This window comes from Streptomyces sp. NPDC002088, from assembly GCF_040296605.1.
GTDB lineage: Bacteria > Actinomycetota > Actinomycetes > Streptomycetales > Streptomycetaceae > Streptomyces.
In genome coordinates this window covers 1-56,507 of record NZ_JBEOXO010000042.1, presented here as the reverse complement: position 1 = coordinate 56,507, position 56,507 = coordinate 1, and the positions used below count along the sequence as shown (strand labels likewise).

Genomic DNA, 56,507 nt, shown 5'->3' with positions numbered 1-56,507 from the left:
TCACGCCACCCCGCTGGCCAGCCACTTCAAGATGGCGGAGCTTCCATGTGCGCCAGTGCTATGCCTGGCGTGACGCTTGTCTCGACGTGCGTTCACGCTGAATGCGATAGCGGTTCGGTGCAACGCCGAAGAGCGCCGTGAAGCGTGTAGTGAACGTGCCGACGCTGCTGTAACCCACGCGACGCGTTATTTCGCCGATGCTGAGAGCTGTGGACTCCAACAAATGTCCGGCCTCTTGCATACGTACGGAAATGAGGAACTGCACGGGTGTGGAACCGACTTCGCCCTGGAAGCGACGGCAGAAGTAGAATTTACTCAACCCTGCAACGCTCGCAAGGTAGGACAGGGAAAGCGGCTCGTTGTAGCGCTCGCGGATCACCGCAACCGCTCGCGCGATCGGCTCGTCAGCGTGCTCCTGGAGTTCTGGGTGGCCTTCCGCCGCGCCGTGCTCCATCTTCCCCTCCCCCACAGATACACGGCCCACGGTCGTGCACCCGGCAGCGTTTCTACGGAGACATGGTGAGCCGTCGCGGCAAGTATGGACGGCTCAAGCCAGGTCTCCACCCGTCCCTCAGTACGGTGTGCCCGATGGCGTTTCCGTCCTGAGCGAGAGCGTAGTCGCGCCACCGACGCGTTCCTTCTCCGACATTGCTCTCTGCTGCTTCGCTTCGCTGTTTGTGCGTCGGTGCATGCCAGAGGCCGTTAAGTCCGTTTCTATTGGTGGGCGTGGTCCGAGTTGGGTGAGGAAGCCTTGGCGTCCGAGGCGGCTGCATGTGACGTTCATGTCTGGGCCGTTGGTGGGCAGGCCGAGTAGTCGTGCCGTTCGCGGACCCTGAATGCCTGGTCGGGGTGCGGGTTGAAGGCATGCACGATCTGCAGGTAGGTGGTGCCTTGGTCGTGGGGGCCGGACCGGGATCGGATATTCGGTGTTCTGCCCGCCCCATGAGGACACAAGATGGTGCGCATGACTTTGGCCACCCCCATATTGCACACCGCTCGCCTGCGACTGCGCCCTTTCACCGAAGCCGACGCGGACCCCCTGTTCGCGCTGCACAGCAGCGCCTACGTGCTGCGCTATTGGGATTCCCCGCCATGGACCGAACGGGCCCGCGCCGAGCGCTTCATCGCGATGTGCCGGAAGATGGAGGATGAAGGGACCGGGGCGCGGGTGGCCATCGACCGTGCTTCTGATGGGGCCTTCGTCGGCTGGTGCGGTCTGACCGGATGGAACCCGGACTACCGCAGTGCGTCATTGGGCTACGTCCTCGACGAAGCGATGTGGGGACACGGCTACGCGACGGAGGCCGCGCACGCCTTGCTGCAGTGGGCATTCGACACACTGGACCTGAATCGAGTTCAGGCCGAGACCGATACGCGCAACGTGGCATCTGCCCGGGTCCTGGAGAAGATCGGATTCATGCGTGAAGGGACGTTGCGGGAAGACTGCGTCGTGAACGGCGAAGTATCCGACTCGTGGGTGTTCGGGTTGATCAGGCGAGAGTGGCGGCCGGCGGCCGTGCCGATTCCAGCCCGCGAAGAGCGGCGTTAGTTCCGTTTCTGGTAGACCGCGTCCGGGTTGAGTGAGGAAGCCTTGACGGGTGAGGCGTCCTAGGCGGCTGCGGGTGACGTTCATGGCCGGGTCGTCGGTGGGCATGCCGAGGAGTCCGTGTAGATCACGGACCCGGAACGCCTGATCGGGGTGGGTGCTGAAGGCGTTCAGGGTGACCTGGTAGGCAGTGGTCAACTCAGGCGGTTCGGATTCGATCCCGGTCGGGGCGAGTTCCGCAATGACCTTCCGGGTCGTGACGTGTTCCGCCAGACGCGCCTCGGTCTCGGCCAGAGCGGCGTTCAAGTGCTGGATCTGGTCGCGCAGTTCGCCGGCCCGGGTGGCGGCCGCGTCCTGCCGGATCTGGAGATCTGCCAGGAGTTCGATGACGTTCACGCGGCCGCCACGAAGTCATCGCGCCAGGCTGGTGCAGGCGTGGTGAGGCGGCGGGCCATGTTCGCGGTGGATGCCCAGTAGACGCGTGAGGCGGCATTGTCGGGCCGGTGGTCGTACTCGCGGGCCAGACGCCGGTGCAACATCAACGTGCCGTTGACCTGCTCCACCACCCATCTCTTCGGTTGCGGAACGAAGCCCTTTCCCTGGTCGGCGGGGTTGCGGCGGACGACGTCGACGGTGATGTCGAGCATCGCGCCGTGGATGACGACCTCGTCCTTGAACCCCTGGTCCACCAGGGCCTTCTCCAGGCGGTTCCCGCACCGCTCGGCGGCCTGGTCGAGCAGGGCTCTGCCGGCGGCGTTGCCGTGGGCCGAGGCGGCCAGCACGACGACGCCGATGATCAGCCCCAGGACGTCGACGGCCAGTCCCCGCTTGCGGCCCGGAGTCCTCTTGTTCGCGTCCAGCCCGGTCGTGGCCTTCGGGACCCCTGCGGCCGCGCGCACGGACTGCGTGTCGATGACCACGAGGGACGGGTCCTCTAATCGGCGGGCCTTCTCCCGCACCTGGCAGCGCAGCAGTTCCTGGATCTGCTGGTCGAGCCCGTCCTCGCGCCACAGCGTGAAGTAGTAGAACACCGCCGACCAGGCCGGCAGATCATGAGGCAGGTAGCGCCGCTGACAGCCCGTCCGGCTCTGGTAGAAGATCGCGTTCACGACGTCCCTGAGATCGCAGTCTCCGGGATCGCCGGTCGCCGACCGTGCGACCCGTTCCCGCTTCCACGCCGCGATCATCGGCTCGATCAACGCCCATTGCTCATCCGCCAAGTCGCTCGGATACGGCTCTCGCTCCATACAACGAACCTCAACATGAACATGCCCACCAGCAAGCCTGGACGGCAACCAGTGCCACGAACGAGTGATCGCGAACCAAGAAAGATCGGACTTAACGACCTCTCAGTCCATGGGATTGCGAGCGCAGGCCTCCCCAGACGGGTCAGCGTAGGCACCAGTCACAGCCCTTGCGATCAACGTCACGAAGTCTGTAGCTGCGGCCCGCGCCGTTGCGCTGCTATAGGTGTCACGTGCACGTGGCCTGGCCGCAACGTCCCTGGAGCTGCTGGGGGTTGAGGCCACCGTAGGTGTGTGACTCATGATCTGCCTCCGCAGCGAGTCGCACCGCCGGCCAAAGCCCACAGCAGTGGCACAGCCGACAGCAGATGCCATCGACACTGTCACGCCCACGGCGACATGACTTCTTCGCGCATGCCTTGCCGACGGCTCTGACAGCGATCGGCCCCTGTTGACGCTCAGGGGCGGCTTCCACCGTTGTTGGAGGCCGAGGGCGTGAGCGAGTTGTGGGGCCCCACCGTCGTCCTTGCGGTGGGAGCATCGATGTGCTCCCTGGCGGGAGGAGGCGTCGATGCGGCCGGAGTCAAGGTCGATCTCTACGCGGCCATCCTGCGGGATTCGTGTCTTGAGAGGGTCGCCGACAGTTGCCCGTTTGGCTTCGGGATCCTGAGCGAAGCTACTGCCGGAACAGGCCGTAACCTTCCGCGTGGATCGTCGTTTTACCCGACGAACCCGCCGCGTGCTCGAAATGCGCGCGGTCCCCGTCGCCGACATCACGGCTTTGCCCGAGATGTCGGCTCAGCGTCCGACGGGGCAGCAATCCCCGGGTGCGTGAGTCCGCGAGGATTCGCGTAGACCAGATGCTGGCAACGCCGTCCAGCGGCGAAACATACGGGCTCTGAAGTACGGGATCGGCCCGGACTCGTCCGCGCTCGTTATCGCTTCCACCCTACGGGGCTACGCGATAACTCAGGATCCCTAAGAGTCTCAGAGACGCTGTCAATCCGTGCTCTGCCCGCCGGGACGAGGCGCAAAGTCAGAAGGTCTGGCCGCGACGGCCTGCGGCGGGCCTGCACCGGGGCGGGGGCGAGTTGCGAGGGGTGATCTCCACCAAGCCCGGTCTTCATCGCTGCCATTTACCACCTGCGCGTCACGCCCGGCGGGCTGCTGCCTCGACGCCACGAAGATCAAGGCCAGGAGGGCCTGGACGGCAAGTACCTGCTGCGCACATCCCACCCAAGATGACCACCGAGGACATCGCGCTCGGCTACAAGGAGCTCCTCGAAGTCGAGGTCGGCTGGTGCAACATGAAGCAGGTCATCGTCGACGAGCTGGGCATGGAGGGGGTCTCGTGGATGCGCGACTATGTGGCCCAGCGCCGCCCGCAGATCCGTGTGGAGGAGGAACGGGGGCCGTCGCAGGTGTTTATCCCGCGATCGCACCGTCCCGGGGTTGAGGCGGAGGTCGACTTCGGGGGCGTTATGTGAAGCTGGCCGGGGTGGCCACGAAGTGCTCGTGCCACCCCACTACGCCGCCGCGGTCGAACAGGTGCGGCGACGGGGTCAATCCGAAGTGACCGGGGAGGGCGCGGCAACCGGCTTGGCCCGACTTGGGGGTGCGGCCTGAAGGACGACGCGCGCCAGGGCCACCCCGGGAATCACGCCGAGCGCAGCCACCACCAGAATCCAGGTCGCGGTCGTCGCCATGGCGGCTCCGAGGCCGTGAGCGGGCGTGCCGACGCCCACGTGGCTGACCAGGGTGAGGTACAGCGCGCCGTAGACCGTGACTCCCGCGACCTGACCGAGCTGGACAATGGTGGTCAGGAGCCCACTGGCGTCCGCCGCCTTGTCCATCGGCACGTTCACCAGTGACTGCATCAGAACCGGACTCACTGACAGGCCCATGCCAACACCGTTGAGGATCGTCCCCATCCACATCATCGCCCCGCCGCCGGTCCCGCCCTGCATGGCGGCCGCGATCAGCCCGTAGGACAGAGCGGAGAGCGCGAGACCCGAGGGCGCGAGTACAGGGTGGAGTCGCTCGGGGATTTTGCGCCAGTAGAAGCCGGTCAGGCCGAAGGTGACGGACATGGGGATGTAGGTCAGTCCGGCGCGCAGGGCGCTCTCTCCCAGCCCGGCCTGCAGGTGCAGGGTGAAGACGAACAGGAAGCCGCCGTAGGTAAGTTGGACGCATACCAGGGTAGCCAGCCCGACCGACATTCCGGCTGCGCGCAGTACGGCAAAGTTCAGCAGCGGGTCTCCGCCGCGAGCCGCGATCGTCCGCTCGACCCGCACGAAGACGACGGCCAGGGCGACTCCGGCGGCGATGCAGACGAACGTCCAGACAGGCCAGCCCAGTTCGCGTCCGAGGACCGCGGGAAGGACCAGCAGGCACACTGCGGGGATCGCCAGGGCTAGGCCGAGTAGGTCCAGCCGCCGCCGCCCGCTCGGCACGTCCTTGGGAAGCAGGCGCGGCACGAGCGCGATCAGTACGAGGCCGATGGGAACGTTGATCAGGAACACCGGGCGCCAACTGGTTCCGAACAGGTTCGCGTTGACGATGACCCCGCCGAGAACCAGGCCGGCCGCCGCACCGGTCGAGAGCACCGCGCCGTAGGCGGACAGCGCTTGGGCGCGCGCCTTGCCCGTGAACTGCATCTGGATGACGCTCATGATCTGCGGGACCATGACGGCCGCGCTGGCTCCCTGGGCGAATCGGAACACCACCAGTGCGATGGCGTTCGGCGCGAACGCGCACCCCACGGACATGAGGGTGAACACGACGACACCCAGTAGGTACATCCGGCGCCGCCCGTACAGGTCGCCCAGCCGGGCACCGGTGATCAGCAGCATCGCGTAGGCGACCGTGTAGCCGCCCACAACCAACTGCAGGGAGGCACCGGAGGCGTGGAGCTGCGTGCCGATCGAGGGCATGGCCACATTGACGATGAACACGTCGACCAGGCCCATGAATTGTCCGAGCAACAGCAGTACCAGCATCATCCAGCGCCGACTGGAGTGTGCATCGGGTGCTGCGGCCGGATGCGCGGCCGACCCTGCCGTGGTCATGGTTCTCTCCGTTCGATAGCTACACCCCCGGGCACGGCGCAGGTACGCCGTCGGCCGAGGCTCGGTCTATATACCGGCCGGGGGCGCGAAACTCATCGGCCTTGCGCGGCCGACAGTCGGACAGGACGCAATCTTGCGCCCGGAGCGGGTGCCACACCCCGTGTCCTGGGCGGCACTCAGGAAGAAGCCTCGCCCGCCGCACCGTGGCTAGGCTCCCGAGTCGAGTTCCGAACCGCCTTCACCTCCAGGTCGGACGTGGTGTGACGTCCTGCCCCCGCAGCGGCACACCCTCCGCCGCACGCTGCCTGGACGCTGCTCGCCTCCACCGGCGAGCCGGGCCAGGACACAAACCCAGAATGGGAGTGCCCCCAGCATGATCTACGAGCTGCGCGAGTACACAGCGGTCCCCGGTCGGCTCCCGGCCCTGATCCGCAGGTTCAACGAGCACGCGCTGAAGCTGCTCGCCAAGCACGGGATGGAGCTCGTCTTCATCTCGCTGACCGAGTTCGGCAGGAACACCGTGAATCAGGTCGTCTACGTCCTGCGGTTCGACTCCTACGACGACCTCGAGCGCAAGTGGGCGGCCCTCCTCGCCGACCCGGAATGGATCGAGGCCAAGAGGCTCAGCGAAGTGGACGGCCCGATCGTGGCCTCGCTGGAGCGGCGGATCCTCACCCCCACGCCGTTCGCGTGACGTGATGCCGGCCGACCGGCCGTTTCGACCAGATTCCTTCCCGCCGAACATATGAAGGGTCCGCACATGACGAGCGAGCGACGTCCCCTCACCTTCTTCGAGTCCATGTTCTATCTCTTCCGCGTCGGTCCGGTCGTGGCGAGCGTCACCCTGAAGGGGAAGGTGGATGCAGCAGCGATGGAGCGGGCCGTGCGTCTGCTGGAGCGTGACCATCCGCTGCTGCGCTGCTCCTTCCGTCAGACCGGCGAAGACATCACCCTGGAACTGGCCGAAGAGGGGCCGGGGTTGGCCATGGTTGATCCAGGGTCAAACGGCCTCGCGGACGAGCTGAACATCTTCCTCGCGCAGAACCGCCCGGTCTACCGCATCTCGCTGTCCCAGGACGCGGAGTCGGCGGTGCTCAGCTTCGCCGGCGACCACGCCGGCAGTGATGGCCGCTTGAACACGCTCCTGCTGCGCCGGCTGCTGGGCTACTACACCGATTTGCTGCGCGGAGTGGAGCCCGAACCGACCGGGAGGTCCGCATTCGAAGGGTCGCTGGAGGAGGCGCTCCTCGCAGCGTACGGACCAAGGCCGGTGCAGCCCCCGGCCGACGCCGATCCGCCGTTGACGCTGGCCGGCGACGCCGCTGCGCCCGGCGCGCTGGCGGTGCGCAGCTTCAGCTTCGAGCCGGGCGCGACCGCTGCGCTGATCGCCGCCGCCCGCCGGGGCGGGATCTCCATCACCAACTTGTTGGCCGGGGCGCTGGCATGCGCGGTACGCGCCCAGTTCCCTGACGCCGGGCCGCTACCGGTCGCGCCGGCCTTCGCTGTGGACCTGCGCCCGCGGGTCGATCCGCCGATCGCGTCGGACGCGCCGTTCTGCTGTGTGGCACGCCTGGTGTGCTCCACCGGCGTCGACGCCGGTGATCAGCCCGTCGAGGTGGGCCGACGCATCGGCGCGCAGCTGAAGGCGGGCCTGGACCAGGACGAGATCCAGCACAGGCTGGTGTCCCAGCGAGCCGCCGGCAAGCCCGCGCCGCTGCCGCCGATCTCCTTCATGGTGTCGAACATCGGCATCATCGAGGACTACCCCGTGCCCGACGGCCTGCGGGTCACCGACAGCCGGTGGGCCGGGACGTCACGCGGACCGGTTCCGTCACTCTTCGGTTCGACCATGAACGGGCGGCTCACCCTTGACCTGGTCTACGACACCGCGTTCCACCGCCCCGAGGTGATCGACGACGTTGTGAAGCATTTCGAGGCGGCACTGATGACGGGGCAGAGCTGACGGGCCGACGACGGGAGATCAGCGGGGCGCGATCGGATGACGGCGGTCCCGCGGATTTCCGCGCTGACGGCGGCCGCGCACTAATCTGATCCGCTTTGCGGGCGTTGTCGCCGATCACCCCCGCACGGCGATCGCCGTGCGGAACTCGCCAATACGGAAGCAGACCGACGGCGCGGGCCGGACCTAGGCTCGGACCACGTCGGAACCATGCGCTGCCCGTTCGAGATGGTCAGCTCTGCCTCATTGTGCTTTGCGGGATTCCTCCGCGTTCTGGCGTGACAACTTGTCCTCGAGAGCCAGTCGCCGCAGCGCGAGCAACACCGGTTCCAGCAGCACCGTCACGAGAGCGGCCTGCTGGGCTTGCAGCGAAGCGCCGGCCACACCGTGTATCTGATGGCTGTCCAGCTTGGAGATCTCGTCCGCGAGTTGTGCGTAGGGCAGCAGGGTCTGCCACCCGATATCAACGCCCAGCTCAGTCAGGGCGTCCAGGCTGTCGCCCAGATCCTTGGTGGCCGGTGCAGCGCGCCTCACGCACCACCCCATCTCGGCAATGAGGCTTCGAGCGTCCGTGACACCGCTTGTGTTCGGCTTCGCGGACGTCGCGGCGCCCTCCGCGCCGTTGTGCTCCTGGGCAGCGGAACCTGCGCTCAGCACCTTCACCATGGCCTCATCGGGATCATCAGGCGATGCGGTGATGGCGTCAAGGATCTCCTTGGTGACACTGACGGGTAGGCGACCAACGCCAATGAGCGCACGGATCAACCGCAGCCGGTGCACGTAGTGTTCGCCGTAGTCGGCCTGGGTGGCCGTGATCCGTTCGCCAGGAAGGAGCAGCCCGCTGCGCAGGTAGTACTTGATGGTCGCGATGGATACCGCGCTTCGCAGACTGAGCTCGGCTAGCTGCATGATCTCCGCTCCACTCCATTCGTCATCGGCTCGCCCACCGGCGGTGTAAGGCCAGGCCACCCCGCATGCTCGGTTCGATCTACAACGCCCAGGACCTGCTGCCGGAGACGTTCTGCGGGCGTGGCGGGCCTTAGACCGGGCCGGCGCGTAGCGGGCCAGCGTGCAGCGGGCCGATTTCTACGCCTTCAGCCGACCCGTAAGCCGCGCCGACGGGTAGACGCCCTCCCAGACCCGGTCTTCGGGGGGAAATCCCATGGCCACCAGGCAGTTGATAAGCATCCCGTGCGCAAGGAACGTCGTCGTCTCGTCGAGGTCGGCGCCGAGGCTCAGATGCACTGCGTCCCACAGTCGCATCCATGCGCTGCGCACCACCTCGCCGAACTCGCGGTCGCCCTCCTGCTCGGCGGCGGCGACCGCGACGTACGTCTGCATCTGCATCATCAGGCGCTCAGGCTGATCGGCGATGACCTTGGTGTACGCGTTCGCCATGGCGTGCAGGGCCTCTTCACCGTCCAGGCCCTTGGCGGCCTTTTCGAAGGTGCGCACGGTGTCCTCCATGCACCGCTGGGCCGTCGCGAGGAAGATCGCCTTCTTGCCTGGGAAGAGTCGGAAGAGATACGGCTGCGAGACACCGACCCGCTTGGCGATCGCCTCGGTCGACGTGCCGTGGTAGCCACCGCGGGCGAACTCGACGGTCGCCGCACAGATGACGCTCTCGCGCCTCTCTTCTGCGCTCATCCTGACCATGGGGCCCCACTTTGATTGCCGCGGCCCGCGCCCTGATGGACCGGGCAGGTACAGGAGTTGGCATCAGGCGCGGCTGGTGGTGTGCCAGAGCACGTCAGGTCACACACTTACGCAGCCCACGGAGCGATCGGATACCAAGGGATGATCTCTCGGCGCGCAAGCAAACGGACGTCCCAATACAAGAATGTGAAGGCACCAGCCACGATGAGTGTGACCGCCATGAGCATCGCCGCGCGCCCAGGCTTTGCCATCCACGTCTGCAGGCGGGTGCCTGAGGCCACGGACAGTGCGATGAAGATCACGGCCATGATCGCAACGTTCCCGACCGACTGCAGCATGAAGGCCGCTGCACCGTACAAAGGATTCCCGCTCTCGGCCGCGTCCCGAAACAATTGCCGAAAGAGTGGATAAGGGCGCCCGATGAGAAAGCCGCCGATCAATGCGCCCATGAACACTGTCTGCGCATAGGGAAACCGACTGTGCAGGCGCAGGAACGGATCGCGGACGAAACCGAGCGAGCTCAGCCCCATGTAGAGCATCGCCAATCCAACGGTGCCGAACGCCACCATGCTCTGCACGGAACGGCCGGACAGGACTCCGGGTAGGCTCTCGGCCTGGGAAAACTGCGGCATCGAGGTACCCACGATCCCGACCACGGCACCGTAGACAGCCGACACCGCGAGCATGCCAAGCGACATCCAGCCCAAAGGCTTCAGCGACTGCACCAGACGACCCCATCGGCTGCCGGCAGCGCCAAGAAGAGGGGCGACCGCACCGAAAGCTGCGATATTGCAAGCGGTGAACGTGCCAGCGAGTCCCGAAGTGAACGCGAAGGCGATACCCGCCACCGCACCGGAGATCGGGGCTTCCGGGTCGTGCCCGAGCACGGTTCTTGCGACATTGTCGCCGATCGTCGTGTCCACAAACTCTGCGGACCACACCACCGTCAGTAGAAATCCTGCACCGATGCTGAGTAGCAGGACAAGCCAGCGTCGTTCAACCGCTGTTCCACCGACAGCATTTACCTGTCCCTCAGGACCTTGGTGGGTGACCGATAGCTCTTCGCTGCGCGCCACAGTTGGACTCCCTCGTATTCCTCCGTCAGATGGAAGATCCGTACACAAGGGGGTCTCGAGAGCACCCTCGCACTCGGAGCGTAGACAGCATCCAGGCAGGGCGTTTCTTCCAAGTTGCTGAACGAACGGCAGCAACCAGGTCATTGCGTGATCGCGAGCTGCCTGTTCTGCCGGTCTGTGTGCGGGCGGCCAACGGTTAGCGTGGACACCACACTTGGGCGTCTGACGGCGAGTACTAGCCGATCACCGCTCAGCGGCTGATCCACCTGTGCGCAACTGAGCCGAACCGGTTTGAACGACAGCAGCGGCGTCCCGCCTGACGGGGACGCTGGGCGGGGTGATCGGCATGACGCTGTCGCTGTCTCCGGTTCTTCAAACACTCGGGGGAGCTGGTGGGCGACCGCCAGCCGCTTGTTTACTCCCCTGCCTGCCACGCAAGTCGTCCCGGTGCCAGGCAAGTTGATGATCTTCCCTCGTGGCTGGCGACGGTCGCCGCACTTGACTGCGCATGCACGAAGAAGCCCCAGCCTGCGTGGTGCTGCTGTGATGGCTTCGTCCCAGACCCGGTATTGGAGGACCACGGATGGCGGCCAGCGTACATGCCCCCCAGGCACGCACTTTCGGTGCGACCCTCAATAGCAGACTTCACCACACCGCATTGCGCGTGTTCCTGATCATCGTTCTCGCCCACTGGGCCGAGCACGTCGCCCAGGCGGTCCAGATCTACATCTGGGGCTGGCCCGTAAAGCAGGCTCGCGGTGTGCTGGGTATCCCTTTCCCGTGGCTGGTCAGTTCGGAGTGGATGCACTACGGCTACGCACTGATCATGTTGGTTGGCTTCGTGCTGCTCCGGCCTGGATTCACCGGCACCTCCCGCACTTGGTGGAACATCGCGCTCGGAGTGCAGATCTGGCATCACTTGGAGCATCTGCTGCTGCTGGTCCAGGCACTCACAGGCGCGTATCTGGCGGGACGGGCGGTCCCGACGAGCATCGTCCAACTGGTGGCACCGCGGGTGGAGCTTCACCTGTTCTACAACGCGGTGGTGACGATCCCCATGCTGGTTGCCATGATCTTGCATAGCAGGCCGGCGAAGGACGCAGCCTCTGCTCCGCGCTGCACCTGCGCGGCGGAACCGGCATAGCGAGCGGTGACCGCCACCGCAACCCGCCGCAGGCCTTCACGGTTCTCCTCCTTGGCAATCCTGGCAACGGCCTGCCTGCTGCTGTACGTCTCGCTACCGAATCTTGGCAAGGCCCTCTTCGCAGCTACGGCCGACGGCAAACCCGGAACCTTCACCGCGGTCCGACTCGATTGCGTCAGCCACCCCGGGCATGAGAGCTGCAGCTGGTCGGGAACGTTCTGGTCGCGCGACGGCGCCATCTGGCACACGACGGTAACCCTCTCCGGCAGTGGACGCGGATCGCTTCATAAGGGCCAGCAGGTCAAGGCCGTAGACATGGGAACCAGCGGCCGGGTCTACCGCCCAGGAGGGTCCCAGGAATGGATTCTCACTGTTGTGCTGCTACTTGCCGGCTACGGCCTCCTGGCCCTGTTCGCCCGGCGGCACCTCATGCCTCCGTCCCAGCCTCGCCGTCGCGCCGATGTCACTGGCCCTGGCCCCTCCGTCCGAGAGGATCACGCGGAGATCCCGCTGTGCGTGTGCGGCCTGCCTCACCCGCCATGACCTCGTGCCGAAGATGCTGATGTCCAGAATGATCAACAATCGGCTCCTGCTCTATCTACGCTGCGAGTCGAGGATCCCAGGACTTGGTGCGTGTGGCCAGGAGTTCAACGGGCGCCGATGGTGAGCGCGGCCGTGACGAGGGCGGCCAGAACCCCCGCGCCAGCCAGGGCGACGATCAGCGACTTCGCGAGGCGTGGGAAGCGGTAGACGGCGTAGGCGAGCGCGCCGGGGAACAGCAGGCCAACCAGGATCGGCAGTAGGCCGACGTCAAGCGTCTCCTGATGACGAACTGTCAAAGTCACGTCCCCTGTGATGGTGTAGGCGATCAATCGTCCGTAGTGTTCGGAGTGTTGGGGAGTGCATGGGTGGTGTGGTCGGCGTGTTCGGCGGCGTAGATGGCCGTCATGCTGCCTTCGGACAGGTAGCGGCGGGGGAAGGCGATCCATTCGTCGTGCATCTCGCTGAGCACGGCGGTGACGAGCCGTTCGAGGGCGGCCGGGTTGGGGAAGACCTGCACGACGTCGGTGCGGCGCTTGATCTCGCGGTTGATCCGCTCCAGGGGATTTGAGGACTGGATCTTCTTCCAGTGGGAGATGGGGAAGGCGGTCAGGTCCTCCTTGGCGTCCAGGAGCATCTGCCTGACCTTGGGGAACTGCTGCCCGAGCATGTCGGCCACCGCATCGAGCTGGTGGTGGACGGCTTCGGCGGTGGGCTGGATGAAGATGGTGCGGATGGTCGCCGCGACCATTTCCCCGGATCCCTTGGGTATCACGGAAAACACATTCCTCAGGAAATGAACACGACAACGCTGCCAGGCGGCGCCGAGCATGACCTTGCGGATCGCGGCCACCAGGCCACTGTGACTGTCGGAGATCACCAGACGGATCCCACCCAGGCCGCGTTCACGCAAGGAGCGCAGGAACTCGCTCCAGAACGCCTCGGTCTCGCTGTCACCGACCATCACGCCCAGCACCTCACGGCCGCCGTCCTCGCTGATGCCGGTGGCGATGACCACGGCCTGGGAGACGATCCGGTGGTTCACGCGCACCTTGCAGTAGGTCGCGTCCAGGTAGAGGTAGGGGAAGCGGCTGTGGTCCAGGGGCCGGCCGCGGAAGACCGTGAGCTGTTCGTCCAGGCCGGCACAGATCCGTGAGACCTCGCTCTTGGAGATGCCGCTGTCCGCTCCGAGGGCTTTGACCAGGTCGTCGACCGAGCGGGTGGACACCCCGTGCACGTACGCCTCCATGATGACCGCGTACAGGGCCTGGTCGATGCGGCGCCGGCGTTCCAGCAGGCTGGGGAAGAAGCTGCCGCTGCGCAGCTTCGGTATTGCCAGGTCCAGGTCGCCGGCCTGGGTGGCCAGGGTCTTGTCGCGATGGCCGTTGCGGTAGCCGGTGCGGGCTTCGGTGTGCTCGTTCCACTGGGCGCTGATCCGGCCGCTGAGCTCGGCCTCGATCAGCTCTTGCAGCATGCGCTCGGCAACGTCGCGGACGAGTTCGATCCCGTCCGCCGTACCTAGTGACTCCAGCAGGCGTTATAGGTCAGACTCACCTCCAGGGTTGAACTGGCCGTTCACCAGGGAGATTTGCACGGTGGCCTGCCCTATGCGCAGGGAGCGGAAGCCGTCACCGGATGCACGCCCCCGGCACCCACCCTCGCACACCCGCACGGTGATCACCTACACCATCACGAGGGACGCCATCCTGCGTGTTTGCATCACCTGTCAAGGTCATCTCTCACTAGATGTCCCGCAGTTACGGCATCTGCCCAGATCAACTCGCTTCAATAGTGACACTCACATGAGAGACCTCTGCGACAGCTCGACGCGAGATGACACGTATGTCTCCGATCCCACGAGAGTCCCTCCAGTGCACCTGCGGCAGGGGTAGCAGTACTCGCCGTGCGCATAAGGGCACCACAGCACCTGAAGCAGGTCACTCTCCTCGGGGAACGGGATGCCTGGAGCGTCGGCCTGGTGTACCTGAGCCACGGGGACCATGGGCACGGCGGCTTGGAGTTCGCTCACCGTGTCGGGGTCGTAGTGCTCCTCCGCGCAGACAGGCCAAGGCTCTGCCGCAGGCCACAACAGCGGTCCTCCAACAGAACTGTCGCGGCAGGAAGGGGATCCGGCACGTGGGTGCAGGCGGACGGACTCACGACGGAAAGGGATCAGCTCAGGAAAGAGCTCCTCCACGTTCACCGGGCGGGCAGGAGTACGACGGGTCATGCATCGGACTTTAGGACCCGGGTATGACAACCAACCCTATCGGCCCCCAAAACCGCGTTTCCCGATCACCGCTCTGCGTCGTCACCTACGCAGCCACTTCGCGATATCGCGTTCGGATGTCCGCCCTACCTCGCGCCATGGGCGCCCGAGGTCGCGACCCAGTCGTCGGCCAGGTCGGGATGCTCGAGGGTCTTGGCGTAGCAGAGTGCGGCAGTGATCGAGAGCCCGAAGAGATCGCAGATGCGTCGGACGTCCCCTGGCGCATGCGTCAGGGATACAGCCAGAGCTTCGGAATTCCCGACAAAACGGCGGATTCTTCATCCAGTCGTGTGAACCCCCGCCGACCTGCACCTGCAGGTCACAACAACGTGCCCGCAGCAATCGAACCCACGGGCGTAGAGACACCGGAGAGGGTGAACTACGTGCGAAACATGGGCCGATGGGCTCAACGGCTCCGCAGCGACGAGGGCAGTGCCGCGATCGAGACGGCCATCATCCTGCCGTCTCTGATCATGTTCCTGTGTGGCGATCGCCGGCGGACGCATCGTCACCTCCGGAGCGAAGATTGACTCTGCGGCCGAGGACGCGGCCAGGCAAGCCTCCATTCACCGCACGGCGGCAGCCGCCCAGAGCGCCGCGCACGCGGCGGCCGCCGAATCGCTGAACGACCAGGGCATCACGTGCGCGTCGACTTCCGTCCGCGTCAACACCGGCGGCCTGAGCGTTCCGGTGGGCCAGGTCGGCACCGTCAGCGTGACCGTGACCTGCACAGTCAACTTGTCGGACCTGCTGCTGCCGGGCGTGCCCGGGGCGCGGACGATCACGTCGACGGCCGTCTCGGTGGTGGACCAGTACCGGCAGTGAGGAAACTGATGATCTTCCAGCAGATGTGGCTGCGCCGGGCGCGGTGGGATGACCGGGGAGGCGTCACCGTGTTCGTCGCCGTCTGCGTCATCGCGCTGATCGGGATCACCGGCGTCGCCGTGGACGGCGGCAGCACGATGCGCGCCACAGAACGCGCCGACTACATCGCCGGCGAGGCCGCACGGGCAGGCGGACAGGCCCTCGACCCCGCCGAAGCCATCAGCGGGAGGGCGATCGTCGTCGATCCGCAGAACGCGGCCGCCGCAGCCCAGGCGTACCTGCGCTCCACCGGCACCACCGGCACCACCGGCACCACCGGCACCACCGGCACCACCGGCACCACCGGCACCACTGGCACCACCGGCACCATCAGCGTGTCCGGCGACGGCAAGACCCTCACCGTCACCGTCACCGTCACGTTCGACACCACGTTCCTGTCAGCAGTCGGGATCGGCTCGCTGTCGGTGCCCGGCCACGGCACAGCCACCCTCCTGCACGGCATCACCGCCCCCGACGAAGAATTAGGAAATTGATGCGCACCACCCACTCCCCCGCCGCAACCGCCGGCCGCACCCTGGCGCGGGTTCTCAAAGCCCTGCTGAGCCTCCTGGTCCTGGCGGTCGTGACCGGCGGGCTGCCGCTGCTGCTGGCCTGGGTCACTCCGGTCATCTGGGCTTCCACCCACGACGACGTCATGCACCTGCTGGACCGGCAGGACACCGGCAGCGTGTTCCTGCTGCTGCTCGCCCGCGTGGGCTGGATCGGGTGGGTGCAGTTCACGTTCTGCGCGGTACGCGAGCTGATCGCGCAGGTGCGGGGCCGTACCTGGCATGCCCCGCGCGGGATGGGCGCCTCGCAGCGCGCCGCGGCTCTGCTGATCGGCAGCATCCTGGTCCTGCTGCCCACCAGCCCGGCGCTGGCCTCCGACGCCCACGCCGCACCGGCCACCACCGCTGCCCGCGTCCCCGGGCAGGCCCAGACGCCGCAGGCCACAGAGACCGAGCAGGCTCACACGCCCGCGGCGAGCCGTTCACGGAGGAGGCTGCCCTGCTGCGGCAGGCGGCTCAGGTGCCGACAAGCGGTGCACAAACGGTGAGGACCGCGCCGGAGAGCCGGCTGTCACACCTGGTCGGTGCCGGCCCGCTTGCGCGCACGATAGTTGCGCAGGTTGGCCGCGTTGCCGCAGACGTGGACGTCGTGCCAGACGCCGCTGTTGTTGCGGGAGCGGTCGTAGAAGGCAGACAGGCAGCGCGTGTTTCGGCAGGACTTCAGGCGGCGCAGCGTGTCGGTGAACTGCGCCTGGTAGGCCTCGATGAGGGCGAGTGACGCCGCCTGCCGCCATCCCGTGCCGCGGGGCTCGGCGTGGATGGCGCCGTGCTCGTCGAGCCGCAGTGCGGTGGGCAAGGTCATGAGTGAAGCCGCCGGGCCGCGCTCCGTCGCCGAATCTCCGGCCTGGGCGTGGAGGCTCTGGCCCAGGTCATGACGGAAGTCGCGGAGGCCCTGCACGTCCTCGGCTGTCAGTTCGATGCCGGGTGCGGGCCGGTGGGTCACGCCACTCCAGCTTTTCAATGCCTGGTCAAGCCAAGCACGGGCGCCCTCAACGGTCTCCAGAAGGTCGGGCTCGCGCGGCTTACCGGCGGACCGTGTGTTGAGCAGGTCCTGCACGAAGGCCAGCCCGCCCGGGGCGGGCTCCAGGCCGTATCGGGCTGTCGCAGTCCAGGACATTCGCGGATCTCTTTCGGTGACGGCAACTACGGCAACATGTCCATAGCCTATTTACCTATTACGTTTGGAAGTGTAACTCTCCGCATGACGAGTATCAGCTTCCCAATGCTCCGCGTAGTGTCCAGTCGGTTCACCCCCCGCAGGCTGCGCCGCTCGGGTGAGTCTGGGAACAGAAGCATCTGGACGTCGGATACGTACACAGCTAACGCCCCCTTGTCCCGGGCGCCCCCGACCATTGCGTGACCGGGCAGGCGCACCCGGCCGCTCAGCCCTTGGCGGACCTGGCCGAACCCCACAGTGCGCCCTGATTGACCCGGCCGGGATGCATTTCCAACATGCCGCGGTAGAGGTCGAGAGTGGTCGTGGTGCGCTCTGCGACCGCCTCGAAGTCGTGGATGTAGCGCCGGGTCTTGTCGATTGCCTTCGGGTCGTCAGGACGGTCGGGGTTCTTGTGTCCCGCGACCACCGCTTCCGGCTCCAGTGCGGCGATGGTGTCGAGCGCGTCCAGCCAGGCTCGGCGGCCCTCGGCGGGCGATTCGGCGAGGTAGAGGTGAACATCGTTGTAGACGGCGTCTCCGGCCACGACCAGGCCGATCGAGGGCACGTGCAGACAGGTGGTGTCATCGGTGTCCGTGTGCCCGAGTCCCACGACCACGAGGTCGTGGCCCTCCAGCTCCAGCCGATCGCCGGCCAGCGGCTCCGCGGCCACGAGTCTGTCCGGGATCTGGCCGGGGAAGCGCTTGTCCCAGAACGACGCGACGAACTCCGGTGCCATCTGCTTCTGCATCTGCTCCACCACTGCCGGCGTCGCCACTGCACGCGCCCCCGGGAAGCGTTCAAGAAGGGTGCCCAGCCCGAACCAGTGGTCACCGTGCCCGTGGGTCACGAAAACCGTGGTGAGATTCATGCCGCTCGCCGCAACCCAGTCGGCCAGCCGGTCGGCCTGCTCGGCGGTCATCAGCGCGTCGACCAGCACCGCGTCGCGCTCGCCCGTGATCAGTGTGGCCGTGATGGGCGACCACATGCGCCGGGGGACGTCGGGCGGCAGGTCCGCGATCTCGGTGGGGATCGACGGTGCTACGTGCACATTCCAGCTCAGTTGCGTTCCGGACATGATCGCTTCCTTGGGACTCGAAGGCAGCCTCGGGAGACCTGTTACCGATCAGCCATGTCGATGCCTGCGAATGCTGCCTGGCCTGTCGTACTGCTCCAGCCGAAAGTAACTCAAGCAAACGACAGAGTCAATAGGTGTATACCTATGTTGCATAGAACGCCTCGCAATGCTTCGTCGGTCAGATCAGGTTCAGCTCGTCCAGGAAGCTCGCCGCGATGGAGACGTCGCCGGTCGCCTGAGTCACTTCACGCCACGGAGTACAGGTGGTCGACCAGGCCAGGAAGTCGAAGGTGGATGACGTCACCACAGCTTCAGGAGCTGGAGCTGTGCTGCTGTCCTCCACTACGACGGCATCCGCAACGCGGCGGACAACGACGATCGTCGACGCCAGTCCCGTCAGGTCGAGGCCGATGGATGCTCCAGCGAGCGGTACGAGTTGGGCTGCATCTTCAGGATTCCGGCCATGCGCCGGTGAACGGCGGGCGCCACGCGTTCGCTCATGGGTGGCCATGCGAGGCTCAGCGGCCCTCGGGGAGCGAGGACGAGATGACGTCCTTGACCGTCCAGCCTTCAGCGCCGCTGGAGCGACTCCAGCCATCATCGTCGAGCAGCCCAGCGACGGTGAGCACATCCTGCGTCACCAGACGAAATCCTGTGATGCCTGAGAACTCATAGCGATCTCCACTCTTTTGGACCGGCCCGCAATACACCCTCACTGCAGACTGCGCCGCAGATGGACAGCCAGGTTCGGACCTACCCGCTTTGATCTGGTGGTTCTGTGCGTACGGAGGCAGAATCATCGAAGCAGCGCCCCCTCGCCTGTCATCCCGTGCCGTGCGTAGCAGTGGATCCGGCGTCGCCACGTACAGAAGAACCAGCCACGGTCACAGAGACCACGTGCCGCACGTGATTCCTCATGCCGGGGTGCAAGTGCGAACCTGTAATAAGTCGAGACGTCTGCCCCTCGCACCGTTACGGCCCTCGCCGGAGCAACTGCGCCGCCACGAAGATCCAACCCCACCCACCGACGCATCGGCGCGATCGGCAAAAGTGACAGGAATTCGCATGAGAATCGCGATTCTGGACGACTATCAAAGCGTTGCACGGGGCCTGGCCGACTGGGATTCGCTCCACGCCGAGGTGCATGTCTTCACCGAAGCCTTCGAAAACGAGGGGGCCGCCGTGACGGCGCTCGCCGAGTATGAGGTAGCGGTGGCCATGCGAGAGCGGACCCCCTTTCTGTCCTCGACCCTCAGTAAATTGCCACGCCTGAAATTGCTCGTCACCACCGGGCCGGTCAACACGGCAATCGACCTGGATGCCGCGCATCGTCTGGGCATCACCGTCTGCGGTACGGGGTATTTCTCGTATCCGACAGTGGAACTCACCTGGGGCTCATCCTTTCCGCTGCACGCTTGATCCCGCAACAGGTGGACTCCGTTCGCCGAGGCGGCTAGCAAGAGGGGCTGGGGGTGAGCCTGAGGGGTGCCACGCTGGGAGTTCTGAGCCTCGGGCGTTTGGGGACCGCGGTAGCGGAGATCGGGAGCGCTTTCGGCATGCAGACCATTGCCTGGAGCCAGAACCTGACGCCGGCGGACGCGCAGGCAAAAGGAACGGAATACGTTTCGCGAGACGAATTTTTCAGGCGCTCCGATGTTCTGAGCATTCACGTAATACTCAGTGAGCGCACCCGAGGCCTCGTCGGTGAGCGCGAACTGGGACTCATGAAGTCGACGGCGATTTTGGTGAACACCTCGCGCGGGCCCGGGTGGACGAGGCAGCACTGCTCAGAGCTTTGTTCGAGAAAAGGATCGGTTCAGCGGCGCTGGATGTCTTCGATCGCGAACCCCTGCCGGTCAATCACCCTCTGCGTTCACTGAGAAACGCTGTGGTGACGCCCCACATCGGTTACGCAAGCCGGGATCTGTACGGGGTCTTCTACCGGGACGCGGTCGAGGACATCGCCGCATGGAAAGCGGGAACACCTGTTCGCACACTGCCTTGACGGCCCGCATCGGACTCCCGGAAAGCGCGGCCACCCCGAGCCGATCCGTGCCGCCCGCCCGCCCGCGGATCACGTTGCACGCAAGGAGGAGTCGGCAACCGACTCACCCCCCTGCCGCCACAGCGTCGCGGTGCCCGTTTCATCGCATCTCGCCTCAATTGACACCTTTCAGGGGGAATGACTCCGAGCCTCGGACTGTTCGACATAGGTGAAGCGCATATACTTATTTCATAGAGGGCTCGGCCAGGAGCGTTGGCCCAGCCTTTCCTGCCGCTCCGGCACCGCCTCGCGGGTCGCATCTGCGACACGCGTCGCCGCAGCTGACTCCAAGAGCCGTGCCGTAACCGATGGAGGTCTCCAAATGATCATTGACGCTGCGGAACTCGACGCCGCCCACGCGTACAAACTGCTGATCGGAAGCATCATCCCGCGCGCTGTGGCCTGGGTCAGCACGGTGTCGACCGAGGGCGTGGCCAACCTCGCGCCCATCTCCTTCTTCACCGCGGTCGGCAGGAAGCCGCCCATGGTCTCGATCACACTGCAGCCGCAGGCGGACGGCGTCACGCTGAAGGACACCTTCATCAACATCCGTGACACCGGCGAGTTCGTCACCAACCTGGTGACGCTGCCGCAGGCGGACGCCATGCACGGTTCGGCGTACGGGTTCGAGCCGGACGTGGACGAGTTCGAGGCGCTCGACCTGGGCAAGGAGCCATCAGAGGTCGTGCGCGCACCCCGGGTCAAGGATGCTCCGATCTCCTTCGAGTGCGTCGTCGACCGCATCATTCCCGTCGGGGACGACGGGGTCGACCACGTTGTGTGGGGCCGGGTGGTGCGCTTCCACGTCCGAGACGACCTCTACCTGGAGCGGGGCCGGATCGACACCGCCGCCCTGCCGGCCGTGGGACGCCTGGCCGCCGAGTACACCCTGGTCGAGAACGTCTTCACCACCCCCCTGGACAAGGAACTGCTTGAAGCCAGGCGCGGCCACCGGATGCAGCGCCTGGACGGACAGCCCGCCGACTGGTCCCCGATCAACACCAAGGAATGGTCCCCCTCGGGTGAGGTCAGGGTCGCCCCCGGAAGTGAGCACAGCAATGAGGACTGAGCGGATCGGAACGAGCGATGTGCGGTTCCGGCGGCAGGGCGAGGGAGACTTCGCTGTGGTGTTCGTCCACGGCTTCCTGGACGACCAGCATGTCTGGGACGGCCTGATCGGCGAACTCACCACCCCCGGCATCGAATGCGTCACCCTCGACCTGGCCGGGAGCGGGGACCGCACGCAGGCGAGCGGGCCGTTCACCTACGACCGGTTCGCCGACGAGGTGGGCGCCGTGGCCGACGCCCTCGGCAAGCCCTTCGTGATCGTCGGGCAGAGCATGGGGTCGGCGGTGGCCGAGCTGGTGGCCGCGCAGCGCGCCGACCGGGCTCTCGGCCTGGTCCTGGTCACCCCGATCCCGCTGGCCGGCACCCGGCAGCCCGACGAGGTGATGGACACCTTCCGTTCCCTGGGCGGCGACGGCGACGCGCAGCGCGCGGTCAGGACGCAGCTGTCGGCCGCCCTGGCGGAGGCGGACCTCGACCGGCTGGTGGTGAGCGGCGCGCGGATGCGTCCCGAGACCGTGCGGGACGCCGCCGACTGCTGGAACAACGGGCACCCGGCGGGCGAGCAGCCCAGCCGGTACAAGGGGCCCGTGCTCATCGTGTGCGGCGAGGACGACGGCTTCGTCACCGACGAGCTGGTCGCCCAGGGGATCGCGCCGCGGTTCATCACGCCCGAGACGGTCACGGCCGGCCAGGCCGGGCACTGGGCCCACCTGGAACAGCCGGCCACCGTCGCGGGCCACCTCGACCGCTTCCTGGCCGGTGTGCTGCCCGCCGTGCGCGCGTCGAAATGGACCAACGCCTTCGAGGAGAAGTCGGCCAACGCGTTCAGCGAGGCGTTCGCCGCCGGCGTGACGCTGGAGGCCAGCGCGCTCACCCGCACGGTCGAGGGCCGGGACCAGGTCAAGAACGTGATGGCCGCGGCGAGCACGATCTACGACTCGCTCGTCTTCACCCAGGAGACCGTCAGCGGGGAGCGCTCCTACGTGGAGTGGCAGGCCACCGCGTTCGGCGGCACGCGGATCGACGGCGTGACGATCCTGACGAGGGACGCGGACGGGCAGATCATCCGGATCGCCATCCACCACCGGCCGCTCGGCGCCGTCCACCGGTTCTCCGCCGAACTGGGCCGCAGGCTTGAGGGCGTGCTCGACGCCGAGTACTTCCACCAGGGCTGAGCCCCCGCATCCGTCATTCCCACCAGGGCCCGGCCCTGGTCGCACCGAGGAGGTTGTTCAATGGTCCAGCGCGAGGATGTTGCATTCCACGCCGACGGCGGGGTCACGCTGCGCGGCTGGCTCTTCCTGCCGGACGGTCCCGGCCCGCACCCGGCGATCACCATGGCCCACGGCTACGCCGGGGTCAGGGACCACGGCCTGGAGCCCTTCGCGCGGGCCTTCGCCGAGGCGGGGTTCGTCGTCCTGCTGCACGACCACCGCAACTTCGGCGTCAGCGACGGCCTTCCCCGGCAGGACATCGACCCCTGGCGGCAGATCGCCGACTGGCGCCGCGCCATCTCCTACCTGGAGAGCCGGCCCGAGGTCGACGCCGGCCGGATCGGCCTGTGGGGCACCAGCTACGCCGGCGGCCACGCGATCGTGCTGGGCGCCACCGACCGCCGGCTGCGCGCCGTGGTCTCCCAGGTCCCGACCATCAGCGGCTTCGAGCAGGGGCGGCGCCGCATCGCGCCGGAAGCGGTCGTGAAAGTGGAGGCGGCCTTCGACGAGGACGAGCGCGCCCAGGCGCGCGGCGAGGCCCCCCGCAGCCAGGCCGTCGTGAGCGACGACCCGGCGGTGCCCGCGTCCTACCGGACGCAGGACGCCATCGACTTCTACCTCCAGCCCAAGCCCGAGGGCGTGTGGAGCAACGAGGTCACGGTCCGCTCCAACCGGCTGGCCCGCATGTACGAGCCCGGGACCTGGATCACCCGGGTCTCCCCCACGCCGCTGCTCATGGTGGTCGCCGACAACGACACGGTGACCCTCACCGACACGGGGCTCGCGGCCTTCGAGCAGGCCCTGGAGCCCAAGCGGCTGCAGATGATCCCCGGCGGTCACTTCGACCCGTACACCGCCGAGTTCGGCCAGGCGAGCATCGCCGCCCTCGACTGGTTCCGCCAGCACCTCTCCTGACGAGCGCCACCGACAGACTGTAAGGACGAACCATGCCCCATCTGACCTACTCCATCGACGACGGCCTCGCCACGCTGGTCCTGACCAACCCGCCGCAGAACCGCATCGACCCGCAGATGGCCACCGACCTCGCCGAAGCCCTGGAGGCGATCGGTCACAGCGACGCCCGCGCGGTCCTGGTGCGCGCCGAGGGCCCGGACTTCAGCTTCGGCGGCGACATCGTCGACTGGCCGGATGCGGACGTACGCGAACTGCGGACCCTCTTCGAGCGCTACATGCAGGTCTTCAACCAGCTGGAGCGCCTCCCGCTGCCGGTGATCGCCGCCGTCCACGGGCTGTGCTTCGGCGGCGGTCTGGAACTCGCGCTCCGCGCGGACGTGATCTTTGCCGCCGAGTCGGCCCGCTTCGGCCACCCCGAGCAGACCCTGGGCATCGTCACTCTGCTCGGCGGGATCTACCGGGTGGCCGAACGGGCAGGTCGGGCCCGCGCCGCGGAATGGGCGCTCACCTCCGAGCAGGTGCCCGCCGCCGTCATGGCCGACGCCGGTGTCGTCAACCGGGTCGTCGCCGACGACACCCTGCTGGCCGAGGCGACCGCCTTCGCCCGCAAGGCGGCCAAGGGACCCACCCGCGCCTACGCCGCACACAAGGCCCTGCTGCGCGCCTGGGCCGTCGGCGGGGTCACGGCGGCGGACGAGGCGATGTTCGACATCGCCATGCCGCTGTTCGAAACCGACGACGTCAACAAGGGCCTCGCCTCCGCCGTCAAGGCCTTCAAGGCAAAGCAGCCCCGGCCCGCCGTCGACTTCCAGGGCCGCTGACCGGCCCCAGGCCCCCCACCACAAGAAAACCGCAGGACCCCTCCCCCAGACACCACGCCCCCTGCCGCCGACACCCGCCGATGATTGACGGATGCCGGGTAACACGGCGCCCACCGTGACCGGCCCCCCATGACCGGCACCGTGGCCCGGCAGGGCGGCCGCGCCACGGCCCAGTCCGGGCCCGGCCGCAAGGCCCCCGGCACCACGGTGCACGGCGCCGGCACGACAGTGCACGGCGCCGGCCCACCGCCACGGGCGCCTGCCCGTCCCGGCCGGCCGCCCGCGAGCAACCGCGCCGTCCCGTACGGCACCAGCCCGGGAAAACGGACCCCCCACCGCAGCCCTCGCGCCTGTCTGCCCAGGGCAGGCAGGCGCGACGCGCACGAAGGAACAGCAGTCATGAACGCAGAAAGCGCCACGTCAGCCGAGCACCGCGAAGCCGCCGACCGGGACAGCAAGCCGGTCTTCGCGCTGCACCGCCGCGGCAAGATGGCGATCACATCGACCGTGCCGCTGCGCGACAGCGACGACCTCTCCCTCGCCTACACCCCCGGCGTCGCCGAGGTGTGCACCGCGATCGCCGAGCAGCCCGAACTCGTCCACGACTACACCTGGGCCTCCCACACCGTCGCGGTCGTCACCGACGGCTCCGCCGTGCTCGGCCTGGGCGACATCGGACCGCAGGCCTCCCTGCCCGTCATGGAAGGCAAAGCGGTCCTGTTCAAGCAGTTCGGCAACGTGGACGCGGTCCCCGTCGCACTGGCCACCACCGATGTGGACGAGATCGTGGAAACGGTGGCCCGCCTCGCCCCCTCCTTCGGCGGCATCAATCTCGAGGACATCTCCGCCCCTCGGTGCTTCGAGATCGAACGCAGGCTCCAGGAGCGCCTCGACATCCCCGTCTTCCACGACGACCAGCACGGCACGGCCGTCGTCACCCTGGCCGCCCTGCGCAACGCCGCCCGGCTCACCGGCCGCGACCTCGCCGACCTGCGCGCGGTCATCTCCGGCGCCGGCGCGGCCGGCGTCGCCATCGCCAAGATCCTCATAGAGGCAGGCATCGGGGACATCGCCGTCGCCGACCGGACCGGCATCATCCACCGCGGCCGCACCGACCTGACCGACGTCAAGCGCGACCTCGCGCTCAACACCAACCGGGCTGGGCTCACCGGCACCCTGCAGGACGCCCTCGCCGGCACCGACGTCTTCATCGGCGTCTCCGGCGGCACGGTCCCCGAAACCGCAGTCGCCACCATGGCCAAGGGAGCGTTCATCTTCGCCATGGCCAACCCCACCCCGGAAATCCACCCCGACATCGCCCGCAACTACGCGGCCGTCGTGGCCACCGGCCGCAGCGACTACCCCAACCAGATCAACAACGTCCTCGCGTTTCCCGGCATCTTCGCCGGAGCCCTCCTCGTCCGCGCCGGCCGTATCACCCCCGGCATGAAACTCGCCGCCGCCGATGCCCTCGCTTCCGTGGTCGCCGACGAACTGCGCCCCGACCACATCATCCCCTCCCCCTTCGACCCGCGAGTGGCCCCCGCGGTCGCCGAGGCCGTCGCCACCGCCGCCCGGTTCGAGGGCGTGGCCCGGCGGTGAGCCACCCAGCGGTCACCCCGAACGGTCCCACGGTCGTCGATCACCCACCAGTCATGGAGAAACCCGGAGTGCATCCCCAGCCCCACCCCCCACATCACCGGCGCCGCCGTCCCATCCGCGTCTGGCTGCAGCCGTTCCTGATCGGCCTGGTCATCGTCTCTGCGTTCGTCAGCTGCTACGTCGGACTCATGCGCGACCCCCAGCCCCACCGGATCCCCGTGGCGGTCACGGGACCACAGCTGGCGAACAAGGTCCAGCAGGCCCTGGGCGACTCGATCGACGTCCGGCGCGCCAACTCCACCACCGAGGCACGCGACGCACTGCGCCACCGCGACATCGTGGCCGTGCTCGGCACCGGCCCTCACGGCAAAGACCTCAAACTCGATGTCGCAAGCGCAAACGGCCTGTCGACGACCACCGCGGTCACCAAGCTCGCCACGGCCTACGCACACGGCGCCGACCAACACCTCAGCGTCTCCGACATCGTGCCGCTCCACCGGTATGACGCCCGCGGCCTGGCCGGGTTCTACGTCTCCTTCGGAGTGACCCTCTCCGGCTTCGCCCTCGCCCAGAGCGTGGTGGGACTCAGCAACCTGCTACACCTGCGGCACCGTTTCACCCTCATGGCTGGCTTCGCCGCCGCATCAGGCCTCGTCGCAGCCGCCATCGCCGGCCCCATCCTCGACGCCGTCCCCGCCTCCTACCTCCCCCTCGCCTTCGTCCTGGCCCTGCTGGCCGCCGCCGCAGCCTTCACCACGAAAATGCTGGCCACCTACGTCGGCCCCCTCGGCATCCCCCTCGCCACCCTGCTGCTGCTGACCGTCGGCAACTCCACCAGCGGCGCAACCGTCGGCACCGACCTGATGCCCAGCGGAGCCCGGACTCTGTCGGAGCTGCTGCCCCCCGGCGCCGCCGTCCGCGCCATCACCGACCTCAGCTACTTCCGGAGCTCCCACGTCCTCGCCCCGCTGGCGACACTCATCCTGTGGGCCGCGGGTTCCGCAGTCCTGCTGGCCTTCCACACCACCAGACAACGCCCGGCGGCCCCCGCACCGCCCCAGCCCCAGACCGCCCCGACCCCGCACCTGTCCGGCAATGACCGCCCCACACCACACCGGGCCACAACCGACGACACACCCACAACCCACTGGGCCGGCACCGACGAAGGACACTTCGCACCAAGCAACGGCACCACACGGCACCCAGCGTCCACCGTGCCGCCGAAAGAGCCCGACACGATCACTGAAAGCGTCGTCTGATTGCGATTGCGTCTGACCGATGCGACAGCAACCAGGAGAACGCCACGGCACCACCAGCGCGCGCCCACCCGCCCCGGTCAGGTGCGGACATCTTGTACGGCAGAACGCCTTCACGCGGTACCCGAGCCGTCAGTCGGTGGTCAGCCCGGCCGTCACCGCGTCGAAGTCGCCATGCAGGCCGACGGCGAAACTGCTGAGGCCGGGCAGACTGGCCTCTGCGCCCTCGGTGATCCAGTCCGGCAGGCGGGTGCCGCTTCAGTGTCGTGAGCATCCTCGCGAATGAACTGGTCAGTTCCGCTGCAGACGCCAGTTCCGGGCAGCGGTCGAGAACGGCCTTCCGATGCGGTTTCTCTTCTGCCGGGTGCCGGGTGCCGGGTGAGCCAGCTGGTCACCTGCCGCACCGACGGCGGTGGCGGGGCAGGCGTGAAGCCTTCTTGCTGATGCTGGCCACGCCGGATCCCATCACGGACGGTGGAGTAGCGGCCGCGAAAGGCGCGGGAGGTGATCCCCCCGTGGAGACCGAGGATGGTCACCGTCCCGTCGGCTTCAGCCCACGGATGTGCCAGATAGGGCTTGAACGGGGCGAATTTGTTGGGGAGTTGGCGCATATGGCCCTTGGCCATGTCCTGCCAGCGGACGGCCCGAGCGTACCGCTGGACGGCGTGCCGTCCCCAGCCCAGGCGGTCAGCAGAGCGGCGGCGAGATCGGCGCTCTCGATCTCGAACCGGAGCAGGCCCGGTGCATCCGGCCCGGTGCCCAGGTCGTGCAACACGTTTGCGGCGAAGAGGAGTTCCTCGTTGTACTCCGCGTCGTTCAGAACGCCCTTGTGGGCGGCGAACAGGCGGGACCAGTAGAAGCCGCGGATGCAGTGGTTCAGCACGGACGGATGCACCGCGGCGCGGGCGGCGGCGAGGCTCGCCTCGACTAGCGGCCCGGAAGGGAGAGCGAGTACGCCGTCGTGCAGCCTGTTCGAGAGGGCGGGAATGCCTGTCATGACTCGACGCTACGAGAGCGGATCTCGCGCGAAAAGTGGCACGGATGCCAATCATCGCTACTGTCGTGCCACTATGACTAACAGACACCATGTCGCCGTGCTCGTGCTGCCCGGTGTGCTCGCGCTCGAATTCGGCGCCGCGACGCAGATCTTCTCGACCGACCCGCACTACAAGCTGACCGTGTGCGCCGACAACGGTCCCGGACCTGTGCCCGTGTCCGGGTTCGCGATCACTGTCGCAGCCGGCCTCGAAGCACTGGAGGACGCCGAGACCGTGATCATCCCGGGCTACGACGACATCGACACGACCCACTCACCGGGAATCCTGACGGCGCTGCGGGCGGCTCACGCCCGGGGCGCCCGGCTCGTCTCCATCTGCACCGGGGTCTTCGCCCTCGCCGCGGCCGGACTGCTCGACGGGCGCCCCGCCACCACGCACTGGCGGCATGCCGAGCAACTGCGACGGCGCTACCCGCACGTCGATGTCCTGCCGAACCAGCTCTACGTCGACGACGGCGACATCCTCACGTCCGCCGGCGTGACGGCGGGGATCGATCTGTGCCTGCACCTGATCCGCACCGACCTGGGTGCGGCGGCGGCGAACACCCGCGCGCGGGACCTCGTCGCGCCGCCACGGCGACGGGGAGGCCAGGCACAGTTCATCGAACAGTTCCGTCCCGAAGCCAGCGGAGACGAGCTTGCTCCCCTGCGCGAGTGGATGCTCGACAACCTCGCGGCCACCTTCACGGTCGACGACCTCGCGGAGCACGCCCATATGTCCCGGCGGACGTTCATCCGCCGCTTCCGCGAGGAGACCGGCACTACGCCGATGGCCTGGCTGACCGACGCGCGGATCGACCGGGCACGCGAACTGCTGGAGGCGAGCGCTGTGCCCGTCGAGCAGGTCGGCCGCCTTACCGGCTTCGGCGCTCCGGCTTCCCTGCGGGCCGCCTTCCACCGGCATCTCGGCACGTCCCCCCAGGAGTACCGGACTCTGTTTCGCCACAAGGCCGAACCGGCGCAGGACTGACCGCGCGACCGCCAGTGCCTGGCGGGCGTCCCAGGGGGCCGGTTCGCAGGCCATCCGAGCATTCTTGACATGTCGTTCCAGAAATCCGTAGGGTTCTTGACGAGGCGGTCCAGAACTCTGCCGCCAGTCGCTCTCTGCACCCCTCGAAGCCCACGGAACGGATGAGACGCATGTCCTCGCAAGATCAGATGGCCCCTCCACTGGCGCAGTCTTGGCGATGACAAAGGCGGGCAGCTTGTCGCCACGGGTCCACAGGGTGTCGTTGCGGTGGGCGTAGGCGGCACGGTCGGTGCGCCAAGCCGGCGTGATCCCGTTCTTCTCAGCTTTCGTGACGCGGGAGCGGACGCTGCGCGGCCCTTCGCCGCCAGCAGCGGACAGCTGCACCTCCCAGCCGATGAAGCAGCCACCTTCGCCTTCGGCGAGGGTGTCCGTCTGGATCCAACTGTGGCCCACCCGGGTGCGGACCTCACTCTCGCCGCTGAAGCCGCCTTCCTCCGCGGCCCGCAGGATGCGTTCCTGGTACGCCTTGTGCTCGTCACTCATGGGCGCGATATGACGTTCTTCGTCCTCGCGACGCTCATGGACCGCCTCCCGCCGGCCGTTACACATCCGAAGATGCATCCACGCCACAACACCAGCATCCCGGCACACTCCCCCGCACTGCAGCTCCCGCTCAGCCACTGGAACACCGCGTGCGGCCAGCGTCTTGTCCAACTGGAAGCTCAAACGCGCCGAGCACCACAATCCGCCCCGGCCGGACACCCCCGCGTGCCCCTGGTCGGGCCGACCAAGACCAGGCCGACCTGCCGGAAAACAACCTAAATCACCAGTATTGCCTCTAGATGCCTCTAGATGATCGATTCCAAGGGGTTTAGTGGTCGTAGGCGGTCAGTGCGCGCATGAACCTGGCTCCACTCATCAGGCCCCCTTGGAATCGATCATCTAGGGAACCGGGAGGCGCTCTACCGGCGGACCGCCGAGATCAGTCCGCCGGGCCGCTCCTCGCGCTGCGGCGGGGTGCTGATCGGGCGGCCGTAGGCGGCAGCGCGCTCGCGCAGGGTGTGGCTGCCGGCCTCCCAGCCGTGCCCGGCCAGCCAGCCCACCGGGTCGTCGGGCATCTCCGAGACCCACATGGACGCCGCCGATCCCGGCACGGCGTCCGCGCCGAAGCGCTCGATCACGCCGCGCGAGCCCAACGTCAGCCCCATCCGACTGCCTGCCGCCGACTGCGCGCTGATCCGGGCCAGCAGCAGCTCCACCGCGTCCTCGGGCAGATAGATCAGCAGTCCTTCGGCGATCCACACGGTCGGCACGGTCGGGTCGTGCCCTGCGGCGGCCAGCGCGCCTGGCCAGTCCTCACGCAGATCCACCGCGACGGTGATCCGCTCGCAGCGTGCGACGGCCCGCTCCTGGCGCAGCACCGAAGCCTTGAAGTCCAGTGGCGCGGCGGTGTCGACCTCGAACAGTCGGGTGCCCTCGGGCCAGTCCATCCGAAAGGCCCGGCTGTCCATGCCGGCGCCGAGCAGCACGACCTGCCGGACCCCGGACGCGGAGGCCTGCTGCAACAGGTCGTCGAGGAACTTCGTCCTGATGACGATGGAGAACGCCACGCCCAACCGGCGGCGTCGCGCGGCCTCGTCACCGGGCAGCGGCGGCGAGGAGGGCCCCAGGCCGCCGGCGGTGGCGAAGGCCTGTGCCAGTGGGTCGCGGAACAGCGCGTTCTCCCGCTCGGTCTCCAGCGCCCGCACCCTGGCCACCCCCACCGCCGTGGCCCACACTCCCGACGGCTGCACCCGCTCCTGCTCATCAGTCACCGCGCCAGCCTACTGACTTCGACGTTTTAGGGTCAGTTCGGTCTGTCGAGAGCGAGGCCCGTTCCGGCGAGGAATCCGCCGAAGATGCTGTGCCGGTACTGAAGCGCCTTGAGCCGCCGCCGTAGCAAAGTCTCCAGCTCGCTGAGGGTGCGGGCGGCCAGGTTGGCCAGGCTGCGCTTGATATGCGCCCACAGGCCCTCGACCGGGTTGAGCTCGGGCGCATACCCGGTCAGCAGGACCACCGTCAGCCAGTCCCGGCCGGCCACGAGCGCCTGCATCGCCTTGGAGGTGTGGGTGCTCAGCCGGTCCCACACCACGATCAGCGGGGCCTTGAGCAGGTGGTGGGCGCCGTCCAGCAGGTGGATGTAGTCGCTCTCGCCGAGCGAGCGGCGCTGTCGACGTACTTCTGTGAGTGCTCCACCAAGTACGGAGATATCTGCACCAGCGCGAGGTCAGGACAGTCGCGTCATCTCGTGGGCATGGCGGTGGCAGGGAGGTGAACCTCCAGCACGACTGCGGTGCCGGCCACGGTTCGGTCCTCGTGCATGTTGATCTGTTGGCCGGTTTTGACGTGCGTCCAGTGAGTGGGGGTGAGGGGAATGAGGCGGACAGTGGCTCGGCCGCCAGGTTCCAGAACAGGCATGTCCTCAACCCAGAGCCCGGCGATGCTCACCGAAGCACCCCCGGTGGGTGAGAGGTTCCCGATGTCCCACATGGGCCGCAGAACACCGTGACCGGAGATTGGTGTCTTGCGTCGCGCCTCTGTGGCTGGACGGAGCGTCAGATCCGCCCGGATCATTCCGTTTCGGATCTCGGAGCATCGCCAGTGGCACCAAGCCGCGCTCCGCTCAAGGCCAAGTTGCTCAGCCGCCTCGGCAAGCTGCTCCCAGAACGTCAGGGGCAGCGGATGCCCGTCCCCGAGCTCCTCCAGCAGGCTCAGAGCGATCTGCCATTCGTCGTGGGCTAGGTGGTCCCAGACGTCTCGCACCGAGATGTCGTTTTCGGTAGCGATCTCTTCCGGGACCAGGAGGGAAGCCGATTCGAGCAGCTCGGTGACATCCATGCGGTCATTGTCGACCACGTTGTCAGGCTGCGTCGTCCCGCTCTCGTTCGATGGCGGCGAGCCGGTTCTTGAGCCGTTAGTTGGGACCGTCCCCGACCCTGCTCACGGGAATTGCTGGGGAGCTATGCCGAGGCGTCGTGCCGCTTCGGTCGGCAACTGGGGGTGGTCTCGCCAGTGGGGTGAGGCGAACAGGCCGGTAAGAACGACGGTTTCGGGACAGGTGACCAGCTCGATCCGGGCTGCGGACGGACGGTGAGGATCGCCGAACGGGTCCTCGCCCAGCACGTCGAGTACGCCGACAGGGACCACAACGCCGCGAAGAACATCAAGGCCGCCGGACTGGCGGTGACAGCCTGCGGAGCGCAGGTAAGACCAGAACCCGTTCTGGCGCAGCGCGACGAAACAGGAAGCCACGGAAGCCCGCCCGATGGCCGTGCCGCGTAGCGGCACAGCACCGAGCGAGCAGGCCATCTCCCTCCTTCAGGACTCCGTTGGGAAACTTCAGGAGGGGGAGCAAGTCAATCCCCCATCCGCCGCGCGATGGCCGTCGGCTCGCGAACGGCCAGCAGCCAGCCCGCGAGAACGGCGAGCACCGGAGTCCCGACCACGACGGCGATCGGGTAGCCGATCGGTACTCGGCCGAACACCGCCAGATCGTGCCGGTAGATCGCGACCATGGCCAGGCACGCGCACCCGACATCGGTTTCCGTCTGTCCATCCACGACGATCACGTCGTGATCAAGGTCCGTGACGGCTGTCCGGACCTGCCCGTACTGCGCCATGCCGGCCCCGACGACGAGGGCGGCCGAGGCCTCCTCCTCGTCGAGTCCCTGGCCGAAACCTGGGGAGTCAGCCCCGACGGAACGACCACCTGGTGCTCCCTCCCCCTCACCAAAGGACCCTTCGACATGCAACCCGCCGCGGTCACCGCCCCGGTCTTACGAGAAATGCTGTTACCCCTGCCCGCCGACGCCACCGCGGTGAACATCGCCCGTATCAAGGGGCGGACACTGCTCACGATGCTGGGCTGGCCCGGCAGCGTGCACACCGCGATCGACGTTGTGCACTGCCTCGTCGACAACGCCGTGCGCTACGGCCTAAACCCCGAGGCAAGCGGGCAGAGCCTCTCAGTCTACTTCCGCGTGACAGAAGCCCACGAGCTCCTCATCGACGTCACGGACCCCAACCCGACATTCCCCGGCTTCGACACAGCCCTCGCCGCCGGCCCGGGACGCGGCCTCGGGGACGTTCAGCAGGCCGGCGCGGCGCTCACCTGGTTCGTCCGCCCGGACTGCAAGGGCAAGACCGTCCGCGCCACGATGCGGCCGGGCACGGTGAACCTGTGACCGCGCCGGCCACCGCGGTGGAGACCCCTGGGGTCACCGGCGCCGCGGTAATGAGCCAACTGATGGAGTCTGCCGGTCCGGCAGACCTCGCCGAGGTGATACGAGCCCTCCTTGCCGTCGAAGCGCTCCGCGACAGCCGCGTGCGTCTCGGGGGCAACCTCTTCGACGTCGTCATCACCAGTTCCGGGCTGCAAGCCCGTTCCGCCGTCGCTGTCATGGACTCGATCCAGGGCGGCTGCGGACCCGTCATCGAGGATCCCGAGAACGGATGGCTGTACTGGCTGGTCCCGCCCGGTTCATCCAGCCGGTGGGCGCCCCACACCCACGCCGTGTGCCTGGGCGCTCCCCACACGATCATCCTGCCGTCCCTCCACCGCACCGCTCCCCCGGGCCCGTACTGGCTGCGGCCGTCCGCGAGTGACCGGCTTGTGCCGACGGGACCCCTGTGGGAAGCCCTCGCGCAGTTGCGGCCCGAGCCGACCCCGCATGCCGCGCTCGCTGTCCAGCTCGGATGCGCGGCCTCCTGACGGCGAAGTCGTCTTCACCGACTGACGTGTGGGCCACCCCTTCCGGGGCAGCCCCATGCAGACGTCACTCCTCACGCCATCTGAGAGACCCGTTCACCACCAGCGGGCGCTGAACGTCCCAGTTGCCGCGGTCCATTCCGTCGGCGAACGACCTCAACAGCTCGCCCAGCGAAGACGTCGGATCGGTCGCGTTCGGACTCACTTCGGCATAGTGCAGCACACGGGATCCGGAAGATCCGGAGGTATCCAGGGCATAACCGTAGTAGGCGCCTTCGAAGTCCCAGATGACCGGGATCAAGGAGGGCTGCCAGTAACCCTCGGCCTCCTGTGTCATGTCCAGCAATCGGGCGCGCGTCGCGACGATCTCCTCGCATCCCAGGAGCACCTTGCCGAACGGGAAGATTGCCGAGTCCAGGTGATTGACGGGCACTACACGCCCGTTGGGGAGAGTCTGCGTGGTGTCCTTCGCGCCGCTGCCGTTGTTCGTCCGCAGCAGCGCCTCAAGCACGTCGGGCACCTCGAACCCCAGCGCGTCGCGCAGGCCCGCGATGGCCTCATCCGTCGCCGGCCCCCGCAGCGCCTCTGCTGTGGACGGCGCGTTCGTCCTAAGCCAGCGCACGATCCGCCCCCACGCCGACTGCACTTCTTCCATCTCGGACACTCCGGCTACACCACCTCAATATTAATCAGAGCTAAGCACCAGCACCGCACGCACCATCGGCATACCATGGCCGGCCGCACGGCTTTCCTGCCGGATCGTGGTGGGCCTGTTCGCGTGCCAGGGCAGGAAATCGCGAGGCAGAACGCATCGATCCATTCGCCGGCGGTGACGTTTTCTTCGGCGTCATCCTCGTCGCTGGGGTCGTAGCTGATGCCGAAGTTCACGTAGTCGAGGAAGACCTGGAAGGTGCATTTCGGGTAGTACGCCGCGAAGCAGACGGCTCCGGCCGCGGCCTCGACCGCGTCCTTGAGGGCGGCCTTGGCCTCCGGGGTGTCGAGGCTGGGCGTCTCGACGGACAGGGCACCCAGGTAATTGAGGAACTCGTCGGCGATCGACTGCCATTCGTAGGTGGCCATCCGGCCGGCTTCGACATGGACCGGACCTGCCCCCCGATCCTGTTCGCGAAGTCCTCGCGCGTCGCCGTAACGACTGCCTCGCCTACCTGAGACCGTGTTTGAGATCTGCCGTGCCGCCGGGCTGGTGCGGTCGTTGAGCCTGTCGTGAGCGGTGCTGGGGGTGGGTATCCGTCGGACCTGACGGATGAGCAGTGGGCGCTGGTCGAGCCGTTGCTGCCGCTGCCGAGGGTGGGTCCGAAGGGCGGGCTGCGGGAGAAGCATCCGCGGCGGCGGATCGTCGACGCGATCTTCTATGTCGTTCGGACTGGTTGCGCGTGGCGGCAGCTGCCGAAGGATTTCGCTCCATGGCCGACGGTCTACTGGTACTTCACGTGGTGGCATGACGACGGCACTGTTGAGCGCATCCATGACGCGCTGCGTGGCAAGGTACGCGAAGCCGACGGTCGCAACGCCGAGCCTAGTGCGGGGTTGGTCGACTCCCAGTCCGTCCGAACCGCCGACACAGTCCCCGTTGCCACCCGGGGATTCGACGCCGGCAAGAAGGTCAAGGGCCGCAAGCGGTTCATCATCACCGACACCCTCGGCCTGTTCCTGGCCGTGCACGTGGTTGCGGCCAACGTCCAGGACCGCGATGGCGCTCGCCGCCCGTTGCTGTGGACCCGCCTGGACTATCCCGGGGTCCAGAAGATCTGGGCCGACCAGGGCTTCGCCGGCCATCTGGTCGACTGGACCGCCCGGATCCTCGGCCGCGAACTGGAAATCGTCCGCAAAGAACCTGGTCAGCGAGGTTTTCAGGTTCAGCCCAAGCGTTGGGCGGTCGAGCGCACACTCTCGTGGCTCACCGCCAATCGGCGTCTCGCCCGCGACTACGAGACCAGCCCAGCCCATTCGGAGACGATGATCCGCCGGGCGATGATCGGCATCATGGCCCGTCGCCTGACTCGGGTTGGGCCGGCATCTCGACCAGGTCCTCGGTCGTTGTCCCGCGCCTCCGCCTGACGTGACCAGTCGCGACCTCTGACGCCCATCTCAGTCCAGTTCGTCCTCGATGAGTACGGTCAGCATCGCGTCCAAGGCACTGTCGCTGAGTTCTGGGACGGCCCAGCCCTTGCTACGCACGTGCTCGACGAACCCGGGATCGAGTGCCACGTGGTAGTGCTCCACGTAGTGGGCAAGGTCGGAGTACCACAGCCACTTTCCGTCGGTCAGCAGGTGCAGTCCTCCGATGACAGCGCCGGTGGAACTGAGTACGTCGGGGACGGCGCTGGGCGTGCAGAACAAAGCCGAGCCACTGCGCAAGTACTGGACAAGGTCGCGTTCATGCTCTGGCCCTACGGCACGCATAGCCGCCCGGAGCGACGGCCCGTCCGGTCGGCCGTACTGCCGAGCCAGGACCGGTTGCGCTCGTGGTCGGGGACGGACAGGCTCCCGCAGCCGTCGAAGGCGACCGTGCGCCAGCGGCGGTAGCGCACTCCGGGTGTGGACGGCTGGGCCAGCGGGCCGGCCAGCACGTGGAACAGCCGCTTGAGCGGGGCCACCCCGACCCGCCGACGCAGATCGCGAAGTGCCTTCTCCGAGGGTTGCGGCACCCGGGCGGCCAGTCCGGCCCCGAGTTTGCCCCACACCAGTCCGATGCCCAGATGCTCGAACAGCCCAAGCGCGAGCACGAAATACACCCCGACGCGAGAGGGGAGGCTCCGAAGTCGTCGCTCGCGAGCCCCGCTCTCATCCAGTACCGCATCCACCAACTCGGGCGGGATGACCTGCGTTAACTCACCAATATGACCAGGCGCGAACACGTCATCGGTTCCGCCCATGACAGACTTGGCCACTGGGCCTCTGCTTTCTCAGGAAGATCTTGGTCGATCCCCTGGATAGCAGAGGCCCCTTCTGTCTCCCGCCACGCTTGACACCGCCAACAGGGCCTTAACTTCGTGGCATTGGATGCTGGATGCGGTGCGCTATGTGGTCGACAACGGCGTCAAGTGGGCCAACCTGCCTGCGGACTTCCCGCCGTATCGGCGGGTGCACGCCTTCGCCCGCCGCTGGCAGGTCACGGGCCTGCTTGCCGAGCTCCACGACCGGCTGCGCAACAGGGTGCGCCAGAAGGAGGGCCGCCAGGTGGACCCGACGGCCGCGATCGTGGACTCGCAGTCGGTGCGGGCAGCAGCAAACATCCCGCACTCAACGTCCGGTTGGGACGGTGGAAAGAAGGTGGGAGGCCGCAAGCGGCACTTGGTGGTGGACTGTCTCGGCCTGGTTCTGGCGGTGGTGGTGACCGCGGCGTGCAACGCTGGGGTGCCGCTGCTTGAGCGGCTGCGCACGCTGTATTTCTCCGTCCGTCTCGTCTGGGCGGACGGCGGCTATGCGGGCCGGCTGGTGGACTGGGCGGCCGAGAAGTGCCGGCTCACCCTTCAGATCGTCAAACGCTCTGACGACATGAAAGGGTTCGTGGTGCTGCCCAGACGGTGGGTGGCAGAACGCAGCCTCGAATGGATCATGCACGCCCGCCGCCTCGTCCGCGACTACGAACGCCTCCCGCAGCACAGCGAGGCCCTGATCACCTGGGCTGCGATCACTCTGATGACCCGCCGCCTGTCCCAGCCGGCTCGCCAGGCCCTCCAGCACGACCTGGTGGGCGGCGACGCCGCTCGTCCAGCCACGCGGACTCGGCCACGATCTGCGGCGGCGTCAGTCCCATCTCCCGCTCCAGCTCCCGCGGGCTGAGCCCGGTGGGATGGGCCGTCATAGCGCGGACGATCTTGCCCGCCCACAGTTCTTCATGGACGAACGGCCATCTGTGGAAAGCGCTTCGATCATCCGCAGGACCGTCGCCGACGAGCGCGAGGACCTGTAGACGCTAGCGTGGCCGCTGACGTCTGCTGCGGCTGGACGAAAGCACGGCCAGGATGACGGAGAGGGCCGCTGTGACGGCGGCCAGCGGTAGGACCCCTCGCAGGGCGAGGCCGATCCAGTTGAAGAAGAGCATGGCATTCACCGCTTGCAGAGCCAGGCCGATGCCACCTGCCATGATCAGCCAACGTCCGGCCGTGTTCCGCACGAGCAGCAGCAGCACACCGATGGCAAGCACGGCCGCCATAACGCCGAACAGCACCATCTGCACCGTCCGTTCGTCGCTCGTTATCTCACCGGTGTCGACGGCTTGGGCGGCCGCGAAGGGGATGACCTGAACCGTGAGAAGGCATACCAACGCTGTCACGGCAGTCGCGGTTCTGACCGCGGACCGTCGAGGATAGGGCCCGGGCTTCGTGCCCGGATCATCTTCGGAGGTCAGATGATGCCTGAGAGGTTCGGGTTCCAGGACCCGGGTACTGCGCTGGGTGATGACCTCGGCAAGCGGAGTCGTGCCGGGCATTGTGGGGGATGGGGTGGACTCGGGTGCTGGCGGCGCGGGCTCGGGTGCGTGGTCGAGTTGTCGCAGAACGTGCTGTGTGCGGCTCAGAGCGTCAGGGATACGGGTCGCGCCGACGCCATGCGCGGCCCGCATGGCGGTAGCGAGCTGGGCGAGGAGAGCAGCGCGGGGCTCCATGTGTGGGGGGATACGGCTCGGCCCGGCGGTTGTGGGGACGTGGGTGTGGTCGAGTTGTCGTAGTGCCTGGGAGAGGGTGGCCGCGTTCGGGTACCGCTCGTCGGGGTCTTTGTGGAGCAGGGTGAGCACGAGGCTGTCCCAGGCGGGTGGGATGCCCGTGGATACCGAGCTGGGGGTGGGCGGGGCCTGCGTGAGGTGCGCCGACAGGTAGCCCACAGTGTCGGGGGCCCGGAACGGCAGTTGGCCCGTGATCAGTTCGAAGAGAAGGCAGCCGAGCGCGTACAGGTCGCTGCGCGGTTCAGGGAAACCACGTGCTTGTTCAGGCGCCATGTACGGGGGCGTGCCCACGATGAAGCCGGTCTGGGTCAGGCGGTCCGCGGTCGCATAGGGGTCGGCCGCCCTCGCAACGCCGAAATCGAGGACCTTCACGGCACCGGAAGGCGTGACGAGGATGTTGGACGGTTTGATGTCCCGGTGCATGATCCCGGCGTCGTGCGCGTCAGCCAATGCGTCACATATCTGGATGCCCCATCGGGCAGCCTCCGGCAAGGTGACGACGCCTCGACGCAGCTTCGCGTCCAGGCCCTCGCCCCGGACCAGTTCCATCACCAGGAACGGGGCACGGTTGTCCCCGGTATCTGTCTCCCCGAGGTCGTGGATGGTCACGATGTTGGGGTGCTGCAGTCGGGCGGTGATCCGTGCCTCGCGCAGGAACCTGGCGCGTGCCTCGGTGCCATGGCTTCCGCCGCCGGCAAGCAGGGAGATCACCTTGACCGCGACGCGTCGGCCCAGCGATTCGTCCTGTGCCTCCCACACTTGCCCCATGCCGCCCTCGCCGAGCTGCCGCACCAACCGGTAGCGGCCCCCCAGGAGCTGGTCTCGCACTGCCCCGCCTCCCCCGTCTCGATCAATTCCGCCACCCGCTGGCCGAACCGGCTGTTCTGGGGATCATGACGCGACCGCGAGCGCAGCGCACCCCAATGCGCAGAAACTTGTCAAACGGCGAGGCGTTCGCCAAGAGGGCCTGGGCGTCCTCTGCGGCTTGGCAAGGGTCACTCGCAGACCGAAACGGCTGGGTGTTACCGGGGCCTTGGTGAGCACGACCACGGGCTGTGCCCCGCTCTCCCAAGCGAGGGCGAGGAACCGCTCGATGCGGCCGAGGTCGAGTTCGACGGCCAGCGACACGGCGACGACCGCGTGGTCGACGTTGGCGGCGAGAATCTGCCCCTCGGACCGCTCGGAGGAGGTGGAGCGCACGAAGGCGGTACGGCGCGGCAGACACGTCCGTACATAGCGGGGGTTGGCCCGCGCGCACCATCTCGTCCGCGGTGACGACGTCGCACTGCCCGCGGTCGACCCGGACGACCCGCCCGGCCAGCAGTCCTTCGGCATCGTTAGGGGCGAACGCGTCCGCCCAAGCGTCCTCCCAGCCGTAGGGAGCGAGCGCGGAAAAGCAGAGATGGAAGTCAAGGGTGACCCTTCACAAGGGCTGCCCTGACAATAGGAGTTGTGGTCAGCTGGCAGCCACGGAGGTGGACGTGATGATCGGGATGCGGGCAGCGCAGTGGCAGCCATCGGTCGACACCTCCTCGACAACACTCCTCGGCACGAACACGCACACGGTAGCCGGGGCCTACTCGGGCCCGTCAACCGAATCACCGGTCGATGTCCGCCGTGGTGTCCGATGCGCTCCCCAGGGCGTCGAGAAGCTCGGTGATCGAGGCGGCCGCCTCCGGCCGGCTTTCAGTTTCCAGGATCCGGCGGAATGCCGCCGCGCCGAGGGAGTCGCGCAGGCGCAGGAGCAGCTCGAGGCTCTTCCGTTGGAAGGCGGTTCCGAAGGCGACGCTCGTGACGAACGCCTGGAGCGCGGAGAGGACGGCCTCCTTGCCGAGCCCGAGTTCGATTCTGATTTCGGCCATGTCGTGGAGGGCCTCGGTGTAGGCGCGGGTGTCCGAGGAGGCCGTCGCGGCGTCGGCGTAGCGCTTGAGCCTGGCCAGCGCCTGGTCCGTCTCTCCGCGTTGCCGGTGGATCGTGGCGAGCTCGTGGTGGCCGGCGGTGGCTTCCTGAACGGCGTCGACGGAGGTGAAGATCTCCTGCGCTTCCTGATAGCGGGCGAAGGCCTGGTCCAGGTCGCCTTCGAGACGGTCGACGTTGGCCAGGTTCCGGAGGCCGCCCGCGATGTTGTAGCGGTCGTCCATGGAGCGGGCCAGACTCAAGGTCGCGTCCAGGTGGACGCGCGCTTTGGTGAGCTCTCCCGTCATCAGCGCGATGACGCCCAGCTGGTTGTGGGCTTCGGCGATGTCGGTGCGGTTGTTCTCGGTGGCGGCGAGTTCCAACGCCTCCTCGTAGAGGACTGAACTGGCGGGCAAATCCGACTGGGAGAAGCGCACCCGGGCGAGCAGGAGCAGGCTGGCCACGACGGCGTCGGATCGGCTGCGGCGTCTGTCCGCGGCCAGCGCGACGGTGGCGGCGGACGCCGCGTCGTCGTGACGGCCTTGGCCCAGAGCGATCCGGGCCAGCGAGCGGTGCGCGGTCGAGATGTCCCCGAGCAAGCCGAGTTCGGTGCTCAGCTCCGCGGCTCGGCCGAAGTGGGCGAGGGCTTCGTCGATCTCGCCTTCCTGCTCCAGCAGTCTGCCCAGGAGATTGAGGGTGGCAGCGACACCGGGGCGCTCGCCCGTCTCCTCCTTGAGGCTCAGGGCCTGTTGAGCCAGGGCACGCGCTTCCGCGGTGTCGCCGCGCTTCCATGCGACCAGGCTCAGCTCGTGGAGGGAGGAGGCGACGCCGCTCTGGTCGCCGGCCTCTTTGCAGGCGAGCAGGGCCTTGCGGTGGTAGGCGGAGGCCCCTTCCAGATCTCCGCGGTCCGTGGCGAGGATGCCCAGCTCGTGGTAATGCAGGGCTGCTCCGGAACGGTTGTCGAGGGACTCCCTGAGGCGGGCGGCCTCGCGGAACCAGGCGGTCGCCCCGGCATTGTCCCGCGTGGCCTGGGCCACGAATCCGAGCTCGTGCCAGACCATGGCGTGCCCGTCGACGTCGCCGAGTTCCCGGTAGATGGCCTCGGCCTTCCGCAGGGCCTCGGCGCCCTCCTCGTACTCGCCCCTTCGATGGTGCAGGGTGGCGAGATTCTTGTAGATCATCGCTGTTTCGGCTCGGGGCTCGTCGGATCCCGGCTCGGTCCAGAACGCGATCGCCCGGTCGTAGTGCTCCCGGGCTGCCTGGTCGTCGCCCACCAGCGCTGCGATGCCTCCGAGGAGCATGTGGCAGGAGGCGACGACGTCCGGCGCGTCCAGGTCCGAGACGAGTTCCAGGGCCGCCTCGCAGTGCGCGGCCGCGGCCGGAAACCGGCCGCGCTGTGCGTCGATGACGCCCAGCGCGTGACGCATGTCCGCCATGCGTGGCCGGTTTCCCACGCGCTCGAAGACACCGAGCGCGATCGTGGCGTGGTGCAGGGCCCCCTCGAGATCGCCGCGCGAGACGTGCAGCCGGGCGAGTTCCTGGTGAGCGGCGCCAACCTCCGCGCCGTCCGGGGGCAGCCACCTCAGGTTCTCGTGGTGCATCCGCTCCAGCCGACGCCACTGTCCGCGCGGAAACCAGATCTCGGTGAGCCGGTCGATGGCCTCGTTGGCGTGGTGTTGCTCTCCGGCACGCTGGTGGTGGTAGTACGCCGCCAGGAGCAGGTCGACCCGCACGTCGGCGTCGTCCTCCGAGGCGAGCTCCATGCGGATCGTGTAGGCCGCCTTGCCGTGCGACTCCGCCAACGAAGCTGCGTCGGCGCGGTGTTCGAGGACAGTGGCGATCCAACGCGGCACGAGGAGCGTGGGTTCGCCGTGCTCGGTGCTGCCCTGCCGGACGATCAGTCCCTCGGCGATGAGCACGCGCAGAGCCTCGGGGTATGCGTTCTCCGGAACGTGCGCCGGGCGCGCGAGCACCGCGCTCTCCTTCGCAGCCCGGCGGTGGACCGACGCGTCCTGCAGGACCGTCAGGGCTGTCTCATCGAGTTCCGCGAGGACGCGTTCGAGGTCGCACTCCTGCGTCAGCAGGTCGATGCACGCCGCCATGGACCGGGCCGCGTCCCCGTCGGCTTCGAGCAGCGACTGGAGGTGTTCCAGGGCCCGCGGATGCCCGCCGATCATCGTGAGCACCTCGGCACGGGCCTGCTCCGGGAGCGCGTCCACGGCGGGAAGCCGGAACATCATCATCTTGGTGAACGCGTCGTCCAGCAGCCACGGTTGGTAGAGCAGGACGGCCGTGTCATGGCCGTGCCCGAGGTGGAAGGGGTGGCGGCTGGTGAAGACAACCTTGACGGTGCCCTCCGGACTGAGCAACTCGCTGAGGAATCCGGCGAGTTGCCCGTCGCGGATGGTGTGCCTGCCGGATGCGAGCCGGACGAGGTTGTGCTCGAAGGCGTCGCAGAACACAATCGCGGGTCTTCCGCCGCCGGGGAGGGCCGCGGCGATCTCGGCGGCGGTGGTCGCGCCCCTGACCACCACGGCCGGTGTGTCCGGCTCGCTCAGCAGACGGACCAGCTCCTCCGCCATCCTGGACTTTCCGATCCCCTCGATGCCGTGGAGCACGATGTGGGAGTTCTCGTCGGAGGCCAGGAACCGGCTCAGGGCACGGAGTTCGAATCTGCGGCCGACAAGTGATGCGGAAACCGGCGGAGTGTCGCGGACGTCGGGGTCGGTGCCGTCGCCGATGCGGAACAGCGGGCGTGACGGCCCACCGAGAAACAGCGCTGGAGTGGCCCACTCGACGAGTTCCGTGTCGCGGGCCCCCGTGGCCCATTCCAGTCGTGCCGCCTCCAGGTCGCGGCGGGCCTCGGACAGAACGGTCACGATCTCCGGTTCCGGGCTTGTCGCGAGCCCCTGGTAGAAACGCTCGGCCAGCCGGGACGGGAAGTCGTCGGTGACCGGCGCGGTCATGGCCAGCACGGCGGGGATGCCCGCTGCGACAAGCTGACGGCTCAGTCCCGGCAGCGCGGCCGCGGTCTGTTCCTCGCCGTCGGCCGGCACACCGAGCGCGGTCGAGCAGCCGGACAGGACGACCAGCGGCGGCAGTTGTGTGCCGGTGAGGGCCGAGGCCAGCTCTGCGGCGGTCACCGGCTGGGCGTTGCCGTACTCGTCCTCGAGGATCAGTTCTCCGGGGCGTGCGTGGCAGGCGATGTGGACGGCATGGAAGCGTTCTTCGGCGAGCGCCTCGGTGAGCGCGGTGCGTGTTCCCTGGTTCAGCAGGCGCACCCGGCCGTCGGCGAGCTGGAGGGACGAGCCCAACGCCTCGTGGATGCGGCCGACTTCGGCCTCCAGATCGAGGGGAGGGCCGTCGTCCGGGGCCGCGAGGACGACAAGGACCCGCAGGGGCGCCCGCAGTTCGCTGGCCGTGCGGTTCCCGGCGGTGGAGACCATCCGGAAGACTTCGAGCCCGGGGACGAGTGCGAGCGGCCGGGTCTGCCCGGCCACGACGCAGGCCTCCCAGGGCAGATCGGCGACGCGCGGGTGCTCGGCCACGATACCCAGTCGCACCGGGAGCCCTGCGGCCTGCGCGATGCGCTCGGCCAGCGCCTCACCGACGGGCCCGGCGCAGAACGCCTCACCGAGGGCCTCCCCGACGAGCCGGAGCCGATACGCGACCTCGGCGCTCGAACCTCCGCGGCGGGCGAGGTCGAGCCGCCACAGCAGGTCCTCCAGCCGTCGCTCGACGGGCTCGGGGGCTCCTGAAGCAAGGGTGTCTCCCGCCCCCGTCACCAGGGAGACCCGCTCCGGCGCGACGACGAGCCGGAGGTCGCGGGCACCGCAATCCGTCATGTAGCCGCCCGAATGCGCGAGATCGACTCTGAACCCCACCCCTGCGGAGTTATTTTGACATTGTGTCATCGACGCAGCCCCACAGACGGAGGAACGAGTGGCCCTGGTCGTCGCGGATCTGATGAGCCGGCTTCCGGCTCGGTTCACCCTCGTCCAGGACGACGCCGGGCTGCCCGTGCGGATCGACGGCCCAGGGCGTTCCCACCCGGTGCTCGCAGTGGAGCCGGATCTGCCGGCCTCCGAGCTCCGGGCGGATCCCGACCTCGAGCGGCTCCTGAGCCAAGGTCTGCCGGGGCTCGTGGTGATGCGTGGCGACACGGTGCTGGGCGTTCTCCAGGCCGCCGACATCGTCGAGTTCGGCCGCCTGAACATGTCCCGCACCTACCGGGAGGCGGACGGGCAGGACGCGGCGCTCAACGGGGAGGCGCGGCCCATGCGGCGCAGAGTCCTCGTCCGGTGCCGGCAGTGCAGAAGGACGAACTCCTACGACTACCTTCTACCCACGGCACGGACCATGTGCGCGGGCGGCCACGTACTTGACGCGGACATGAGCTGACGGCATGAACGGGCTGCTCGAAACGGCGGGCGGGCTGCTGGCCCGGCGAAGGCTGATCACCACCTGGCTGCCGGTGCTGCTCTTCGTCTCGGCGCTGACCGTCGTCGGGGTCGCGGCGGTCGGGACCGCACGGGCCGAGGCTTGGTGGGCGGACCTGCCGGGACAGGCCAGAGCCGTTGCCGGCGTGGTGTTCCTCACGACGACCGTGCTCGCCGCGGAGATCCTGGCCGGGTTCCGCCCCGCTGTCGTCAGACTGTACGAGGGGTATTGGTCGCCGTTGCCCGGCGGGAAAGCCCTGATGCGGTCGGGCCGGGAGCGCATCGCTGCCGCGGCCGATCCGGAACGTCCGTGGACCTCACCCACTCCCGACCGGCTGATGCCCACCCGGCTGGGGAACATCCTCGCCGCCGCCGAACAGCAGGCGGACCGCTACGGCATGGATGCTGTCACCGCATGGCCGCGGCTCTACACGGCACTGCCGGAGCCCTTCACGATCCTCTTCGGGCAGGCGGCCGCCTCCCTCGAGCTCATGATTTCCGTCAGCGCGCTCGGCGGCCTGTTCGCGCTGGTCGCGTGCCCGGTCGCGGCGGTGATTCTGCCCTGGTACTGGGCCCCGCTGCTGCTCTGGGCCGGCGGGCTCCTCGCCTGGGCCGGATACCGTGGCGCCCTGGGGGCCGCCGCGCGCTACGGCGAGCTGGTGCGCACGGCCTTCGACGTGCATCGCTGGCTCTTGCTCGACGCGATGGGCCTGAGCAGGCCCGAGAGCTGGGCCGCGGAGCTCAGGCAGTGGGAGCAGATCCACCAGCTCTGGCAGCGCGGTCGCCCGGACAGCGGCTCGGCCCATCTGCTGGGCTACCCGGCGCCCACCGACACGGATCCCGCCTCGCCGGCGACGCCGCCCCGGACCGGACCACCCCTGCCGGTGTCCGGGACTCCCGAGGCGGAACCGCCCCCGCCGACTCCCGACGAGGAACCCCATCCGCCGACACTCGACGAGGAACCGCAGCCGCTGGCGCACGGCGCCCCGTCGCCCGGACGCCGGCCTCTGCTGATCGCCCTTTGCCTGGGCGTGCTCGCGATCCTCGGCGCGGCGCTGCCGGACGCGTTCCGGGACGAGGGGGTGACGGCCTCCCGCGATCTGCCGGACTTTCATGTCCTGACCGCCGCCGACCTGTCCGGTCCCGCGCCCGGCCTGGTCGGCCGGTACACACTGCGGCCGATCGGCGAGCACGCACAAGTGTCCCCCTACGACCTCGGCCCGGTCCTCCCCGAGCCGGGCCTCACGGGCCGGGTCGTCACCACGCTCACCGTCCAGCGCCCCGTGTTCATGCTGGACCGAGGCGACATCCTTCTGGTCCTGCCGCTCTCGCAGAAGGGCCCAGCAGCGCGTGTCACGGTCCTGGAGTTCTCCGCGGCCAAGGACAAGGTGACCGTCGCCGTGACCGAAGCCGAGCTGTCCCGGCTCCTGTCCACGAAGAATCCCGTGTTCCAGCTCGCCCGCTGAGGGAGGGCGCTCCTGTCCAGCCGCGTGCCGTCACGCCTTGCTGCCGCTCTCCCCGTTCAGTGTGAAGTCGTACGCCGGTGAGTTGGCGCCCTGCCAGGAGGCGAGGCTGCCGTTCGCGGGGACGGACACGACCTGCCACAGACGCTCGGTGACGGTCTCCTGCGCGGCATCAGCGACGATCGCCAGCGCAGAAGCGGGGTCGTCGCCGACTCCGGGTACCGTATGCCGTGCCACTCGCCGTTGGCCAGAGCGACGTAGACGTTCTCCGGCTCGTCGGCATCGTAGGGCGGAAGGGCCGGAAGTTACAGGGGTTTCTGCTCAGGAAGAGTCACCGCCAGGTCCCGGTTGAGGAGGGCGAGAGCCCGGTCCCACATGGGGTACTCGCCCAGCGAGACGCGACGGGGCTCGGGGCGGTCGAAACGAGCGCGCATGGGCACCCGTCCTCCGCCACGCAGGGACAGCCCCAATCGCCCACCACGTCGTGAGAACCCAAGCGTGCCAGATGCCTCCGGGCTCGTGGCGCGCTGCCGCTGCACCCTCAGCTCATAGTCCGACGCTGCCCACAGCTACGCTGCCCGCATGATTGGCGCTGTGATCTTCGATGTCGGTGAGTGCCTGGTGGATGAGACCACCGAGTACTACGCGTTTCGCGGGAGACGCCGGTTGGCGGCAGCCGCCACAGCCGTGGATGATGGTTCGCGTCCCGCCCCGGGTCCCGGGGCGGGAGGCGGGTCAGAAGCTCTGCCAGACGCCGCGTCGTTTTCGCAGTCGATCACCGTGCTGCGCCAGGCAAGGGTCAATCGCGTATGGGGGAGCTGCGCCGGCGGTCACCACTGCTCGTCCCCCTCGTCGTCTCCGTCGGCGGCCTGCGCCGCCAGCTCGGCCGTCGTCTCGACGTCGACCTCGCCCGGGCCGTGGTAGATGAAGACCACCCCGTCCTCCTCCTGGGTGTACGACGGGAGATCGGAGTCGTCGTAATCGGCCGAGCATGGATTACCGCACGGCTGGCGGCGGTCCAGAGCGTATAGGGCCTACGTGACACTCCGGGCCCTCGGGAATACCGCGCCGATCTTGTGTCTTACGGATCGTTACTCGACAGTCGGGCTGACCTCGCCTCTTCCTGCCAGGAGTGCAGGGTGCGCCGGGTGGTGTCGGTACGGGGGTGGAAGGGGCCCAGCACCCGCGCCATGTCTTTCAGCAGTGCGGCGAAGGCATGTGCGGCTCCGGCAGCATCCCCCGCCTCGCCCTGCCGGTTGGCCAGCTCGTGCCGGGTGGTGAGCGTGTCGAGGTGGTCCCTGCCCAGCACGCGCATCTGGTCTTCCAGCAGTGCGGCGAGGGCATGTGCGGCTCCGGCAGCATCCCCGGCGAAGCGCTGCCAGGTGGCCGCCTCGTGCCGGGTGATGAGGGTATCGCGGTGGTCGGGGCCCAGGACCCGCACCTTGTGCTCCACCAGTGCGGCGAAGGCGTCTGCGGCTCCGGCCGCATCCCCCGCCCGGCCCCGCTGTCGGGCCAGGTTCCACAAGGTGGCGAGAGTACCTGGGTGGTCCTCGCCCAGCACCCGTATCTGGTTCTCCAGCAGCTGTTCGAAGGCGACCACCGCTCCGGCCGCATCCCCCGCCCGGCCCCGCTGCTGGGCCAGGTCGCTGCGGGTGTCGAGGACATCAGGGTGGTCCTCGCCCAGGATCCGCACCCGGTCTTCCAGCAGCTGTTCGAAGGCACCCACCGCTCCGGCCGCATCCCCCGCCCGGCCCCGCCAGTAGGCCAAGCCGTGCCGGGCGGCGAGGGTGCGCGGGTGGTCCTCGCCTAGGATCCGCACCCGGTCCTCCAGCAGCTGCTCGAAGGCGTCCACGGCTCCAGCCGCATTCCCCGCTTCCCCTCGCCAGTGGGCAAGCCTGTGCCGCGTGGTGAGGGTGGAGGGGTGGTCGGGGCCCAGGACCCGCACCTTGTGCTCCACCAGTGCGGCGAAGGCGTCTGCGGCTCCGGCCGCATCCCCCGTATAGCCCCGCCACATGGCCAGGTCGCCCAAGGCGGCCAGGATACGTGGGTGATCGGGACCGTGATGGTGGAGGGTAGTGGTGGCGACGTAGTGGGCGTGGTTCATGGCGTCGGTGAAGTGGCCGTTGGCGCCGAGGCTTTCGCCCGTGCGGTCGATCAACGCGTGTACATCGGGCAGGTACAAAGCAGCTTCGGCGTGCGCGGCGAGGGCAACAGCGTTGGCGCGCAGGGTCTGGGCGATGTCGGTGTCGCGCTCGATGACGGGCCAGGCAGCCATGAGGGCGTCGGCGGCGATGCGGGCAAGCTGGTCGTGTTGGGTGGGCCTGAGGGCGTCGCGGGTGGCGCGCTGGATGAGCTGGTGGACGCGGACGGCCCGGTGGGGGGTGCCGGGGGTGTGGTCGATGAGGCTGAGCCGGTGCAGGACGCGCAGGGCGCGTACCGCGTCCCGGAGAGAGACTGGGTCCGGTTCTTCGGCGAGGTTTTGGCCAGTTCGCGTGCGACGCTGCGCAAGGTGGGTCAGGGCGGGCTGGCTGGTCAGGACGTCCTGCGGGATGCCGTTGGGGTCGAGCAGGGCGGCCAGATGGAGCATCGGGCGCGCCAGGCCGGTGGGGCGGAGGGCGTCGGCGCGGTCGATGGACAGGGACCAGGCGGCGGCCAGGGGGAGGGTCTGTTCGTCGGGCAAAACATCGGGGGCGGTCTCAGCAAGAGCGGTGGCGCGGTCGGCGAGCAGCGAACGGTAGACGGCCACGTCCTCGCCTGTGTCGACGAGGTAGGCGGCGGCCTGGGCCAGGGCCAAGGGCAGGTGCCCGAGTTCGCGGGCCAGAACGGTGAGCTGGTCGGCGGGTTCACTGCGGCCATGGGCGGCCAGGGAGGCGGTGAAGTAGGCGACGGCTTCGGCCTTGGTGAACAGGCCGACCTCGACCAGGCGGCGGCCGTCTCCGAGCAGGGCGGCATCCCGACGGCGGGTGGTGGCCAGGATCCGGCCGTACGGGCTGGGAGGAGGCCACAGACCGCGCAAGTCGTCGGGGTCGGCGATGTCGTCCAGGACGATCAGCCACCGGCATGGCTCCGCCCCAGCCTTGGGCGCCAGCCAAGCCAGGAAGGTCCGCGCGGCCTGCTCGGGGTTGTCGGGGTTGGCCCGGCACAGATCGACGCCGGCCTGCGCGTAGCCAGTCACCACCGCCGAGCGGGTGCTGGCGGTGACCCAGACCAGGACGTCCAGGGCGCCATCGAGCCAGGCGGTACGGGCGTAGGCTGCGGCGAGCTGGGTCTTGCCCACGCCGCCCATGCCGACGAGGACCTGGCCCAGCACGGCGGTGCCGTCGTCGTCCGCCGCCGCCCGCAGCTTCTCCACCTCGGCGCGCTGCTGGAAGGACTGCGCTCGAGGGGGAATCACACCGGCCTGGTGCGGCCAGGATGCCGGGGCGCGGGGCGCGGCATGGTAGATGACCTGGTCGGCGATGCCGACCGCCATGCTGTTGTGGGTAGCTTGGACCGTGACGCTCTTCAGTTTGGCGGTGCCCGCAGCAGGGGGTGGTGGGCTTGAACTGGCCGGTCCGTTCAGCCCTGGGACGGATCCGGCACCGGAGGGCAACCTATGTGCGCGCCTCCGTGGATGAGCCCGGCTGCGATCGAGCCCTTCTCGGCGCGGATATCCACATTGCCGCCCGCGGCGACTCCGCCTTGACCGGCCGACACCCCGCCCTGGCGGGTGTGCTGGGCCAGCAGGGCGTGCAGCTCGTCGGCCGCTTTGGCTCGCTCGGTGCCGTCCAGGCCTTCCAGCAGGGCCTCGATGCGGGCCTGCCACGCCGCCTCCTGGCGGATACGCATCCGTTCCGCCGCGGCCGCCTCTGCGGTCTCGAGCTCGCCTGCGGTCTGGTCCAGGCGCTCCAGCTCCGCCCGCTCGCGCTGCTCGTCTCCCCGGCCGAACCATCGGGCTATCGCCTGCCGCAACCCGGTCCACATATCCGTCCCCGCGGCCTGCGCCACCGCGGTACCGCCCGCCGCGGCCAACGCGACCAACGCCTGCTCCAGCATCCCCGTTCCGCCCTCCCCCAGATGGTCCTGCCAGAACGGTAGCGCCGCATCCGATGCCCGCCCAGTGCCATGAGAGAACACGATCTGGGTCCGCCGCCAGTTGCCGCCCGCAGTACACCTCATGCCCCATCCGCCCCGACTTCCGTCCATATTGGCCGCCGCACGACCCTGAGAGGAATCACTCTTCGTGACGAAGACGTCAGATCGCTCGCGAGTACGCGACACATCAACATGCGAGCTCACCAGTCTCAACCGCACACACGGCCGCGCGGTGCGCCGTACCAGCGCCAGTTCGTCCGGCGGGGGCGATCAGGTGCCTCTGAGCGTCCGGTAGCCCATAGAAGGGTCGACCACGGAGTACCCGTGATGGAGACGTCGGGGAACAGTCGCGCAAGGGCTCGCTCGCTCAAGTCCGGTGGGGGCTCCCAGGCGAGGCGCATTCCCTGAGCTATGTCGTGGGTGTGGACGAGGACCTCGACGACGCCCATAGCGGCGAAGCCCTCCGGGTCGGAGGCGCCGAAAACATGCGGGGCCAAGGCGGTAGGGGCAGTGGTGTCGACGACTGTTGCGAGCAGTCCGCCGCAAGCCTCCACGACGGTCAGGCTCGCACAGCACGACCATCAGCGCCAGGGCGGCGAGGATCCAGATACGCCCGCTGGTGCTGCAGCGCTCTTCGGGCGGCGTTTGCTGGGCCTCCTCCGCAGAGTCGATGTCGGCAGCGGTGGGTGCGGCCGGCAGCAGGGCGCGTGCCGACGCCAGGGCGATCACGAAGCCGAGGGCTCCCATTGCGGCCATGCCCGCGACCGGACTCAGGCCGGTGCTCGCCGTGGCCGCTCCGACGAGCGAGGCGAGGACACCGCCGACCGAGAATGTGGCGTGGAAGGCAGACATGACGGGACGGCCGTACGCCTTCTCTACGTGCACGGCGTGGGCGTTCATGCTCACGTCCAGGCAGCCGTTGCAGAACCCGAAGGCCAACAGGGCACCTGCCAGCGTCCACGGCTCCCGGGGAAGGCCGAGCAGTACCAGGGCCGCGCTGCTCAGCACGCCGGTGGCGGGGACGACTATGCGCGCCCCGAGACGGTCGGTCAGACGCCCGGCCACCTGCATACCGACGAAGGAGCCTAGCCCCAGCAGCACCAGCAGTCCCCCGAGCGTTGCGTGACTGATGCCCACGCGTTCCTCGATGGCGGGGATGTTCACCACCCAGGTGCCCATCACGGTGCCGCAAAGGATGAAGTAGGGAACCGCCCTTCGCGCTGCGTGCTCACGAGGCCGTCGAGGCCAAGCGCCGCATCGCGGCTAAGGTGTCCTCGCTCATCGCCGACGGCGAGACCGTCCTCCTCGACAGCGGCACCACCTGCCTGGAGATCGCCCACCTGCTGCGCCGGCGGCCGGTCACCGTGATGCCCCTGTCCTTGCAGGCCATCCATGTACTCGGCGAGGGCCCGAGCCCGGCCACGCTGATGGTGCCCGGCGGGCAGCCCCGGGCCGCCGAGGGAGCCCTCACCGGCCCCCTCACCCTCGCCTCCCTGACGGCACTGCGCTTCGACACTGCCGTCATGGGCTGCTGTGGTCTGAGCGCGGCCGAGGGCCTGACCGCCTACGACCTCGATGATGCGGCCGTGAAGAAGGCTGGTATCGCCTCCGCGCGCCGCATCATCGTCGCCGCCGACGGCAGCAAACTCGGCCACACCGCCTACGCCTACGTCGGCCCCTCCACACTCCTGCACGCCCTCGTCACCGACACCACAGCACCCGCCGACGAGGTCACCGCACTCGAAGGCACCGGCACCGTCGTCAAGGCCGTCTGACAAGACCGTTCCCGTGAACAAAGCCACCCAAGTCGCTGACCACGGGACCGTGCGGGCGCCCGTTGGAATGGACCTGCTTCCACCGACGGATGGGACGCACAGAATCCGCTGCAGCCGCTTGAAAGGCCCTTGATGACCATGCCGCGACCCGCTCCTTCGCGCAGGTCGACGTGTTTTCCACGAGCCCCTACTCCGGCAACCCGGTCGCGGTCGTCCGGGACGGGACGGACCTGACCGATGAGGAGATGCAGTGCCTGGCGCGTTGGACGAATCTGTCCGAGACCACATTCGTGCTGCCCCCACCGCCCCGGAGGCGGACCACCGGCTGCGGATCTTCACACCCCAGGGTGAGCTGCCGTTCGCCGGGCACCCCCCACCCTCGGCTCCGCGCGCCTGGCTGGACGACGGCGGCATACCGCAGCACGCCGCCTCGCCCGCGCACTCGCAGCCCTCTGCGACCACCACGAAACCCTCACCAACGTGACCATGTGCCTGGCCTGCGACCAGCCGCTGCAAGACGGCGAACCGACCATGCCCTACGACAAGATCAGCCCCAGCGCGGCGCAGCACGGGCCGGCCACATCCATACCCGGTGTGCGAACACCGTCCGCCGCCACTAGCCCACACCACGCGCCTCCCCCGCCCCGGAACATGCCGGGCCCCACGGCGACCGCAGGGTCAGGGTCGCACCACCCCGTCAACTCCCGTCCCGCCGGAAGACCAGGAAGGACTCCGTCGGGACGGGACACCAGCCCCCGCCGAGTGTCGATTCGGCCCCGGCTGACCGCTGCTGGGGATCTGGTCAGGTGCCGTCTGCCGGTTGCCGGGGCATGCCTGACCTAGGGGGTGCAGGCAGGCGTCATGTGCGTGGAGGGCGCGGCCTGGACGGAATGTCGGACGGGGGCGGGTTATGGCGGTCGAGGATCTCGTGGCGGCGGTGGTCGCCCTGGTGGCCGTGTACGGGCAGAGGCTGGGCGCTGGTCTGGCGGATCGCGCGGTGGAGGGTGTGGAGCAGTCGGTGGCCGACCGGCTGGGCCGGTTGCGTCGGTGGCTCGCGGCGCGCTTGCCGGGCGATGAAGGGGCGGCTTTGGTCGAGGAAGCCGGCCGGTCTGCTGTTGCTGGGGATCTGCTGCGGCACAGGCTGGTGCTGGCGCTGCGCGACGATCCGGCGGGTGTGGACGAATTGCTGGCGCTGGTGTCGGCCCATGCGCCAGCAGGTGCCGATCATGGGTGGTGCTTCGATGGATCGCTCGGTGTTCCACGTCAGCTTCCCGCCGCGTTGCCGGACTTCACCGGCCGCGTCCAGGAGGTGGAGCGTGTGGTGGCTGCTGTGGAGGGTCCGGGCGATGGCAGCGGGTCGTGTCTGTTGCACGGGCCGGGCGGTATCGGCAAGACCGCTGCCGTGGTGCAGGCCGCTCATCGGCTGCTTCCGCGTTTCCCTGACGGTCAGCTCTTCGTCGATCTGAACGGGGCGGAGGGAGGGGGTACGGCTGTGGGTGAGGTCCTGGGTGACTTCCTGGTTGCTCTGGGATCGCCCCGCAGCGAGATTCCCGACACTGACATGGCCCGCATCAGGCAGTTCCGTACCCGGCTGGCCGACCGCAAGGTGCTGATCGTCCTCGACAACGCGGCCGACGAACAGCAAGTCAGCGACCTGATACCGGGCGGGCCTGGATGCGCGGTCCTGGTCACCAGCCGTCATGCTCTGGGGATCCTTGCCGTCGGCGAGCGCATCGCGCTCTCCGGCTTGGACGAGGACTCAGCCTGGGACCTGCTGTGCCGCATCAGCGGTGCCGGCCGCCTCGAAGAGGACGCCGAAGCCGGCCGTGAGGTCGTCCGCCTGTGCGGCGGGCTGCCCCTGGCCTTGCGTATCGCGGGAGCACGACTGGCCACGTTCCCCGCACGCACCGTGCACTCCATCGCCCGCGACCTCGCTGACGACCACCGGCGGCTGGACGTGCTGAGCCTGGGCGAGCGCAGCGTGCGCGCGGCCTTCCTCGCCGGCTACCAGGCACGCCCGCCAGGCCAGCAGCGCGCGTTGCGGCTGCTGTCGGCCCTGGACGTGCCCGACCTGCCCGTGTGGGCGCTGTCGCCCCTGCTGGATGTGGACGCCAACTCTGCCGAGGCATGTCTGGAGGGCTTGCAGCTGGCTCATCTCGTGCAAGCGCGCCGGGGCGAGGACGGCCGGCAGCGCGTCGCACTGCACGATCTCGCGCGTGCGTTCTCCAAGGAACAGGCAGCCATGCAGCCGGCCGACGAGAGCGACAGCGCTCTGCGGCGCTTGCTGGGGGCACTGCTGAGCGCGGCCGACGTGGCTGACGCGCTGTTGCGGCCGGCAGGCCCCCGCCACAGTGGCCGCACCTCGGCGGCCCGTCATACACCGCCGGGCGAGGCAGTGGCAGGCGATGTACGCGAAGCGGTCGCATGGTTCGAAGCTGAACGCGCCGTGCTCCTGGCGGCCATCGACCATGCGCACGCACGTGGGTGGTGGGAGCTGTGCTGGGAGATCACCGACGCGATGAGTATCGCCCTGGAGCATCAGTGGCGCTGGGAAACCAGCCGCCGTATCCACGAGGTGGCGCTGCAGGCGGCCGGCCGTCTCGGTGACGCCCATGCGCGGGCGGCGCTGCTGCGCAATCTCGGTGAGGCCTTACGCAATGGGGGCAACGATCCGGGCGAGGCCGCAGCCTGTTTCAGCGAAGCGGTCGCCCTTTTCCAGTTGGTGGGTGACCCGTACGGCGAAAGCGACGCGTTGGGCAATCTGGGAATCCTGCAACGCCAGCAGGGTCACCTGGCGCAGGCGGCCCGCACGCTGGCCGCGGCCCGACAGCTCTTCGCCGCTCTTCCCCTTCCCCGCGGTCTCGCCTGGGCCCTGCGCGAGCAAGCGGTCATCAGCCGGCATCACGCCCACTACGCACAGGCCCTCATCCAACTCGACGAGGCAGAAGCCCTGTTCACTGCCCATGCGGAGATCCGCGGTCTCGCCTGGACCCTGCGCACCCGCGCCGACACCGAGAAGGAAAGCACGGTGGGCGGCTGTCCCCTTCCCCGCCGCTGGTATGCGGGAGCGTGGCCGAGCCACCCGCCGAGCATCCGGCCCGGGCAGGACGAACGATCGGCCGCAGCCCGGACACACTACGAACACGCCGCCCGGCTCCTGCACACCGTCCGAGACAGCCGCGGACACGCCTGGACCACGCTGGGACTCGCCGAACTCGCCCTCTACGAAGGCGCCCGCAACACCGGCGAACTCACCGAGCGGGCGCTGCGGGAAACCCACGCCAGCCGCGACCACCGCGGCCACAGCAGAGCACTGACCCTCCAAGCCCTCCTGCACGCCGAGACACGCCGCCTCGACGACGCCATCATCCTCGCCGAACAGGCCCTCGCCACCCATCACGCCCACCCCGACCACACCGCCGCCGCACAGGCCAGCTTCCGCCTCGCCCGCCTCTACGGCGCCGCCGGCCGCCACCACGACCTCCTCACCACACTCCGGCAATCCCGCACCCACCACCACACCGCCGGCATGCCCTACCCCCAACTCCCCGACACCCAACTCGCCGAGACACTCAACCGCCCCGCACCCCGCACCCGCCGCCGGCACAGCAACCACGACCGCTGACAGACCCCGGTCCGCACTTCTTCGGCACGCCGGCTTTCGCCCACGGCCCGGTGCCGCTGGCCGGCCAGTCAGCGGCACCCATCCAGCGCGCAAGCTCCAGCCGGAACAGCCTCACGCGGTGGGCCGACGCCAGTGACAGCGCAGTCGGCTAAAGACCACGACCCGGCCGGCGCCGATACAGCGCTAACGGGCCCGCCCACGCCAAAGGAGGGATGCGGCCCAGTTCAGCTGCCCGGTGCCGCGAACGCCCTGCAAACGCTGCGGGCGACGCAAGACGAAAACGGGGTCCGTCAGGCTTTCATCGCCGAGCAGCACGCCCGCCCCCGAGCGCTGAGGCGCTCTGTCTGTTCCCAACCAGGATCCTCAGAGAGGGGCGGTCACGGTGGTCCCTCCCGCGAGGCCCCGGACACTCACTCCCCGCTCGGCGGCTGCACCACGTCCGGCACGGGTCTGGGATGGCACTCTGGGCATCCGGATGGAGCCGAGTGGATACGTGCCAGACTGCACCGCAGCATGGCACACCCCGTCACGGCGGATTGGATGGGGAACCGACGAGACTTGTTTGCCGGTGCGTTGAGATTTCAGAGGTTCCCCTTACTGACTTCGGCGTATTAGGGTCAGTCCGGTCTGTCGAGAGCGAGGCCCGTCCCGGCGAGGAATCCGCCGAGGATGCCGTGCCGGTACTGC

General features: G+C 68.3%; 51 protein-coding genes and 7 pseudogenes. 27 read left to right on the top strand and 31 right to left on the bottom strand.

Annotated features, from left to right (window positions below; genetic code table 11):
- Positions 1-58: 58 nt before the first annotated feature.
- The gene (locus tag ABT114_RS46290; RefSeq protein ID WP_351152224.1) at positions 59-454 is read right to left on the bottom strand and encodes a helix-turn-helix domain-containing protein; all 396 of its coding nucleotides are present in this window, start codon (positions 452-454) and stop codon (positions 59-61) included.
- A gap of 510 nt (positions 455-964) precedes the next feature.
- Between ABT114_RS46290 and ABT114_RS46285 the strand changes: the two genes are divergently transcribed.
- A complete protein-coding gene (locus ABT114_RS46285) occupies positions 965-1,549 on the top strand; it encodes a GNAT family N-acetyltransferase (protein WP_351152221.1) in 585 nt (194 codons plus the stop codon).
- 389 nt (positions 1,550-1,938) lie between these two features.
- Here ABT114_RS46285 and ABT114_RS46280 read toward each other — a convergent pair whose 3' ends face one another.
- Positions 1,939-2,793 carry an IS5 family transposase gene (locus tag ABT114_RS46280; RefSeq protein ID WP_351152218.1) on the bottom strand — a complete coding sequence of 285 codons (855 nt, stop codon included), beginning with the start codon at positions 2,791-2,793 and terminating at the stop codon, positions 1,939-1,941.
- Positions 2,794-3,878: 1,085 nt separating this feature from the next.
- On the opposite strand from ABT114_RS46280, the pseudogene ABT114_RS50805 reads away from it, so the two are divergent.
- Positions 3,879-4,112: pseudogene (locus ABT114_RS50805) on the top strand (IS1634 family transposase); the annotation flags it as partial.
- 240 nt (positions 4,113-4,352) lie between these two features.
- Here ABT114_RS50805 and ABT114_RS46270 read toward each other — a convergent pair.
- Complete coding sequence (locus ABT114_RS46270) at positions 4,353-5,858, bottom strand: MFS transporter (protein WP_351152213.1); 1,506 nt, start codon at positions 5,856-5,858, stop codon at positions 4,353-4,355.
- Positions 5,859-6,231: 373 nt separating this feature from the next.
- Here ABT114_RS46270 and ABT114_RS46265 point away from each other — a divergent pair, with 373 nt between their 5' ends.
- Complete coding sequence (locus tag ABT114_RS46265) at positions 6,232-6,552, top strand: NIPSNAP family protein (protein ID WP_351152210.1); 321 nt, start codon at positions 6,232-6,234, stop codon at positions 6,550-6,552.
- Positions 6,553-6,687: 135 nt separating this feature from the next.
- Positions 6,688-7,821, top strand: a complete 1,134-nt coding sequence (locus tag ABT114_RS46260) for a phthiocerol/phthiodiolone dimycocerosyl transferase family protein (RefSeq protein ID WP_351152207.1) — start codon at positions 6,688-6,690, stop codon at positions 7,819-7,821.
- 240 nt (positions 7,822-8,061) lie between these two features.
- Here the strand turns inward: ABT114_RS46260 and ABT114_RS46255 are convergent, their stop codons facing one another.
- From ABT114_RS46255 to ABT114_RS46245, 3 genes are all read right to left on the bottom strand, one after another.
- The gene (locus tag ABT114_RS46255; RefSeq protein ID WP_351152205.1) at positions 8,062-8,727 is read right to left on the bottom strand and encodes a MerR family transcriptional regulator; all 666 of its coding nucleotides are present in this window, start codon (positions 8,725-8,727) and stop codon (positions 8,062-8,064) included.
- Between the two features lie 177 nt (positions 8,728-8,904).
- Entirely contained in the window at positions 8,905-9,474 is a 570-nt protein-coding gene (locus ABT114_RS46250; RefSeq protein WP_351152202.1) for a TetR/AcrR family transcriptional regulator, read from the bottom strand.
- A gap of 107 nt (positions 9,475-9,581) precedes the next feature.
- Complete coding sequence (locus ABT114_RS46245) at positions 9,582-10,550, bottom strand: hypothetical protein (RefSeq protein WP_351152199.1); 969 nt, start codon at positions 10,548-10,550, stop codon at positions 9,582-9,584.
- A 664-nt stretch (positions 10,551-11,214) separates the two neighbouring features.
- On the opposite strand from ABT114_RS46245, the gene ABT114_RS46240 reads away from it, so the two are divergent.
- Complete coding sequence (locus ABT114_RS46240; protein WP_351152196.1) at positions 11,215-11,694, top strand: hypothetical protein; 480 nt, start codon at positions 11,215-11,217, stop codon at positions 11,692-11,694.
- 647 nt (positions 11,695-12,341) lie between these two features.
- On the opposite strand, the gene ABT114_RS46235 is transcribed toward ABT114_RS46240, so the two are convergent.
- On the bottom strand, positions 12,342-12,539 hold the full coding sequence (locus ABT114_RS46235; protein ID WP_351152194.1) for a hypothetical protein: 198 nt from the start codon (positions 12,537-12,539) through the stop codon (positions 12,342-12,344).
- 23 nt (positions 12,540-12,562) lie between these two features.
- Entirely contained in the window at positions 12,563-13,768 is a 1,206-nt protein-coding gene (locus tag ABT114_RS46230; protein ID WP_502988513.1) for an IS256 family transposase, read from the bottom strand.
- Positions 13,769-14,895: 1,127 nt separating this feature from the next.
- Between ABT114_RS46230 and ABT114_RS46225 the strand changes: the two are divergent.
- From ABT114_RS46225 to ABT114_RS46215, 3 genes and pseudogenes are all read left to right on the top strand, one after another.
- Positions 14,896-15,328, top strand: a pseudogene (locus tag ABT114_RS46225) (TadE/TadG family type IV pilus assembly protein).
- Between the two features lie 8 nt (positions 15,329-15,336).
- Positions 15,337-15,861 (top strand): TadE/TadG family type IV pilus assembly protein, encoded by a 525-nt coding sequence (locus ABT114_RS46220; RefSeq protein ID WP_351152192.1) that lies wholly within the window; start codon positions 15,337-15,339, stop codon positions 15,859-15,861.
- Positions 15,861-16,424 (top strand): hypothetical protein, encoded by a 564-nt coding sequence (locus ABT114_RS46215; RefSeq protein WP_351152189.1) that lies wholly within the window; start codon positions 15,861-15,863, stop codon positions 16,422-16,424. The genes ABT114_RS46220 and ABT114_RS46215 overlap by 1 nt, the downstream gene beginning before the upstream one ends.
- A gap of 23 nt (positions 16,425-16,447) precedes the next feature.
- On the opposite strand, the gene ABT114_RS46210 is transcribed toward ABT114_RS46215, so the two are convergent.
- The 4 genes from ABT114_RS46210 to ABT114_RS46195 all read right to left on the bottom strand — a co-directional run bounded on the left by ABT114_RS46210 (position 16,448) and on the right by ABT114_RS46195 (position 18,808).
- On the bottom strand, positions 16,448-17,053 hold the full coding sequence (locus ABT114_RS46210; RefSeq protein WP_351152187.1) for a CGNR zinc finger domain-containing protein: 606 nt from the start codon (positions 17,051-17,053) through the stop codon (positions 16,448-16,450).
- A 265-nt stretch (positions 17,054-17,318) separates the two neighbouring features.
- Positions 17,319-18,167 (bottom strand): MBL fold metallo-hydrolase, encoded by an 849-nt coding sequence (locus ABT114_RS46205; protein ID WP_351152184.1) that lies wholly within the window; start codon positions 18,165-18,167, stop codon positions 17,319-17,321.
- Between the two features lie 178 nt (positions 18,168-18,345).
- Positions 18,346-18,678, bottom strand: a complete 333-nt coding sequence (locus ABT114_RS46200; RefSeq protein WP_351152181.1) for a hypothetical protein — start codon at positions 18,676-18,678, stop codon at positions 18,346-18,348.
- A 7-nt stretch (positions 18,679-18,685) separates the two neighbouring features.
- Entirely contained in the window at positions 18,686-18,808 is a 123-nt protein-coding gene (locus ABT114_RS46195) for a hypothetical protein (RefSeq protein ID WP_351152178.1), read from the bottom strand.
- Positions 18,809-19,232: 424 nt separating this feature from the next.
- Here ABT114_RS46195 and ABT114_RS46190 point away from each other — a divergent pair, with 424 nt between their 5' ends.
- From ABT114_RS46190 to ABT114_RS46150, 9 genes are all read left to right on the top strand, one after another.
- Positions 19,233-19,586: a Rossmann-fold NAD(P)-binding domain-containing protein gene (locus tag ABT114_RS46190; protein ID WP_351152176.1), complete on the top strand. Its 354-nt coding sequence runs from the start codon at positions 19,233-19,235 to the stop codon at positions 19,584-19,586.
- Between the two features lie 53 nt (positions 19,587-19,639).
- On the top strand, positions 19,640-20,047 hold the full coding sequence (locus ABT114_RS46185; RefSeq protein WP_351152174.1) for an NAD(P)-dependent oxidoreductase: 408 nt from the start codon (positions 19,640-19,642) through the stop codon (positions 20,045-20,047).
- On the top strand, positions 19,936-20,172 hold the full coding sequence (locus ABT114_RS46180) for an NAD(P)-dependent oxidoreductase (RefSeq protein WP_351152171.1): 237 nt from the start codon (positions 19,936-19,938) through the stop codon (positions 20,170-20,172). The genes ABT114_RS46185 and ABT114_RS46180 overlap by 112 nt, the downstream gene beginning before the upstream one ends.
- Positions 20,173-20,533: 361 nt before the next feature.
- Complete coding sequence (locus tag ABT114_RS46175; RefSeq protein ID WP_351152168.1) at positions 20,534-21,280, top strand: flavin reductase family protein; 747 nt, start codon at positions 20,534-20,536, stop codon at positions 21,278-21,280.
- Positions 21,270-22,454 carry an alpha/beta fold hydrolase gene (locus tag ABT114_RS46170; RefSeq protein ID WP_351152165.1) on the top strand — a complete coding sequence of 395 codons (1,185 nt, stop codon included), beginning with the start codon at positions 21,270-21,272 and terminating at the stop codon, positions 22,452-22,454. Before ABT114_RS46175 ends, ABT114_RS46170 begins: the two co-directional genes overlap by 11 nt.
- 60 nt (positions 22,455-22,514) lie before the next feature.
- The gene (locus tag ABT114_RS46165; protein ID WP_351152162.1) at positions 22,515-23,408 is read left to right on the top strand and encodes an alpha/beta hydrolase; all 894 of its coding nucleotides are present in this window, start codon (positions 22,515-22,517) and stop codon (positions 23,406-23,408) included.
- A 32-nt stretch (positions 23,409-23,440) separates the two neighbouring features.
- The gene (locus ABT114_RS46160; protein ID WP_351152159.1) at positions 23,441-24,229 is read left to right on the top strand and encodes an enoyl-CoA hydratase/isomerase family protein; all 789 of its coding nucleotides are present in this window, start codon (positions 23,441-23,443) and stop codon (positions 24,227-24,229) included.
- Between the two features lie 399 nt (positions 24,230-24,628).
- A complete protein-coding gene (locus ABT114_RS46155) occupies positions 24,629-25,831 on the top strand; it encodes an NAD(P)-dependent malic enzyme (protein WP_351152156.1) in 1,203 nt (400 codons plus the stop codon).
- 53 nt (positions 25,832-25,884) lie between these two features.
- Positions 25,885-27,090: a hypothetical protein gene (locus ABT114_RS46150; RefSeq protein ID WP_351152153.1), complete on the top strand. Its 1,206-nt coding sequence runs from the start codon at positions 25,885-25,887 to the stop codon at positions 27,088-27,090.
- Positions 27,091-27,619: 529 nt separating this feature from the next.
- Here ABT114_RS46150 and ABT114_RS46145 read toward each other — a convergent pair.
- Positions 27,620-28,084 carry an HD domain-containing protein gene (locus tag ABT114_RS46145; RefSeq protein WP_351152150.1) on the bottom strand — a complete coding sequence of 155 codons (465 nt, stop codon included), beginning with the start codon at positions 28,082-28,084 and terminating at the stop codon, positions 27,620-27,622.
- 73 nt (positions 28,085-28,157) lie between these two features.
- On the opposite strand from ABT114_RS46145, the gene ABT114_RS46140 reads away from it, so the two are divergent.
- Positions 28,158-29,114 carry a GlxA family transcriptional regulator gene (locus tag ABT114_RS46140; RefSeq protein WP_351152147.1) on the top strand — a complete coding sequence of 319 codons (957 nt, stop codon included), beginning with the start codon at positions 28,158-28,160 and terminating at the stop codon, positions 29,112-29,114.
- Between the two features lie 962 nt (positions 29,115-30,076).
- On the opposite strand, the gene ABT114_RS46135 is transcribed toward ABT114_RS46140, so the two are convergent.
- From ABT114_RS46135 to ABT114_RS46115, 5 genes and pseudogenes are all read right to left on the bottom strand, one after another.
- Positions 30,077-30,892 carry a class I SAM-dependent methyltransferase gene (locus tag ABT114_RS46135; protein WP_351152258.1) on the bottom strand — a complete coding sequence of 272 codons (816 nt, stop codon included), beginning with the start codon at positions 30,890-30,892 and terminating at the stop codon, positions 30,077-30,079.
- Positions 30,893-30,960: 68 nt separating this feature from the next.
- Positions 30,961-31,323 (bottom strand): annotated as a pseudogene (locus ABT114_RS46130) (transposase); the annotation flags it as partial.
- A gap of 71 nt (positions 31,324-31,394) precedes the next feature.
- Positions 31,395-31,991, bottom strand: a complete 597-nt coding sequence (locus ABT114_RS46125) for a hypothetical protein (RefSeq protein ID WP_351152252.1) — start codon at positions 31,989-31,991, stop codon at positions 31,395-31,397.
- Positions 31,992-32,093: 102 nt separating this feature from the next.
- Entirely contained in the window at positions 32,094-32,462 is a 369-nt protein-coding gene (locus ABT114_RS50800) for a hypothetical protein (RefSeq protein WP_502988511.1), read from the bottom strand.
- Positions 32,463-32,509: 47 nt separating this feature from the next.
- A complete protein-coding gene (locus ABT114_RS46115) occupies positions 32,510-32,722 on the bottom strand; it encodes a hypothetical protein (protein ID WP_351152144.1) in 213 nt (70 codons plus the stop codon).
- A 3-nt stretch (positions 32,723-32,725) separates the two neighbouring features.
- Here ABT114_RS46115 and ABT114_RS46110 point away from each other — a divergent pair, with 3 nt between their 5' ends.
- Positions 32,726-33,337: an ATP-binding protein gene (locus ABT114_RS46110; protein ID WP_351152141.1), complete on the top strand. Its 612-nt coding sequence runs from the start codon at positions 32,726-32,728 to the stop codon at positions 33,335-33,337.
- Positions 33,334-33,864, top strand: coding sequence for a hypothetical protein (locus ABT114_RS46105; protein WP_351152138.1), 531 nt, complete (start codon positions 33,334-33,336; stop codon positions 33,862-33,864). Before ABT114_RS46110 ends, ABT114_RS46105 begins: the two co-directional genes overlap by 4 nt.
- A 64-nt stretch (positions 33,865-33,928) precedes the next feature.
- Here the strand turns inward: ABT114_RS46105 and ABT114_RS46100 are convergent, their stop codons facing one another.
- Together ABT114_RS46100 and ABT114_RS46095 are read right to left on the bottom strand one after the other, a co-directional pair.
- Complete coding sequence (locus ABT114_RS46100) at positions 33,929-34,516, bottom strand: SMI1/KNR4 family protein (RefSeq protein WP_351152250.1); 588 nt, start codon at positions 34,514-34,516, stop codon at positions 33,929-33,931.
- A 14-nt stretch (positions 34,517-34,530) separates the two neighbouring features.
- Positions 34,531-34,941, bottom strand: coding sequence for a hypothetical protein (locus tag ABT114_RS46095; protein ID WP_351152136.1), 411 nt, complete (start codon positions 34,939-34,941; stop codon positions 34,531-34,533).
- Between the two features lie 105 nt (positions 34,942-35,046).
- Between ABT114_RS46095 and ABT114_RS46090 the strand changes: the two genes are divergently transcribed.
- A complete protein-coding gene (locus ABT114_RS46090) occupies positions 35,047-35,940 on the top strand; it encodes an IS5 family transposase (protein ID WP_502988512.1) in 894 nt (297 codons plus the stop codon).
- A gap of 30 nt (positions 35,941-35,970) precedes the next feature.
- On the opposite strand, the gene ABT114_RS46085 is transcribed toward ABT114_RS46090, so the two are convergent.
- Together ABT114_RS46085 and ABT114_RS46080 are read right to left on the bottom strand one after the other, a co-directional pair.
- Positions 35,971-36,240 carry a hypothetical protein gene (locus ABT114_RS46085; protein WP_351152130.1) on the bottom strand — a complete coding sequence of 90 codons (270 nt, stop codon included), beginning with the start codon at positions 36,238-36,240 and terminating at the stop codon, positions 35,971-35,973.
- Positions 36,241-36,302: 62 nt separating this feature from the next.
- Positions 36,303-36,758 (bottom strand): annotated as a pseudogene (locus ABT114_RS46080) (transposase domain-containing protein); the annotation flags it as partial.
- 73 nt (positions 36,759-36,831) lie between these two features.
- Here ABT114_RS46080 and ABT114_RS46075 point away from each other — a divergent pair.
- The gene (locus ABT114_RS46075) at positions 36,832-37,668 is read left to right on the top strand and encodes an IS5 family transposase (protein WP_351152247.1); all 837 of its coding nucleotides are present in this window, start codon (positions 36,832-36,834) and stop codon (positions 37,666-37,668) included.
- 133 nt (positions 37,669-37,801) lie between these two features.
- On the opposite strand, the gene ABT114_RS46070 is transcribed toward ABT114_RS46075, so the two are convergent.
- The 3 genes and pseudogenes from ABT114_RS46070 to ABT114_RS46060 all read right to left on the bottom strand — a co-directional run bounded on the left by ABT114_RS46070 (position 37,802) and on the right by ABT114_RS46060 (position 44,289).
- Positions 37,802-39,376, bottom strand: coding sequence for a serine/threonine-protein kinase (locus ABT114_RS46070; protein WP_351152127.1), 1,575 nt, complete (start codon positions 39,374-39,376; stop codon positions 37,802-37,804).
- Positions 39,377-39,565: 189 nt separating this feature from the next.
- Positions 39,566-39,869: pseudogene (rsgA, locus tag ABT114_RS46065) on the bottom strand (GTPase RsgA); the annotation flags it as partial.
- 277 nt (positions 39,870-40,146) lie between these two features.
- Positions 40,147-44,289, bottom strand: a complete 4,143-nt coding sequence (locus tag ABT114_RS46060) for a tetratricopeptide repeat protein (RefSeq protein WP_351152124.1) — start codon at positions 44,287-44,289, stop codon at positions 40,147-40,149.
- A 97-nt stretch (positions 44,290-44,386) separates the two neighbouring features.
- Here ABT114_RS46060 and ABT114_RS46055 point away from each other — a divergent pair, with 97 nt between their 5' ends.
- Positions 44,387-44,845: a hypothetical protein gene (locus ABT114_RS46055; RefSeq protein ID WP_351152121.1), complete on the top strand. Its 459-nt coding sequence runs from the start codon at positions 44,387-44,389 to the stop codon at positions 44,843-44,845.
- Between the two features lie 4 nt (positions 44,846-44,849).
- Positions 44,850-46,349 carry a hypothetical protein gene (locus ABT114_RS46050; protein ID WP_351152118.1) on the top strand — a complete coding sequence of 500 codons (1,500 nt, stop codon included), beginning with the start codon at positions 44,850-44,852 and terminating at the stop codon, positions 46,347-46,349.
- A 30-nt stretch (positions 46,350-46,379) separates the two neighbouring features.
- Here ABT114_RS46050 and ABT114_RS46045 read toward each other — a convergent pair whose 3' ends face one another.
- The 5 genes and pseudogenes from ABT114_RS46045 to ABT114_RS46025 all read right to left on the bottom strand — a co-directional run.
- A complete protein-coding gene (locus ABT114_RS46045) occupies positions 46,380-46,583 on the bottom strand; it encodes a hypothetical protein (protein ID WP_351152115.1) in 204 nt (67 codons plus the stop codon).
- A gap of 68 nt (positions 46,584-46,651) precedes the next feature.
- Entirely contained in the window at positions 46,652-46,780 is a 129-nt protein-coding gene (locus ABT114_RS46040) for a hypothetical protein (protein WP_351152112.1), read from the bottom strand.
- Between the two features lie 647 nt (positions 46,781-47,427).
- Complete coding sequence (locus tag ABT114_RS46035) at positions 47,428-49,818, bottom strand: tetratricopeptide repeat protein (protein ID WP_351152109.1); 2,391 nt, start codon at positions 49,816-49,818, stop codon at positions 47,428-47,430.
- Between the two features lie 86 nt (positions 49,819-49,904).
- Positions 49,905-50,381 carry a hypothetical protein gene (locus ABT114_RS46030; protein WP_351152106.1) on the bottom strand — a complete coding sequence of 159 codons (477 nt, stop codon included), beginning with the start codon at positions 50,379-50,381 and terminating at the stop codon, positions 49,905-49,907.
- A 603-nt stretch (positions 50,382-50,984) separates the two neighbouring features.
- A pseudogene (locus tag ABT114_RS46025) lies at positions 50,985-51,599 on the bottom strand (MFS transporter); the annotation flags it as partial.
- A gap of 26 nt (positions 51,600-51,625) precedes the next feature.
- Between ABT114_RS46025 and ABT114_RS46020 the strand changes: the two are divergent.
- Positions 51,626-52,195: pseudogene (locus tag ABT114_RS46020) on the top strand (DeoR/GlpR family DNA-binding transcription regulator); the annotation flags it as partial.
- Positions 52,196-52,365: 170 nt separating this feature from the next.
- On the top strand, positions 52,366-52,815 hold the full coding sequence (locus ABT114_RS46015) for a PhzF family phenazine biosynthesis protein (protein ID WP_351152103.1): 450 nt from the start codon (positions 52,366-52,368) through the stop codon (positions 52,813-52,815).
- Positions 52,816-53,054: 239 nt separating this feature from the next.
- Here the strand turns inward: ABT114_RS46015 and ABT114_RS46010 are convergent, their stop codons facing one another.
- Positions 53,055-53,567, bottom strand: a complete 513-nt coding sequence (locus tag ABT114_RS46010) for a hypothetical protein (protein ID WP_351152264.1) — start codon at positions 53,565-53,567, stop codon at positions 53,055-53,057.
- On the opposite strand from ABT114_RS46010, the gene ABT114_RS46005 reads away from it, so the two are divergent.
- Entirely contained in the window at positions 53,505-55,820 is a 2,316-nt protein-coding gene (locus ABT114_RS46005) for an NB-ARC domain-containing protein (RefSeq protein WP_351152244.1), read from the top strand. The two genes, ABT114_RS46010 and ABT114_RS46005, sit on opposite strands and share 63 nt — an antisense overlap.
- The last annotated feature ends 687 nt before the right edge of the window (positions 55,821-56,507 follow it).

Bases quoted from the DNA above. Each gene is read 5' to 3' on its own strand.
- ABT114_RS46290 (WP_351152224.1), bottom strand. From the start codon at position 454: ATGGAGCACGGCGCGGCGGAAGGCCACCCAGAACTCCAGGAGCACGCT.
- ABT114_RS46285 (WP_351152221.1), top strand. From the start codon at position 965: ATGACTTTGGCCACCCCCATATTGCACACCGCTCGCCTGCGACTGCGC.
- ABT114_RS46280 (WP_351152218.1), bottom strand. From the start codon at position 2,793: ATGGAGCGAGAGCCGTATCCGAGCGACTTGGCGGATGAGCAATGGGCG.
- ABT114_RS46270 (WP_351152213.1), bottom strand. From the start codon at position 5,858: ATGACCACGGCAGGGTCGGCCGCGCATCCGGCCGCAGCACCCGATGCA.
- ABT114_RS46265 (WP_351152210.1), top strand. From the start codon at position 6,232: ATGATCTACGAGCTGCGCGAGTACACAGCGGTCCCCGGTCGGCTCCCG.
- ABT114_RS46255 (WP_351152205.1), bottom strand. From the start codon at position 8,727: ATGCAGCTAGCCGAGCTCAGTCTGCGAAGCGCGGTATCCATCGCGACC.
- ABT114_RS46250 (WP_351152202.1), bottom strand. From the start codon at position 9,474: ATGGTCAGGATGAGCGCAGAAGAGAGGCGCGAGAGCGTCATCTGTGCG.
- ABT114_RS46220 (WP_351152192.1), top strand. From the start codon at position 15,337: ATGATCTTCCAGCAGATGTGGCTGCGCCGGGCGCGGTGGGATGACCGG.
- ABT114_RS46215 (WP_351152189.1), top strand. From the start codon at position 15,861: ATGCGCACCACCCACTCCCCCGCCGCAACCGCCGGCCGCACCCTGGCG.
- ABT114_RS46210 (WP_351152187.1), bottom strand. From the start codon at position 17,053: ATGTCCTGGACTGCGACAGCCCGATACGGCCTGGAGCCCGCCCCGGGC.
- ABT114_RS46205 (WP_351152184.1), bottom strand. From the start codon at position 18,167: ATGTCCGGAACGCAACTGAGCTGGAATGTGCACGTAGCACCGTCGATC.
- ABT114_RS46200 (WP_351152181.1), bottom strand. From the start codon at position 18,678: ATGGCCACCCATGAGCGAACGCGTGGCGCCCGCCGTTCACCGGCGCAT.
- ABT114_RS46190 (WP_351152176.1), top strand. From the start codon at position 19,233: ATGAGAATCGCGATTCTGGACGACTATCAAAGCGTTGCACGGGGCCTG.
- ABT114_RS46175 (WP_351152168.1), top strand. From the start codon at position 20,534: ATGATCATTGACGCTGCGGAACTCGACGCCGCCCACGCGTACAAACTG.
- ABT114_RS46170 (WP_351152165.1), top strand. From the start codon at position 21,270: ATGAGGACTGAGCGGATCGGAACGAGCGATGTGCGGTTCCGGCGGCAG.
- ABT114_RS46165 (WP_351152162.1), top strand. From the start codon at position 22,515: ATGGTCCAGCGCGAGGATGTTGCATTCCACGCCGACGGCGGGGTCACG.
- ABT114_RS46160 (WP_351152159.1), top strand. From the start codon at position 23,441: ATGCCCCATCTGACCTACTCCATCGACGACGGCCTCGCCACGCTGGTC.
- ABT114_RS46155 (WP_351152156.1), top strand. From the start codon at position 24,629: ATGAACGCAGAAAGCGCCACGTCAGCCGAGCACCGCGAAGCCGCCGAC.
- ABT114_RS46150 (WP_351152153.1), top strand. From the start codon at position 25,885: ATGGAGAAACCCGGAGTGCATCCCCAGCCCCACCCCCCACATCACCGG.
- ABT114_RS46145 (WP_351152150.1), bottom strand. From the start codon at position 28,084: ATGACAGGCATTCCCGCCCTCTCGAACAGGCTGCACGACGGCGTACTC.
- ABT114_RS46140 (WP_351152147.1), top strand. From the start codon at position 28,158: ATGACTAACAGACACCATGTCGCCGTGCTCGTGCTGCCCGGTGTGCTC.
- ABT114_RS46125 (WP_351152252.1), bottom strand. From the start codon at position 31,991: ATGGATGTCACCGAGCTGCTCGAATCGGCTTCCCTCCTGGTCCCGGAA.
- ABT114_RS50800 (WP_502988511.1), bottom strand. From the start codon at position 32,462: ATGGCCTGCTCGCTCGGTGCTGTGCCGCTACGCGGCACGGCCATCGGG.
- ABT114_RS46100 (WP_351152250.1), bottom strand. From the start codon at position 34,516: ATGGAAGAAGTGCAGTCGGCGTGGGGGCGGATCGTGCGCTGGCTTAGG.
- ABT114_RS46095 (WP_351152136.1), bottom strand. From the start codon at position 34,941: ATGGCCACCTACGAATGGCAGTCGATCGCCGACGAGTTCCTCAATTAC.
- ABT114_RS46060 (WP_351152124.1), bottom strand. From the start codon at position 44,289: ATGACGGATTGCGGTGCCCGCGACCTCCGGCTCGTCGTCGCGCCGGAG.
- ABT114_RS46050 (WP_351152118.1), top strand. From the start codon at position 44,850: ATGAACGGGCTGCTCGAAACGGCGGGCGGGCTGCTGGCCCGGCGAAGG.
- ABT114_RS46040 (WP_351152112.1), bottom strand. From the start codon at position 46,780: ATGCGCGCTCGTTTCGACCGCCCCGAGCCCCGTCGCGTCTCGCTGGGC.
- ABT114_RS46035 (WP_351152109.1), bottom strand. From the start codon at position 49,818: ATGGCGGTCGGCATCGCCGACCAGGTCATCTACCATGCCGCGCCCCGC.
- ABT114_RS46030 (WP_351152106.1), bottom strand. From the start codon at position 50,381: ATGCTGGAGCAGGCGTTGGTCGCGTTGGCCGCGGCGGGCGGTACCGCG.